This is a genomic window from Synechocystis sp. PCC 7509 (genome assembly GCF_000332075.2).
In the GTDB taxonomy this organism is placed as follows: Bacteria; Cyanobacteriota; Cyanobacteriia; order Cyanobacteriales; family Chroococcidiopsidaceae; genus Aliterella.
The window spans coordinates 1-56,841 of record NZ_ALVU02000002.1 but is presented as its reverse complement, the minus strand read 5'-3'; the positions used below and the strand labels follow the sequence as shown (position 1 = coordinate 56,841).

The window sequence follows — 56,841 nt, the reverse complement described above, 5'->3', positions numbered from 1 at the left end:
AATTGATGCAACTCTTGCCACATATTGCAAAACAAGGCTCCTTGTTCTATTGCATCATCTAATGCCAAGTGTGTATGAGGCTTTTCATCAAACCAGTGACGCGGCATTCGGCGCTTGGTTGCGTCTCGATAACCAATTTTTAGTAATGCCATCGCTAAGGTTTTAATGTCCAATGCAGAATGCGAAAAAGGGCTTTTACCCGTAAATCGGATTAAATACCAGTAAACAAACATGAAATCGAAGGCTGCTGGGTAAGCAACAAAAACAGGTTTGCCGGGTAATGACTTAAGCCATAATGAGTATTTCGGCATAGCTAATTCAGGAGATTGAATATTCTTTCTACATGCGCTCCATGCTTGGGGCTGCGTTTTCCACCACTCCATTGTTTTTGGGTCGCTTTTAGCTTCGGGCAATGTTTCTAGATTTGCAGAAAACGTGCCAACGAGAGTTTTGTCAGGTAGATAAGCAGCAGAACCAAAACTGAGCATTGAATTAATGCCAGGAATTGGTCCATCGGTTTCAACGTCGGTACTAACATAGATTTCTTTCATCTATTTGTTCTATTAAAGTTTGACAGTATAATAAACTAACTGAAATATAGATTTGATATTTTCAGCTAGTTTTTGGTTGTTCTAAAAACTTCGCGCCTATCTTTGCTCTGGCGCTTCTACATACTCAATTACTGTAGTGATCGCTATAGTTATTTCTTCCATCGTTGTTGCGGACAATTGCCCCAGCTTGCGGATAAATCTTTGTCTATCTGCTCCTCGCAATTGCAAAGCATCTACCGCCGAAATCTTCGCTAAACCATTGCTACTATCTGGGTCAACTTTAACGTGCCAAATATTATTAGCAAAGTACGGCTTCCAGTTAGTAATCGGTGCAATTAGCTTGATAGGTAGTCTGCTAATAGCATCTGAACTTATAACTACCGCAGGACGTATTTTTCATATTTCCGCTCCTGTGGTTGGGTCAAAATTAATTAGCCAAACCTCACCTCGCTTAGGAGAAATATTAGTAATCAAAAATGTCCCCGGCTTGCAGTTCTCGCCATTCGGGAGAGTTTTCGTAATGCTCTGACATTACTTCTACTTGCTTTGCTAGAATTTGCTGACGTTCTAGAAGTGATAGTTTCATAAAGGCGCGACGCTCAGACAAAGAAACTGTTTGAGGCTCTGGTTGTGAAGCGATTTCTTTCTCTTGCTTTTGCACAGGCTGTAAGTTTTCCATTTGGGGTGGTTACTCTGTTAGCTTTATCAAGTAACTTTAACAAGTTTTACACTCATGTTTTATGCTGCTGGGAAAAGAGATTTTTATTTTCCCAGCAGCAATTATTATTTGAGTAAGGGGTTAAAACCCATCGTCCTCAACTTCTTCGCTTTCCCCCAGAAACCTCGCATCACGAGCATAATTTGAGGTAAAGCTATTTGACTCGTTACTTGGTGACAGCGCCGCCATTTCACAAGAAGAGCCTTCTAACGCTGGCATCGACAGTACGTCAATTTTCTGACCAGGTTCTAGTGCTGACCAAGCATAGTCTCTGAGTTGACCGTATCCAACAAAGTAGTCCTTCCAGGTTTCTGTCGTTGGTACTTGGTGGCTGACTACTCTACAGCACCAAGACTTGTTTTGTTTTTCTCCCACTAATTCTGCCTGTGTTGTGAAGCAAAACACGCCCAAAGCATGGAATAGATCGTTTTTTGGTTTAGCTGGCACTTGATTTATCAGCGCGTGACAAGTCTCTAACTGAGCTTTGAAAGCACGTCTTTCTACTTCAAAGGTCGCCCCATTTACTCCTCGCGCTGCATATTTGAGCGGCAATGAGTGAAGTGGATTGTTGTTTTCATCTAAGAAAAATACGAGGTACAATCGCTCAGTTTTGATGTTCTTGTCGTCTTTGAGCGCTGCATCATACAACCCCACAATTGCTCTTTTTTGCTGTTGCTCGGAAGCTTGAATGTCGTACTGATACAATTCTGTTTTTGGACAAACAAGCATTCGAGGATTAGGAATTAAAATACCCTGCTCGGTCACTCCAGAAAAGAACGTATGGCTGATTAACTGCGTTTCGTCAAAGTCAATCCAGCCGCATTTTGCCATCGTGCTAACTGGGATGAAATAACCACAGTGCAACTTGTCATTTAGGACAATTACTGTTGGCAAACTGGCATTTTTATCAATAAATTCATCGCTGGTAAATTGGTCACGTTCGATGGTCTTCGCTTCGTTCGACATTGCTTAATTCCTTGTTGTGTTGTTTGTTTTGATTGTTAATAATTAGCGGCTAAAAAGCACTACCAATTGGACTTCTAGCAAGACGTTCGCGCTTCAATAAGCATCAATAGCAAAAGCTCCCTGGAAAAAGAATCTTCCTTTCCAAGTAGTTGATACTTTTAATTCTTGGTTGACACTGAGGTTTAATTTCTATCCTTAATTAAAAATTAAATCTCCTTTTCTCTGATCGCTAAAGTGCAATAAGGTGATTGAAAAATAAAATGTGCTGGATTATGCACATAAGCCCAGTAGTGATACTTCCAAAACTTGACGAATGCGAAAAGTAGCAACAATTGTCAGTTGAGGCAAAGTGATAATAACTTGGTCATGATAGGGATACCAAGTTTTTAGAGTTAAGTGCATTTGTCTTTTGCTTCCTCGCTTTAATCTCCTTGTGAGTAATTAAGTAAAGAAGGCGCTTTTAACTTTACATATTGCGCCTTGATAGTCTAATAATCTGAAAGTTTTTAGTCGTAGGAAGTTAACACCCGTTCCCGATGCTCCTGCCAAAACTTCGCGCCAGCCATATATTTCTGTGCTATCCGTTCGGCTTCTTCATGATCGTCCGCTCGACCAATAGCGCGATCGCCTACCCAAACTAAATACCATTGCCACTTTTGGTCATAAGTTACTGACCAAGTGAGGGATTTAGGTGGAGGCGTTGGTATGTAGGGTTTTGTATGCTGTTTATAGCCTTCTACATACCCTCTGGCATACTCGCATTCGGCTTCTGTATAAAGTGGGATTGTTTTATCTATCGCCTCTAATCGCCCGTGATTAAATCCAACTTCAAACTCGGTTCTTGGAGGGGGTAGTGCATCATCGTCTTCTTTGTCTAAAACCCATTCCTCTGTATAGCAGGAAGCATTAGTAGGCTTGACCTTTAGCCAGACTCGACCATCGGTGTAAACGTCTTTGTTTACTACCTCCATGACAGGTGTAAAAGGAGCATGGATGATATCGCCAATGTTCGCTTTGGTTGTGGCTCTATCCCAGACTTTCGGGGTAGATTCAGAGCGGACTTGAATTGTGCGTTTTTCTTGGGTTAGCATTGTATTACCTATGAATTTAGGAACCAAAGCCTGTAAGCGCTCTCCCGTCGAAAGTCGAACGCTACAGGCTTTGTTGTTTGTACAAATTGTCTAAAGTAAGTTTTTAATCCACCAGGGCATCTCCTATCAGCGTTCATCCCTTCCGGGCTACCTGGTTTGTCTCTCGTCTGGCGGGTGCAGGCAGTGCCTCGTTTCCAGTTCCGCTTGTTATCGAGCTAACAGCAACCTTATTTCTTTGTTTGGAATTGTGAATCAGTCATTGATTGTGCAACTCTTTATTTTTGGTTCTCGGTGAGGCGGTTTGCTTTCCTCATCCCTATACTTATAGTATAGCGTTACAACGAAATAAAAACAAGTGTTTTGACGAATGTTTTTACAGCTTTTAACAAACTAAATAGTTTGTACAACGAAAAAAAAAGAGCTTGTTAGCGCTATAATAGCCATAACTCTAGCGTTGTAGTGAAATAGGAGGTGGTCTATATTGCATTGCATACCCCCGTTAATGAAGAAAGAGATACTAGATGAACGATTGAAAGAACTTGGATGGAGCGCCTACAAACTAGCGCAAGAAGTTAGTAAGCTTAGGTCACAAGAGGAGGAACAGGAAAAAAAAGTTACTAGCTTCGTTAGCTCTGTGAGACAAGCTTTAGAAAAGCCTGATAACTCAAGTCTCAAAACTATTGAGACGCTTATTAAAGCTTTAGATGGAGAAATTATTATTCGTTGGAAAGAAAGAAAAGAAGTTGTAATAGGTGAAAGGGAAGTAAAAATCGAATGAAAAGTAATACCCTACACGTCAACCGATTTACAAGAGACAGAACTGTGCTTGTAATATTCTCTTTTCCAAGTAGCTTCTCTCTTAAATTTCCTTATTTAAACAAATAGCGATCGCTTAACTCTTGGCGGAGACACGATCGCTACTTGTACCACAACCTACCCTAGTTAACCCATTGAGGTCATGGCATGACAATCGTATCTGATTCTGTGCTGGTTGAGTCTAAATCGGCTCGAAACGATCACCTTGAATCTGTTTCTCCACAACGCGCCCAAGAAATTTTAAACAAAGTTAAAGCCCTCTTTTTTGCTGTTTGGAAAGGAGAAGGTATCACCACCACTGAGCAACTAGCAGGTTTTTATGAAACTGAGTCCAACAGTATTCGTCAAGTCTTAAAACGTCATTTAGATGAATTTGAGCTAGATGGATTGAAAAGCTTGCGGGGGAAGAATCTTAAGGATGTGCGTGACATTTTGTCACTCACCTCTACAGTGCCAAACCTAACTATTTGGACACCACGAGCAGCAATGCGTTTGGGGATGCTGCTGCGAGATTCTATAATCGCCAAGGCAGTTAGAACTAGCTTCCTTGACGCAATAGAAACTATCCCCGCCCAATCCCAAGAAATCGAACGCCTAAAGCTAGAGCTACAAGTAGCCCAAGCCCAAGCAACCGCCGCCCAGAGTCAAGAGCGCCTGATGCAAGCAACTAATGCGATCGCTAACCTTCACGGTACAGGTATGGTAGCGCTAATCTTAGGCAAACCCGATGCAATTCTTACCCACACTGAAATCATAGAGAAAACCGTTGCCGTAGATCCTAAAACTGGACGAGTGCTTGCCCAAAGCGACGGTCTGACCATCGGCTATCTGACTAAGCGCCTCGGCTTCAAGAACAATGAGCAGACTTGGCAATGGCTTAACTCAGTCCAGTTAGGGAAAGATTCTGGTGCTTGGTCAAGGGAGCTAACGGCTCACCCTACTCTGAAATTGCCTCGACATCACCTGCCCAAAATCCAGCGTTTGTTTGCTTACCAGGTGGGCAATCGTCAGCTTTTGCTTGGGGAAGGAGGCGGAAGATGAGACAACGTACTTATTTTCTTTTCCAAGTAGCTTCTTCTCTTTTGCTGCCTCCTCATACTTTGGATTATTTGTCAATCCTAGAACCTAAAAATGAAAGTAGCTTTTGGTTGACGATTTGAGGTGTTTGACTTTAGTTGTATCTGACTACCTTATCTTTCCTAATCTTTCTTCTCCCAAATTGTCATTCCTGACGATTTTTTGCTCTTAGTAAATTAACACCGGAGTTTACATTAAAATGCCTTCAAGATTCTCCCAACAACCTGCCAATATCAAAGCTCAAGAATTTGATTATGCTGCTTTAAACAGTGAAACTCAAATCGTCGTGCAGCAACGTACCAGTGAAATTAGGAGCCTGCTGCGCCGTACTGCTCAAGATATTTTTGACGTTGGACAAAAACTAATTGAAGTGAAAGCTCAACTAGGACATGGACACTTTCGCACCTGGTTAGAATCAGAGTTTGACTGGAGTATTTGGACAGCAACCAAATTTATGCAAGTGGCTGATAAATTCAAATGTGTAAAATTCTCACATTTAGACATTGCGCCCTCGGCTTTGTATGAACTAGCGGCTCCTTCCACTCCCGATTGTGTACGCTGTGAAGCTATAGAACGTGCTAGTCACGGCGAAACAATCACTTACTCACTAGCTAAAGCGATTAAGGCTGAAATGAGCGCGCAAGCTTCGCAGGAGCCAGTGCGACTACAGGCTGAGTCTGTCACTATTGACATTAGTGCCGAAACTATAGCTGAAGAATCTTTTACAGTACCAGAGCCAAGTAACCCAGTAGAGGCGCAAATAGTTCCAGAACACGAAGAGCAGCTTTCACCACTAATGGAGAGCGACAAACGAGCATCGGCACTTCCTGATTTATTAAATGTCGAGCCAGATTTCCTTTGTACAGCGTTGTTAAGGAATGTAGAATCTCTAAGTCACGAGCAGATTAATATTTTATAGCAAAGTTTAGCACAGCGTGCTGATTTTGAGGAACTAGCTTTACAAAACTTGTCCGATTCCTGCCTCAAGCGGTTAACGGCTGCCGCTCTAGAAGAACTCAACAAACGTCAATAGCTAAACAATTGCTACAACCAAATCGTATCGGTGGAAGCCGCAACAATATTTCTATGTTTTTGAGCCATTTTTTGACCCATTGATTATGTCTAACCTAGTAATTTTATTTACCTATACTGGTGCAGTAGTGGCTAAAATTAAAGGTACGTTACCTTATGCCCTAATAATTCCCATGCCAGCTTCTAATTCGTTGTCACCTAAGCAACGGTTTGATTACACCATTCTTGAGCCAGAGGCTTATCAGGTTGTTAAAGTGCAGACCGGAGAAATTCGGGCGTTGATGAAACTGAGTTTTGAAAGCATTATTCAGATTGGGCAGAAACTCAAACTCGTTAAACAACATCTAGGACACGGACACTTTCGCACCTGGTTAGAATCAGAGTTTGACTGGAGTATTTGGACAGCAACTAAGTTTATGCAAGTTGCTGAACGATTTGATGAGACGAGCTTCTCTGGGCTAGATATTGCACCTTCTGCTCTTTATGAACTAGCTGCACCTTCAACTCCTGAAGCTGCCCGTGATGAAGCGCTGGCTCGTGCTGCCTCCGGTGAAGCCATTAGCTATACTACTGCTAAAGCACTTAAGCAGAAATATATTCCCCAGGCTACCAAGACTAAAGCCGAGGCAGTTGCGGGGTTAGCTCCGGGGTTAAAACCGACAGTTGCGTTACCCCCAGGCTCTAGTTCCAAACTTGAAATTGTCGCAATCCGTCCGGCAGCACCTACTTCTCCACCTAGTTCTGAGACTTCTAGGCTAACGGCTCCTCACCTTCCTCAACTGCCTCCAGCCCCACAGCCAACTTCTCCAATTTCTGTGGATGAGGAACCTGGCGCATTGTGGCAACTAGGGGGACGACATCTACTCTATGGCGGCGACCCTAATTCTGCCCAATTCTTGCAGCGAGTCCCAGAAAAGGTGAGTCTAATGTTTGGGTTTCCACCGACCCTAGATTGGTATAGCACGATTCGAGCTAAAACAAGAATTATTACTGATGAGTATTTACCTCAAGGCAAAGATGTGAGATTATTGGAAGATATGCTAGAAACAAGCATCCTTCTTTATTCTAAGGTTGGAGAACTGGTAGTTAGTTGCTTTGTGCCTTCCGTTGAAATTCTTTCGATTATCAACCGCCAAGACCGTCGTGCTTTGATAGCTGAACCGGACTCAAAACGAGTCAATGCTGTTATTTCTGACTGGAAATTGGCAGGATTAAAAGTAGAACGGTTGACGTAGAAAAAGACGAATCAAATCTCTTTTACTCTATTGAAAATTAACCCTGTGGGAGTTGACAAATGAGTATTTATCTGTATTCACGCCAATCTAGGAAAATCTTTCATTGGGTTCAGCTTTGGTGCTAAATCCCGTATAATATTCTCAATCGAATAAGCTTCGTGGTAGGGAAAGTCTGACTTGAGCCTCAGACTATATGGTGATGCATCAAATTAATGTGGGATAGGTAGCAATATCATGCCAACTCCACGCTCTCGTTGCTAATCCGGCTCGTTGTGCAGCAGTTGTTTTGAATCGGCTATGCTGCCAAATCCAGTTGAAGTAACTCACCACTAATCGAGTTGTCACTTTTGTCTGTTCCCACACCTTACCAAACTTGTTCTGTCGTCGATGCCATCTTCCGGTTTGTTGTCGCACAGTACCATTAGTACGTTCTAATCGCTGCGTTTTGTCTTTGCCAATGTAGTGGTGAATTTCAGGAGGTAGAACTCGCTCATACCCGCCCCAAGCATCACTGTTAAATTGCTTGCAATTTGTTTTTCCCTCGGTGTTGAGGACTAACTGACCAATCAGTTCATCAGTGTGTTTGCCAACTCGCGCCGCCAGAATTAAGCCACTTGAATCGGCAAGACTCAGACCGATCCAACAATCCCCGACTTCTAGTTCTTGAGCGCAACACTGTTTCTGTTTTTTGAGACAAATGACCACATCTCATCGGCACTTACCTCCTCTGTTTGTACAGCTTGGACTTCGGCATTGTGAACCAATTGGGCTTTTTGACTGGCAGCGCGAACAATACTCACAACTGTGTTGTAGGCAAGCCCAGTTGTTCTACTAATCCCTCGTAAACTACTGCCCTCACTATGTGCTTGCAACACTTGGCGAATTTGTTCAGGACTAATATGTCGACGATAGTACAAACTGTCGAAGGATTCCGAGAACGTTTGATGGCAAGCGGGACACAGGTAACGTTGATGTCCGTTCGGCATCTTGCCATGTTTATGGGCTTTAATGTGACCACACAGAGGACAATCCATAGAGATGCTTCGAGTTTAAAACCACCCTGTCACTATATCATCCCACATTGAATTGACGCACTACCGACTATATCTTCCGCCACCGAAGGCTCCGACCCAACACCGTTAACATGGAGGTCAGAACGTCAATGCTCTTAGTAGTATTGTGCAGCTTTAGTGTGCCTTTTGGCAAGTTATTTCCTAAAATAATTTCAAATTCGTTTGATTCTCATACCTTAAATAATGGCAGCTTAGGCATTACAGCCCATACAGCTACTTTCAAATTTGAAGGGGTAGCTTTATGACTACTGCCGTCAAAGAAAAAAGCGAGTTAAGCCTGTTTGTCAGACGAGAAATAGACGACTACGGGCTAGACCCTTATGAATTTCGTATCTACGCCCGGATAACTCGCCGCGCTGGGAATGGTGAAGCGTGGGAAAGCCTTGCTAATATGGCTAGTGCTTGCTGTATGAGCTTGGGTAGAGCAAGGAGAGCTTTACACTTACTCAAGCTGGCTAAATTAGTTAAAAGTATTGAACGTCCAGGATATAGCACTGTTTATCGGCTGACTCCTCAGCATAAGTGGGTAGCTGCGGAGTGTTTACAAGAGCTTCGTGAGTTTATTAATTTCCGAGTTAAGTCACCCACCCCTATCACTTCTGATAGGGGTACTAAAAATGATAGCCCTATTACATCTAGTAGTACCCCCCTATCAGAAGTGATACCCCTACCCCTATCAGAAGTGATAGACGAAGGTATTCCCTTTGAAAATATTTCCCTTAAGGTACTCCCCCAATCCCCCTTTACCCCCCAAGGGGAAAAAACAGGGGAGGGGGAGAAAGTTAAGTCAAATAGACAAATATTGGAGTTATCACAGCAACTAGCTCAATCACTCACTGATGCTCTGAAACCCGTTTTTGCTTCTTTTGTAGCGGAAACTAAATCTATCTTGTCAGAAATTAAGGAGCGGTCATTTTTAGCTAATAATCAAGACAAAACTGAATCACTACGAAGGCAACGAAGTAAAAAAGCTGTACTTTCATCTGATATCAATTTGACGGATTCAACAAGCTATCCGGTAAAAGCTCAAGAATCAAGTAACGTGGAGGAATATTCGCACCTACTGGAAGAATTGGCGCGGATTGTTGGTGAAAGTGTTGAAAGTTTAAGTTTTAATTCAAATCTGACTAATGCGTTAACTCAAAACCCTAGCAGTATTGAGCCAGCAATGCAGTATTTTAAGCAAGCGTTGGCTACTTGGAAAAAGAAACCAGGGTTGGGTTTGTTCATCTCGGCGCTGAAAAAAGGACTTAAGCCCGTTCCAACTAAGCCAGGGGGCGGATGGGGAGATTGGGCAAACGAGGCATTGAAGCGGCGGTTAATGCAATTTTCTCAATCTCATAACGGAGATATCATGGTGTACTTTGTCGGCGGCATTCAAAAGCTGTGGAGCGAAGTGCGACATCTTGATTGGGCAGAAATTGAGGCAATGATAGCGGACTCAAGCAATGAGTCTTGTAGTGCCTAAAACCTGTTGGATAAGTTTGGAAGTTGGTTAATTCAATCTCTACACATTTGGCAAAACTATGATTAGTGTTACTGAAGAAATATCTTTACTTACGCAGCAAGAAAATCAATTGCATACCAGTCTAGACAACCTGCGGGGACAACGAAGCAAGGTTAAAGAACATAAACAGGTCGAAAAAGATTTGGCAGCAGTTCTGCGGAAGCGCCAGAACTTGCAAGCTTGGGCTATTTTCAAAATTGGAATGCCTGTACACTGCATTAATTCAAACAGACTTGGAATCGTTAAGGAATTAAAAACTACACCTGGAGGTATGGGTGTAGTGTGGGTGAGTTGGGATGGCTTACTGCAAATTCCCGAACAACCAAATTTGTTGCAGATTGACAACGCGGCGCTGGCAAAAATTATTGCTGTGGGCGATCGCGTAGAAATTGTGGATGGTCATGAGCAAGCTGGCGCAACTTTCACTGTAGAACGGCTGTTGGCGCGTGGGGCGGTAGAGACTACTGACGAGATGGTCTTTGAGCGTGAGGAGTGGCAAAAAATTGAAGAAGTTTCTCAAGAATTTGTAATGGCTTTGAGCGAGGGCGATGAGTATTCAACACATAGCAATAGGTTTACCCAGGAAACTCAAATGGTTACTCACTCAACGGAAGAATTAGGTGGTGAAATGCCGGAAATTACAGTTACAGTCCACACAACTGCTATTACTGTTCATGAAAGCAAGGAGTTAACTACTGATGAAGAACAAGAGAGGCATCGGTTGGAGTTGAAGGTAGAACTGGGCTTTCAAGAGGCAGTTAAAGCATTAAAGCAATTGCGAGATAAAAAGCTATATCGTTCTACTCATCAAACTTTTGAAGACTATGTTGTGGAGAGATTTGGAATGCAACGCGCCCACGCTTATCGTTTAATTAATGCTGCCGTTGTAATTGAAAATTTGTCTCCAATTGGAGACATTTTGCCCATAACAGAATCTTTGTGCCGCGAAGTTGCCAAGTTACCTAACTGCGCTCAACAACAAAAAGCTTGGAGACAAACACTTGTTGGCACTGGCGGCAAGATGCCTACTATTAAACAAGTTAGAGGTATCGTAGAACGCCTCAAAGAAAAACCTTTAGTTAAAGCCAGTGACTTCTGTACTGTTGGCGACCCGTTTATCCTCACCAGGCTTGAAGGTGCTGAACGGAAATATAATGGTTGCTGGGCGATCGCACGGGAGCTAAGAGACTTTACAATAGCCGTTGACGTTCACGATACTACTTTGGCTGTGAAACCAGACAACCTCGATCCCATTGACTTGCCTGATGTCCGCCGTCAGTTGCCAGAAACACTCAAACGCATTAAGCAGTTGCGAGACTGCGGGTTGCTAGATCGCTGCGCTTATACGGTTTTGGAGTCTCTAGGTAGACAAATTTATTTGACAGATGTGGAAGAAGGCTTACTACATTGGTTAGAAGATCATTACGGAGTTAAATCTTGAAAGTCAAAAATGTTTTTCAGCTAAACTATCAAAATGTTAGATTCCCTCCCGCCGATATCAGTTGATGTAGCGATACCTGATGCCCGTAAGCCCTCTACGTCTAAGGCAGTTCACCAAACTTTGGACTCCACCATCCTTTTGCTGTATGGAAATAGACTGCTTCCTTATGCTTAGAATCGCTCCTGGCGTTGGAGTCGGAGCAACGTAGCAAACTCTTGGTTTGACCTTCTTTTTGGTAACGATGTTCCTCTAAAGGTTTTTGACAGACTGGGCAAAAATATTGAGTTACTTGAGCATTTGCAGTTTCTAGTAGCGTGTCATTGGTTTGTCTGGTGTGGGGTAGCTGCCACTTTTTATCGCGCTCTGACCAAAACATAACTATATCTGTACAACTACTGACACACTTAAGAAAATACTTTTTCTTTAGCTTCTTACTGGGAATCTTCGCTAAATAGTTCTGACACTGGGGGCAACGGGTACGCGATTGGTTACGCTGCCCCGGTTGTTGTTTTGTCTGTGGTTGAGTTGGAGATAATTGCCGTAAAGAACCTCCAAGCTGAGTAGCAGGATAATTGCTGAGATGATGCTTAATTACTTGCTTGGCTTTGGCTAAAGCTGGTACAAAATAATCTCGATTCCAGGCAGTCAAATACTGCTGCCAGTCTTGCTTACCAGAAGCGATCGCATCTAGCTGATTTTCCATCTCGGCAGTAAACTCTGTTTGGAGCAAGTCGGGTAAGGCATCGGCTAAGAAGCGGTCTACTTCTAGTCCCAGCCCCGTTGGCTGTAAGTGACCTTTAATCAGGTCAGCATACTGCCTTTGCTTAAGGGTTTGAATAGTTGCAGCATAGGTGCTAGGGCGACCAATGCCTCTGCGTTCCATAACTTGGACTAATTTAGGTTCACTATAACGCGGTGGCGGTTGAGTCTGTTTCTGCTCGTGAAGTGCCTGTTGCAAGGTGAGAATTTGCCCTTGTCGTAAGCTAGGGAGTTGGACATCAGCGCTGATGTTATTCCAGTATTTGGTGTAGCCAGGGAATTCAATTAGTTGTCCCTTGGCTTGCCAGAAAATATGCCCTGATTGGGTGACTATGCTTGTTTGGCGGATTCTGGCATTTTGGCACTGAGAAGCAACAGAGCGCTTCCAAATCATCACGTACAGGGCAAAGGCATCAGCAGACAATTCAACGCGCAAGTCGGCGCTCCGCTTGTGGATATCTGTAGGGCGGATAGCTTCATGGGCGGCTTGCGCTCCTTTGACTTGTCTATGTTGCGCTAACGTCTTTGGCACGTTGTCAGGGTCGTGTACTTCCAACCAATGCCTGACTGCGGCACAAAATTCTGGAGCTAGGGCAATACTGTCAGTCCGCATATAGGTGATTAAGCCCGACTCATACAGCGATTGAGCTACAAGCATAGTTTTTTCGGGACTAAACTTCAGCCTAGCTCCTGCGGCTTGTTGCAAAGAAGATGTGACAAAAGCCGGGGGAGGAGTGCGAGTAGCAATTTTTCCTTCAACAGAGACAATGTGATGCTGATTAGCTTTTGCCTGTTTAACTAAACTATCTGCATGGGCTGCACTTAAAACTTTGCTTGACTCAAGGGGTGCTTGCTCTTTGGTGTCGCTGGTGTCGTCGAGTAGTGACGTTGGGGATGGTTCAGAACTAAGAGTAGGGGTTGTTCCCAAGTAGTAAGCGCGAAAACCCTCAACATAATCAACAAAAACGCTCCAATAGTCTTGAGGAACGAAAGCTTGGATTTGCTGCTCCCTTTGGCAGAGGATATGCAAGGTAGCGCTTTGCACTCGACCCATGCTTTTCGCCCCATTTTGGAGTTGCCACAGCAAGGGAGAGCCTTTGTAGCCGACTAATTTATCAAGAACGCTCCGGCACAGTCCCGCATTGACCATGTTTTGGTCTATTTGTCGGGGACGAGCGAGCGCGCTTTTGACTGCGGTTGGGGTAATTTCGGTATAAATGACTCTTTGGGGGTTTTTTAGGTGTAAGGCTTGCCCAAGATGCCAAGCGATCGTTTCCCCTTCTCGGTCACAATCGGTTGCCAGAAAGACTGTCTTGACCATCCGGGCAGCCGCTTGAAGTTGTTTGATGGTCTGCTGTCCTTTCTCTGGGCGCAGGACAAAGCGACAAGTGACTGTATCGCCTGTTAAATCAAACCCCAAAGCATCTTGTCCATCCGATGCTAATTCTCGGACATGACCCATACTTGCTTTAACCAACCAGTCAGAGCCGAGGATTTGGCTGAGTTTTTTGATTTTGCCAGGACTTTCGACAATCAAAAGCTTAGTTGCCAAAGCAGTGTTTCCTTTGCACTTTCCTAAAAATTATAGTATTTCTGTACTATGAAATTAGCACAAAACCTTGTTTTAGGCTTGTAGTCTATAGTGAGGAATTGAGGTAAGAGCGGCGCTACTTTTACTTTTTGTGAGGGATAGAAAAGTGTCTGTCGAGTATGAGTCACTGATAGGAGTAGTAGAACGGTTGACTTACCATTCGGCAGAGTCGGGGTATAGTGTAGCGCGACTCAAAGCTTCCGGTCATAGAGACTTAGTGACGATTGTGGGCAGCTTTCCTAATATCCAAGCAGGTCAAACACTAAAACTAACTGGGATATGGCGGGAGCATCCCAAGTTCGGGCAACAGTTTCAAGTCACGCAATATCAAGAGACTAAACCTGCCACAATTACAGGGATTGAAAAGTATTTAGGCTCCGGCTTGATTAAAGGAGTTGGACCAGTTACCGCTAAACGGATTGTTGCCCACTTTGGACTAGACACTTTAGATATCATTGAACACTCAATTGAGCGCTTGAATGAAGTTCCAGGTATTGCAAAGAAACGAGTGAAGATGATTCAGACTGCTTGGGACAAGCAAAAGGCGATTAAGGAAGTAATGGTGTTTTTACAAGGGCATGGTGTCTCCACTACTTATGCAGTAAAAATCTACAAGCACTATGGGGATGAATCAATAGTAACTGTCACGAATAACCCATACCAGTTAGCAACGGATATTTATGGGATAGGTTTTGTGACGGCGGATGCGATCGCCCGGAACTTGGGGATCGCACCAGACAGCGAGTATCGATACCGCGCAGGCATTATCCATGTCTTAGGGGAAGCCGCAGAAGACGGACACTGTTTTTTGCCTTATATGGAACTGACTCAAAAAGTAGTAGAACGGCTAACCATAGCTGACCATCAACCGACACCCCAGGTATTGACCGAGCTAATTTATATGATGGCAATGGACGAGGAGTTGGTAATGCAGGGTCATCGGCAACACCAATTCATCTGCTATCAATTACCATTCTTTAGCAGCGAACAGAACTTAGCAAAACGGCTGCATCAGTTGTTGAGCCGTCCGATTTTAGTAGATAAAGAGAGAGTGCAAGCTTGGATAGACAAGTTCACCCTTGCAACAGGAATGGGGCTGTCACCTGGGCAAAGGCAAGCGGTAGAGATGGCAGCAAGGGAGCGGGTACTAATTCTTACAGGAGGACCTGGGACGGGGAAGACTTTTACAACTCGGACGATTGTGGCGTTGTGGAAAGCGATGGGCAAATCAATTGCTCTAGCTTCACCGACGGGTAGAGCAGCACAGCGATTGAGCGAGATGACAGGCTGCGAAGCCAAGACGATTCATCGCTTACTGGAATTTGATCCCAAGACGATGAAATTCAAACGGGACTTAGATAGTCCGCTTCAGGCAAGCGCGATCGGCATAGATGAAGCATCGATGCTTGACCTATTTTTAGCTCATTCGCTACTCAAAGCAATACCGAAGGATGCCCAACTGCTATTAGTTGGGGATATCGATCAGTTACCTAGTGTTGGACCAGGAAACGTATTGCGCGACCTGATTGCTTCAGGGCAAGTACCTGTAGTGCGCTTAGAGCAAGTATTTCGCCAAGCGCAATCTAGCGCCATTATCAGCAATGCTCATCGAATCAATTCTGGACAATACCCAACTTTAGAATCAGTGTCTCTTTCGCCGCGCTCCGATTGCCTGTGGTTGAACGCTCCTGAACCGGAACATGGAGTACAAGGCATTCGAGAATTGTTAACGGATGTAATTGGACAGTTAGGGTTTGACCCAGCTAGGGATGTACAGGTGTTATGCCCGATGACTAGGGGCGAAGTAGGGACGCGCAATCTTAACGCGGTATTGCAAGAGTTGCTGAACCCACCGTGTCAGGGTAAAGCTGAACTGTTTCGCGGCGGGATGAAATTGCGCGTGGGCGATCGCGTGATTCAACAAGTCAATGACTATAACCGCGAGGTGTTCAACGGTGACTTGGGGACAATTGCCGCAATTGACACCGAGGAGCAGGAGGTGACGGTGCAGTTTGAAGGGCGTTTTGTTAACTATGACTATGCGGACATCAATGAGTTAGCGTTAGCGTGGGCGGTGACAATACATTATCTTTTACAGAATATTTATATTCAACAACAACAACAACGAGTCTTTTTTTATTCATGGTGTAGGGATATCTCGTTACAAAATTTAGCTTATACAACGAGTATCATGACTATATACTTAGTAAATGAAACTCACACTGCAAAAAGGAATTGACCCAAACACTTTAGAGATAGTCTGGTTGATGCTAGACGGGGACTATCAGGTCATCGAACCTATTCAGAGGTACCTAACCTATCTCAGCACTAACAAATCACCTAAGACTGTCGAGGCATACGGTTACGACTTCAAATTGTGGTGGGCTTTTCTTGACAGTAGGCATCTAGACTGGCGGAATATTAAGCTAAATGACATAGAAGACTTTGCCTATTGGCTCAGGGTTGGAGATACGTCTGTTTTGTCGATACAACCAGTAGAGGCTAAACGGTCAGAGAAAAGTATTAATCGAGCTATCACAGCAATCATGGGTTTTTATGACTACCACATTGTTAATCAAACCGTTGATTTCAAGCAGTTTAATAGGTTTTACCTTCCGTATGGAATAACTAGACAAGGATTACTGGCAGGCATTGCTAAGAGTAATCCAATTCGACAGAAGCTAGTCAAACTAAAAGAGCCAAAGAAATTTCCTGGTTGTCTTACTGACGAACAGGTAGAAATTTTAGTCAATACTTGCCATCGCTTGCGAGACAAATTCATAATCCTAATGCTCAACGGAACGGGAATGAGAATCGGAGAGTTACTGGGACTACAACATGATGATGTTGGAGATGCCAATGACTATTTCATCCAAGTTAAGAAGCGAAATAATCTCAATGAAGCAAGAGCAAAAGGTCAGGAAAGGTTCATCCCTGTTATTCCTGAACTATTAAAGATGTATGACGACTACCTGATCTACGAGTACCCAGAAGTAGAATCGCCTTATGTATTCGTCAACATTTGGGAAGGAGTAGTAGGTCAGCCGATGAAAGCGGGTGTAATCAACACCATGTTCTACCGCTTGAGTGAGAAAACGGGTATTAAGGTATATCCGCACCTGTTTCGGCATTCATACGCTACAAGGCTTCTCAAAGCCAAATACCCACCAGAGCGGGTAAAACATCTATTGGGACACGCGAGCATTCAAACAACCTTAGATATTTATTCTCACGTACTTAGTGAAGGAAATCTCATAGAGGTAGTAGAAAGAGAGGAGAATAAATGAATTCATTTGAATTAATTCTAGAGAAAAATTATCCTTTTTTTAGTCAAAGTCAAGAAATTAAACAACTTCTTAAAAATCCATTGCTTAAAAAAAATGTTTGGCAAACTGTAGAAGACTTAGGATTAAAAATCAAAGACCATCAAAAAATATCAACCATAAATTTTAATGGATTTTCACAACACTGGTTTGAGTTGTCAGTCAAAGTATATACGTTAGTAAAGGCTAAAATAGGTTTTTCAGTTAGCACAATTAAGATTTACGTAGGAAGTCTAAAAACTTTTTCTTGTTTTTTAAAAACTCAGTCCATAGACAATCCTGCTAAAATCAGCAACCAGACTTTTGAAAGCTTTGATTACTACCTAAAGACAAAAAAAATAACTGAAGGAACAACCGAGGGATATTACAAAGCCTTGTGCAGCTTTTTTGAATTTTGTCGGATTGAGAACTTGTTTAACGTTAACACTTATTGGTTTAAGGGGAAATTTAAGTTAAGATGTCCAACTAATGAACAAATCAATTATATTCCTGAAAATATTTGGAATCAATTAGAACAAAATCTGTATTATTTTCCTGAAACCCTACAAAGAATGGTTCTCGTGATAAGAACAACAGGAATGCGAATTGGGGAGCTTTTAAATATGCCTTTTGATTGTTTGAGAAAGAGAAAGAGCCAATGGCGGCTACGCTTTACTACTGAAAAATTTAACATAGAAGATGAATTACCAATACCGTTAGAATTAGTTGCTGTTATTAAAGAGCAGCAATACTATATTAGACAAAATTTGGATAAAGACTATGAGAAGCTATTTTGTGGAAGTAATGCCAAAACAAATGTTTCTAATAAACTGATATTTCAACCCCAGCCCAAGGTTATGTCTGGTTCAACATTTAATAAGTGGTTAAATAGATTGGCGAAGAAAAGTAATATTTGTTCTCATGAAGGAGAACTTTGGCATTTTACTTCTCATCAATTCCGCCGTACAGTTGCTACGGTAATGACCAATGCTGGTGTGAGAGATTTAATTATTCAAAAATATTTAAGACATCGTTCTCCTAATATGCAGCGTCATTACAAACATCTTCTTAAACAAGTTTTGGGAGAAGAATATCAAGAACTGATGCGAGAGAAAAAGTATGTTGACATTGCTGGTAAAGTTATCACTACTTATCAACCTAAAAATCCTATCACTGAGTTAATAAGGCGGAAAATGCACTCTTTTACTACTCAGTACGGAGAATGTCATAGGCCAATCGTAAAATCTCCATGCCAAACAGTAAATGCTTGTTGGCGATGCGAACATTGGCGTACTTCCAATGAAGACTTAGTTTATTTAAAAGAAGATTTAAAGCGAGTTGAAGAAGAACTAAAAACTGCTCAAGTCTTGAAAATGGTTCGACAGCAGCAAGGTTTAGAAAACGACCAAAATAGCTTAATGAGTTGTATTAAAGGATTGGAGAAGCTTGCTGATAATGATTGATATAGATTGGAAAGAGAACTACAAAATCGGTGAGTTTGCTTGTCCCAGTAAGGATTGTAATGCTAGAAATGTTAGACTATCTGGTAGCGGAAAAAAAGGAAAAAGAAAATTTTACTGTCCAACTTGCGGAATTTCAACTGTTCAATCAATAGATCTTACTGCTAAAGTTCTTAGTCAATTCTCTGATCAAATACTAATTGGAAAAGAATTTAGCTTTGAAGATGAAGTATGGGATTTAAGAACTGTAACATCTTCCTATCATGAGAGAGTTAGTAATTTGACTGTCAATTTTGCTACTGTTCATTTAGCTTGGTTTAGAAAATATGTAAAAAAATATATTTATCAACTTTGTAAACTTAATAAATCTTTTAGCTATATAATTACAAGTTCGCATCATCTTAGAATTTTTTCTCAATACTTAAATGAAAAAAACATTCAAGGAATTTTTGAGATAAACCGCTGTTTAATCATTGATTTTATGGCTTGGGATAAATCAGGACATTATGGTAGACGGAACAGATTGTTAGCTCTGCGCGATTTTTTTATAACAGGAACAATCAAAGACTTTTTCAATCTCGAACAAGAGCTGATTAGAAAATCTGACTTGCCCAAACAAATAATCAATAATCCTGATTCCATTCCCGATTTTGTTCTGGAAGAAATTGAGAAAAGGTTACATAAAATTCCTGACTCAATTGCCCGGATGTGGTTTATAGCATTTTTTACAGCTATGCGACCAAATGAACTAGCATTTTTAAGCAAAAATTGTTTGATTCAGGAAGGAGGGGGTTGGAAAATTGTTTGGCAACGTAACAAGACACAAGACCAGCACGAAATCCCAATTACTAGAATCATTGCTAAAGTTGTTCAACAACAGCAGAAATATATTCAGGATCTCTGGGGTGATGAGTGGGATTATTTATTTTGCGATTATCAATACTTTTCTAGAACAGATCCAAGTCAACCTAATTTGAAGCCTGTTAAAAAAGTAATCCATAAATCTCACAATCCCTTGAATATAATTATTAGATGCCTCATCAATGCTGAAAATATTCAAGATGAAAATGGTGAATTAGCTAAATTTAGTTCTTGTTTAGTTAGACCTACTCGCTTAACACAACTGTTTGAACAAGGACACGATCTGGCAGTGGTTAGTGCGTGGGCTGGACATAAACGATTAGTAACTACTAGCACTTACTACACTCATATAAGCTGTGATTTAATTGAAAAAGAAGCTGGACATATCCAGAAAGCTCTTCTTAATGCAGAGGGAAAACCGTTGCACTACGAATCTTTACCTAAATCCTTTTGGGAAGATCCAACGGCCCATCAACTCGAACTCTTTGGCGACCACATCAACACTCCTATTTATGGCTATTGTGGTCTGCCATTGGACGAGCGTTGTGAGAAGTTCCGAGCCTGTTATACCTGTCGCTGTTTTGTCGCTGTACTTGAAAAGTTACCTCAATACATCAAAGTTCGGGATGAATTGAGAGCGAAGGAATCTAGAGCCAAAGTCAACGGACAAGACGTGCTTGTTGAGCAGTTCGGACGGCAATCCGACCAGTTAGACAAGATTATTGCATCATTACAGGAGGCAGCATGAGTAGGGGGGATACTAGGGAGTCTAGGATTGATATCCTTAAACAGACCCAAGAAGCTCGTAAGCAGGATTCTCTTGACCGAGTGTACAAAGCTATCGAACGGCTACGGAAGCTCAATGCCAAAATTAACTTTCAGACCATTGCTAAAGAAGCCAATGTTAGCGTTAGCTACCTATATAAGTACCCTGAACTAAAACGCCATATTGCCGAGTTACGGTCTAAACAGAATTCAATGCCTGTTACTCCTGTAGCTCAACCCAATTCGTCTGCTACGGGAAAGATTATTGCTAGGCTAAAAGAGCGTATTCGACAACTAGAGCAGGAAAACAGCGAACTCAAACGTAAAAATGAAGCATTAGCAGGGCAGGTCTACCGAGTTCACTATCTACAAGAGCAAGTAGAACGACAGCAGCAAACAATTGTTGATTTGCAAACTCGTATAAAAGAGCGAGTGGGAGAGAGCAGTGCAGTTAAGGTCACTCCCATTGCTCAAGCTAAAAGCCGTCAAGTGAGTGATGTAGTTCAAGATGAACTGAAGAGTTTAAGGATTCGGTCTACAGAAAGCCTAAACCGAGTAATCCGTGAACATGATGAAGAAACTGTTTTATTTGCTATTGAAGCCTTTAGGCAGTACAAAAAGACTCATGAAATTCAGAGTCTTGCTGGTTGCCTAAGACGGGCTATTGAGGAAGGTTGGGTTCCGAACGAAGCAGCAGAACCGTCAACTTTTGAGCATAACGAGTTTGACCAGTTCTATGCAGATGCAGTGGCTAAAGGTTTCCTGCTTGATGTCCCCAAGAACCACCTTTCAGTGCAGGGAGGAGAGTTTGTAGTCAAAATTGATCGAGCTTCAGTTTACGGTTCTTGGACTCCTATGCCTTGGCATCAGGCTAAAGCTGAATACGAGGAAGAATATACTGACTGCTAATCACTTTTCTTCATTATCTCGCATAGTTTTGATGTTCTAAGATTCTTTTCGTAGATGCAATATGCTTTTACACAGCTTTATTTTGCTTTGTTTAAAATAATAAAAGTCTAAATGGCAATACATCCGTGGTCTTTAATCTAGCAATCCCTCCCTCTGTAGGCGAACCACTCAATCTTACTATCAACCTCGGAGAACACCTGTTCATCCTTGGTGCCAACGGTACAGGTAAGTCCAGCCTTATGCAACATTTATATACTTCTCACAATACTACCGCAAGATGGATATCAGCACATCGCCAAAATTGGTTTTCTTCTAACGCAATGTCTCTATCGTCCCAGCAGAAGCGAGACTTTGAATCCAATATCCGAAGTGCAGACACTAATCAACAGTCGCGCTGGAAAGATGATTACGCTACACAACGCGCAAGCATTGCAATCTATGGTCTCATTGATGCTGAAAACGTCCGTGCGCGATCAATTACTGGTGCAGTTGATAGTGAAAATATTGAGCTTGCAAAAACTCTTGCAAAGAAAGATGCTCCTATAAAAATTATCAACGAGCTTTTACGTCTTTCAAATGTTCCCATTGAGATTTCTGTCCATGAGAATGATGAAGTAGTTGCTAAAAAACATGAAGGTGTTGCTTATAGCATTGCAGAGTTATCAGATGGTGAACGTAATGCTTTGTTAATTGCGGCGGATGTGTTAACTGTTAAGGATGGTACATTAATACTCATTGACGAACCGGAACGCCATCTTCATCGCTCTATCATTTCACCGCTCTTGACACTTTTGTTTTCCAAACGAAGTGACTGTGCATTCATTGTATCTACACACGAGGTGATGTTGCCCTCCGATAATCCAAGCGCACGTACATTACTCATTCGAGACTGCACTTATACTGGTGCTTCCGTAAGTAGTTGGGATGCAGATATTGTTTCCTCCGGCAGTGAAATAGATGATGATCTCAAAAAAGACATTCTTGGTGCGCGCAGAAAGCTCCTATTTATTGAAGGTACTGAGCAAAGTCTTGACAAGCCGCTTTATAGTCTAGTATTTCCAACCGTCTCTATCGTTGCGAAATCAAGCTGCCGCGATGTCGAACATGCCGTTTCTAGCCTTCGGGAATCTGGTGATCTGCACTGGCTTCATGCTTTTGGTGTTGTTGATAATGATCGGCGAATGGAAAATGACATTAATCGACTCAAAGAGAAGGGTATATATGCTCTTTCGGTGTTTTCAGTTGAGTCGATCTATTACCATCCGCAAGTTCAATGGTTTGTTGCACAGCGTCATGCAGCTGTTACTGGGAATGATGCCTCTACACACCTCGCTAATGCTAAAACTGCTGCGCTCGAAGCAATTAAACCACACATCCAACGCTTGAGTGAGCGAACTGCTGAAAAGGCACTTCGTGAGGAAGTTTTTCGGCATCTGCCTCGAAGACAAGAAATCGTAGAGGGGAAGCCTATAAATATTGCTATTGACGTGGCTAGTGCTGTCACAGCAGAGCGTGAACGGCTACAAAATGCCTTTAATGCTGGCAATTTGACGGAGATTATTTCACAATATCCAGTTCGTGAGACACCTGCCTTACAAAAGCTTGTAAAGGAGCTTGGATTTCAAGACTGTGAACAGTATCAAGGGGCTGTACGGAAACTATTAATGGATAATAACGAAGCATTAGCTTTTGTTAAATCTCTTTTTGGCACGCTGGAATCCGATATTGAGGCAGTATGATTGCGTGTATTCATATTCTGCCTCAGTGTCTAACAATCTCATTGCATATCGGCACGTTGAGTAACCACTCAGTTGCGAGGACTTAAATTTTACATCGTGGAATATATACACAACAATAAAACTATCATTACATCATCGTTGTAGATGTTATGTAATACATAAAATTCATAAAGCACAAGGCTCGGAGTATCCGGTGGTAATCCTGCCTATATTTATGCAGCATTACTTGATGCTGTCGCGCAACTTGATTTATACGGGTCTAACTCGTGCTAAAAGATTAGCAATTGTCGTAGGGACAACTAAAGCAATTGGTTTAGCAGTCAGGCAAGTTAAAGACCAGCAGCGCTATACCTACTTGCAAGAACGATTGAGGCTAATGACCCTTGCTACTACTGGTTAGCTGATAGTAAGATGTCAAATTTTTAATCTCAATAGTCTATTTTAACTGCAACTATTCATGATTCGGATTGGGATTCTGTATCTTCGGTTTCTTCAAAAGTCATGTCGAAAGTTAGATTGGCAAAGTCTTGGAAAAGTTGCTTGAGAGAATCAACTTTGGTGAGCCGGTCTTCCAAACCTTCTGCATCCCAAACATAAGCCTCGTCTATCAGAGAGAATTCGTAACCTACTAAGTCGCCCAGATATAAGGAGAAGCAGTAGCTTTCTTCGTCAGAGTTAGTCAGATAAGTAGAAAAAGATGCACATCCTAAGCTGGCGATTGTGCCTTCCTCATCACTGGCAAAATAGTTGCGTTCCAAGAAAGTTTCTAAAGCGAAAATTTGAACAGCGTTCATGCGGTGTGTTCTAAGTGAAGTAAGTGATTAATTATCACTTAAAGTCAGACCAATAATGATGCTTTCTAAAGTATTCATAGATATAGCAACTGCATCCAAATTGATAATCGATGGTTTACCATTGTGTTCCTCTGAATAATCTATTGCTTGAGCATAAGTAGAACATCTAGCAATAGAGGGGTAAAATTGTAGTTATAATTAGCAACTACAACTACCCTAACTTTAGTAGCGCATACACAGTCCCATCTCTACTAAGGCGTGGAAAAAAATACACCTCGGCTTGTAGCCATAACAAACCTACTATCTGCAACGCTATCAGAAAAAATATTGTATCCAAGGAGATCCGCCATGCCTACACCAGGAAAGCTAGAATTGACCATTAAAATTAACGAATTTCCAGTAGACGTGCAGACAGGTGAAAATGGCTGTAAGCAATTTGATATTGATACAGGCGAACAAATAGTTACTGTCAGCCTCAAGCCTAAGATATTCAAAAAGTTAGAGCAAGCCCAGGAGAACTATCCGATGTGGGTAGCAGCGATCGCAGGAATGATGGGGGAGAAGACTGATTCGGGTTTTGTACTTAAGGAGCCGAATGTACAGACTTTCGAGAAAAAACCGAAGGAATCAAAGGAAGCTACACCTGTTGTCAGTGCTGCTAGTTAGGTTGCCAGGATTAATAGCCAGATTCAAACAAGCATAGTTGAATTGCTTTGGGTTCAGTGGCTCCATCAAGATTTGATAGGGAAATACCTAATAGTCGAACGCTGCGCCCCTCTAAAGAAACCGATGCTAACAGTTCCCTGGCTACTTGGTTAATTGCCTCCGCCTTACCAACAGCAGCAGTTACAGTTTTACTGCGCGTAATTCGCTCATAGTCGGCAAACTTGACTTTCAAGGTGATGGTGCGTCCCAGAGTTTGGTAGCTTTCTAAGCGATGCTCGACAGTTTGAGCAATGGTTTCCAATTCAAGTAGCATTACTTGTGGGTCATTCAAGTCCTTGGTGAACGAAGTTTCTGCACCAATTGATTTGCGAAGGCGGTTAGGCTCGACTATCCGATTATCCTCTGCCCTAGAAATGAGGTAATAGAAATGTCCTGCCTTGCCGAAGTGACGCACTAGATCGGTTTGGCTGTATTGCTTAAGGTCTGCCCCATTGTGGATGCCCAAGTTGTGCATTTTGGTAGCAGTGACTTGTCCAATGCCATGAAACTTCTCAATGGGTAGGGCGGCGACAAAATCTACGGCGTGTTCAGGCAAAATCACTGTTAGTCCGTTGGGCTTGTTCATGCCCGATGCCATTTTTGCCAAAAACTTATTTACCGAAACTCCGGCACTTGCCGTTAGGTTAGTCTCTGCGAGAATTGCTGCTTTGATTTGTTTGGCAATGGTCGTAGCGTAAAGCAGCCCTAATTTATTTTGGCTGACATCAAGGTATGCTTCATCAAGGGCTACAGGTTCTACTAAATCCGTGTAGCGCTTGAAGATAGCATGAATCTGGGTACTGATGCTGCGGTAGACCTCGAATCGAGGTGGAGCAAAGACCAGAGCAGGACATTTTTGCAGGGCAAGGTAAGAGGGCATGGCGGAATGGATACCGAACTTCCTAGCCCCGTAGCTGGCAGCAACCACTACACCGCGCTCTTGGGGCAATCCACCTACCACAAGGGGTTTATCTCGATAACGAGGGTTGTCCCGTTGTTCGACCGAGGCATAAAAAGCATCAAGATCAACGTGCAGGATTTTTCTATTACTGCTCATGCCTAAAAATTACTCGCTTGGAGCAACCTTGTCCTTAAACGATTTACCCGCCGAAAAGACCGGAACGCGAGTAGCGGGAATAGTCATAGTTTCACCTGTTTTAGGGTTACGCCCAGAGCGCGCTTGACGTTCGCGCGGCTCAAAGGAGCCAAACCCGACAAACGTTACCTTGCTGCCACTTGCAACGGCTGCCATAATTTCCTCTAACATAGCAGTCAGGATTGAATCAGTTTCTTTCTTGCTAACATTGGTTTTTTGTGAGATTGCCTCAACTAATTCAGCTTTATTCATGACCTTTTCACTTCTTTTCACCGTTGCTATTCTATAGGCAGATGCTAGAGCGTGCAAATGTACTACTTGCAAATCTTCACCTCGTCGAAGGAATCGTTAGCATTCCTGCTATATGGGTTTTAACAGCAATTTAGGTGCTTTGCGATTAGCGCATTTGCCATAAGTTGAGGGCAACATTCATTGTTACTCTTTCGCCAGATTTTGTGCAGCATTGCCTGTTATTCCACCTCAAAAGCTGTAACTTTTTCTCGTTTTCAATCAGTCGTGAGTTTGTAACACTTTGTAAAGTTTGTAACGCTTTGTAAAGTCAAGCACATCGGGTATGGCGAAAACAGAAAACGTTAACGCTGTTTTTTCGCCTGACGCAAGCATTTGCGCTTCTTTAGTTACTGCTGTCTTAAATCGGTGGCCAAGTCGTCTTCCCTGTATTTCCCGACTTCATATTCAACCGGAGACAGCATTGATAGGGAAGCGACTGCCCCTAACACTTGCGCTTCTGCTACCTCCAAATAATTTTGCAGTTGGCTTAAGTCTCTGTGACCTGATATCTCTTGAATAACTCTTAACCCGATTCCCGCATTACTCATGTTTGTCAGGGCAGTGCGCCGAAAACTGTGCGTTGAAACTCCTTCTAATCCCACTAGGCGGCAAGCTTTGCGTAAAATCCTCGCCGCAGAATCTGGGTTAATGTAGCTGCCCTCGTAACGACCGGGAAACAGATAGTTCTGACCCTTGACTAGGCTATAGCTAGATAAAAGCGCTTTCAAGTCAGTAATCACGGGGATAGTACGGGTGGCTAATTTCCCTTTAGTTTTCCCTTTACGAATAATTAAATAAGGTCTAACTCTTGCTCTAGTGTCATAAACGTCGATTACCTGCAAAGTACAGGCTTCATTAATCCGGCAAGCGGTAAACAGGCACACGCCAAACAAAGCCCGATCTCGATTGGTGGCGAATCCTTGGTTGAACAACAACCTAATCTCTGCTTGTGTGAGGACTTTGGCTCTGCCATGCCTGTCTATTTTCATGCCCAGTGCCACCTGTCAGTAATATATTTCCAGGCTACACCGTCCATCTTCTGTGTAAGGTATAACACCAGCACTAAGCGCTAAATATTTTTATCCTTAGAGCAGTAGTGTAAGTTTTAAGGGTTTAATAAGGCTAGGACTTCCCGTTTGTTATACTGCTGAGTCTTCCTCAACGGCGGCACTTGACATACTATATTTACCAGCAAGCCCTCGATACCATTTTCCTTTTTTCGCACCCACCGATAGGACATTCGAGACACGTTCTCGCGCCTTAGTTCTTAACTCTTTTGGAATCTGCTCGACAAAAAGGGCATCTAGTATTGTTGTAATCTCTAGTACCTGCTTTTGTTGCTGTTGCATAACTTCAGCGACAGCCTCCGCTAGACTAGCGTTGCTAAAGTCTTCTTTCACATACTGCTGCCAAGTATCTGCTTCTTTACTTGCCTCCTTGGTGGGTGCTGATTTCTTATTAGACTTGCTAGTAGAGGATGGGTTTTTCTTTCCTTGTGGCTTTTGAGATTGGGGTGCAGCTTCGGTAGCATCTATCGTTGTATCTTCTAGTTCTGGAGTTGCCACTTCTGGAACAGGGGTTTTTTCTTGTTTTTCAACAACTGGTGTTGGTGTTACTACAGGTGTATGAACGGCACTATCTCCAGGAGGAAATAGGCTAATAACGTTTTTGAGACTGTGGCGTTTCTCTTGAATCGATTGGAGTTGAGCAGCTAATTGGGCTTCTTGTGCTGCTAAATCGGCATCAATTTCTAAAAGTTTGGCAACGATAGAATTAGATGTAGGAGAAATGGAGGAGTTTTGCACCGTAAAAATAACTTAAGTTGAATAAGGATAAAGGTATTACTCACTATTATGCACTTGCTGATAACAACTATAAAAATGTTATCTATTAGTCCTAGATGTTTTCGGCAAAGTTCGCAAATGCCAGTTAGAAGGCGCAAGCCAGTAATTATTGTAAATTTCTGGCTTGGGGGGAGACAACAAATAAGCACCCAAAAGATAGTCGATGATATTTTCATCGGCGCTGATACCAGAAAAAGCTTTGATTTGGTCAAGAGCAAGCAAAAAAGTCTCCTCACGCTTGCGGTTAATCGCCTGATACTCAATTTGGGCAGAAGCAGGCATATCTGAGGATGTGGCGTAATAATTCCACAGCAGGCAGCATTCGTGCAAAGAGAGATTGGCTCCTTGCAGCAACAGAGCAGCGCGATAATATAACCCAGAACGGCGGAGCATATAGGGGTGAACTGGAATTGGCAAACCAGCTACAATGCCAGAAAGTTGAACAATATGGTGCAAAGAGCGATCGCTTAAGCGTTGTTGCCTTTCGCTCTCTAGTATCCAGTCAGTTTTACTAAGTTGTACTAATTCCTGCAAAATCTCAATTTCCGCAGGACATAAAGGTTGCTGGTTAACTACAATTTGTGGTTGGAGGCGGAGGGATTTAGAGCGATTACGAACAATGAGCAGAGTACGGGTAGTGAAATTGAGGTCGCACCAGCGCAGCCAGCAAATTTCCGATGGTTGCAGCGATTGACAGAACAACAGCATGATCAAAGCTTGGTTGCGGATGGGAGTGCGAGTTTGGCGGCTTGCAGTAATCAGGGCATCGACTTCATGGAGGTAGAGGAATTCTCGTTCGCGGCGGGATGAATTGGGAAGCTTGAGTGGAGGAGGCTTAATCATAGAGCAACCAAGTAGCTTGCTAGTAGAAAATATAATACAGGCATAACCCTTAAACTCGGCAGCCTTTGGTTTTAAAAACGGCAACGCCTTAATTATGGCAACGTCTTATTCAATAACTCAATAGTTTCTTTAAGCAAGACATCCATTTTACGCTGAACTAAAACTTTGATAACTGCGGACTCAAATTGATTATCTTCGGATTGCGACTGGGTAGAATTATTCATTGAATTACTAACCGAATATTTAATAATTAAATATTAAGTATTTGGTTAATCGCTGCGGTAAGCAATTTTACCAATCCAAAAATCTCTTGCCTCCCGATAAAACTCCCCCTGACCATCCCACGAGTAAGAAGTAGGGGAATGCAGCAGCCCCAGCCAAATTTCGACCAGTGGCATACCCAGTGCTTGCTGTAGTTGCTCTAGAGAAACTTTTTTCCCGTGATGCTGTTCAATCCAATGGGTGATCGCATTCTGCCACTTAGGAATATTCTCTTGCTCTGCCAACTCTTTCAGAGCCTTTCTCATGGCAGCCCTAGCTTTTCGAGCGATTGCCTTAGCTTCTTTGCGGTCTATTACCGACACCACCGAACTTACACTAACGGGGCTAGATTCACTCTCAAAAGTAAATTCTTCCATCAAGTCCGACAAATCAAGCGACATCGACTGCCGCATCAAACCTGATAAAAAGTCCTCATCTAAAACAGATCCCTCGCTGCTGTCATCGTTCACCTCCAGACTATCTAAAATACTTTTAGCGCGTTTAACGTAAACTTCGACAATCTGAGTAATCGCATCTCCAGCCACTAATAATTGCTCATTGCTATCAGAGTGAGCGATCGCTTGATCTAAGGAATGCCAAAGCAATTTCATATCGGCGGATTCTGGCTCAGTCAGCGCAGTTTTAAGGTCGCCCCACAAATCTAGTTCAAGTTGCTCATAGCTTGGAGTCACTGACTTTGCTCTCCAATCTTTAAAGGGCAAGGAGCAAGAGGACACAATTGAGGCTTAAGTTCGACGGTCGCTGCAACACCGTTAATAATTACCTCGTACTGCTGGGAAAAGGAAGCGAAGCCCGTAACCGGGCGCGCTTGCGCTATCGCGCTTTTAATAGATTCCCTGACATTGGCTTCCTTCTAGCCTAAAGCGTGGACAGGTTCGCGGCTACCAGATTTCTGCTGACCTACCCATAGCTCCACAGATAGGGCATGAAGTGGCTTGTCCTTACGCTGGCGAAAGAAGTAGACGACAAGAGTAGGGACAGTAGGGAGGGAAATCGCGTCTAACTGAGAGGCGGATTCTTTACCCTTTCAAACACACTTTTTGGGGTTTCTCAACTTAGAATATCGTTAACATACTAATAATATTCTGCGTCAAAATAGTAAGGTAGTTGGTTTCTAGAATGAGCTTATTATGGCTGTAAACCCTGATTATAGCTGGGATTTGTCCTTTGACAATCCTGACGGTCAACTCACTCTTGTGGTTGAGGTTAAAAACAAAACTAACGTATCCCCAGAGTGGGTAGCAAAACTTCGACGCAATATTCTGGCACACAGTATTTTGCCAAACGCTCCGTATTTTTTGATTGTGTTTCCAGACAAATTTTACTTATGGATTGATGAGAATCATATAGAGGAGCGTAAACCTGCATATATAATTGATGCCTACTCTATTCTTCAGCCTTACTTTGAACGGGCAGGGGTAACGGCTAGTCAAATTAGTGGACAAAGCCTTGAACTGATTGTTGCTGCTTGGCTTGAAGAAATTATTTACTCACCAAAGCCTCCTGAAAATATTGATGATTCTCAGCGCTGGGTGATGGATTCAGGATTGTATGCTGCTTTAACCGGAGGAAAGTTCGAGCATGAGGCAGTTGCGTGAATATCTATGTCGAAACAAATTTTGTTTTAGAGCTAACCTTTGAGCAGGAGCAATGTTCTAGCTGTGAACAGATTCTAAAACTCGTTGAAACAGAGCAGGCAAAGCTGATAATTCCGGCATATAGTCTTGCGGAACCCCATGAGAAGCTGACTCGTCAAGCAAGGAAGCGTAAGGAGCTTCAAAGGTCATTAAATGCTGAGTTAACCCAACTTTCACGTACAGCTTCTTATAAAAGTCGTATTAAGAGTATCCAAGACATTGCTAGCTTAATGGTTCAAAGTAATGAGGAGGAGAAACATCGCTTTAGCCAATATCGAAAGCGCATCTTCAATATAGGAGAGATTGTAGCGCTAACGGGCGATATTTTAAAAGAAGCAGTATCTCATGAAGCTGCTTACGATTTAACGCCACAAGATGCCCTTGTTTATGCTTCAGTTGTGAACCATCTGCGATGCTATAAACCACCACAGGCGTGTTTTTTGAATCGAAACTCAAAAGACTTCGACAATCCTGATATCGAGGAGGAACTCAACCAATTCAACTGCAAGATATTTCTACAATTCGAGCGTGGATATAGTTATATTCAGTCACAGTTACCTTCTTAGCAAAATATTTGGAGACTGCCTGTAGAAATTGAAATAATTTTGGATCTCAATCCATATCAAAATGTATCACAGCAATCAATCGATAAAAGCAGCTTATAGTAAGGTTTACAGCCTTCTTCAAATTTATAAACTTCAATAAATAATTGCAAAACTAAGTTAAACCAAATGCTGAAGTTTATCTAACTGTATCCTTGCAACTGTATCCAGGTGTATCTCCATTAATTACCAATCCAAAAATCCTTTACATCCCGATAAAACTCCCCCGTACCATCCCGCTGATATAGCGTAGGAGAATGCAGCATCCCTAGCCAAACCTCGACCAGTGGCATATCCAACGCTTGCTGTAATTGCCATAGAGAAACTTTTTCCCCGTGATGTTGCCCAATCCAAGAAGCGATCGCCTGACACCAAGCAAAGATATTTTCCTCATGAGCAAAGTTTAAAGCAAGTTGTTTGCGTTCTTCGTCGGATAAGGGTAATTCCTGATCAATTTGAGAAAGAGCGTCTAATTGCTCGACCATTGCCAGCACAGCAGACTTATTTACTACACCTACTACAGAATCTTGTGCCTTGGGAGTAACTGATTTGGTTCGGCGAAGGCGGGGCAGTGCTGGCGTAACCAAGTCAGTCAAATCTACAGCCATCGTCTGGCGCACAATGTCATCAAAGAAATCGCTCTTGACGTGGGGATCACGGTAAGCATTCTCCCAGTTATCAATCAGCACTTCAAAGCGTAACAGTTGCAGTTGTGCTAGTTGCAAAATTGCCTCCCCCGCCGCTTGCATTTGCATCGCTTCGGGTAACTGAGCGATTTCTGTTTCCGCTTGGTCTAATATTGCCTCCAGATTGATAGATTCAGGAGCGAGGCGACTCCGTTGTAATTGCGACCAGAGCGGTAGTTCAAGTTGCTGACCGTTCATTGATTTTGAGGATGATAAGGATTGAGATGCGCCGCGTGGAAAGAACAAGGACGCACGGGACATTGGGAAATTGAGTGTTGCTCGTTACGTGCAAACCTTTCAAACCCAGATCGCTTTCCATGACCATATTTCAAGTACAACGCATTAAGTAATTGAAGCGCATACTCTTTAACAAGTCGCGGCGGTAATCCAAAAGTGTGCTGGGGTTGGGTCATTGCCTTGGGAGTGCTACCAATCCATAATTCTGCACAAATAGCATGAATTAGAACTTCATCATTCGGTTCGCGGGGCTGGTCTAAATAAGTGTGCAAAACAACGTAAGCAAATCCTGGTAATGGTACAGCGATTTCATCAATTGCCGACTTCCTAATCTGAGATCGCCCTCTGCCTTTGCGGTAGTAAGAGCGCCGACTATGGCAAATATCATTTTGCCAACACTCATCGCCATTTTCACCGTGAAGCTTTCGAGCTTCGGTTGCTGTCAATAGGCTGCAAGCCCAACACTTTTCGTTTGTTGTTCTGCCCATAGATTAGTTTTCCATAGGTACAGTGAGATCGCGTAGCGTCTGCTTTGCGGAACTGCACGGGATTATTAATATTATGGGACTAGAGGTAGCCCTTCGGTAGAAGTAGGAGATAATAATCTGAGAATAGTCTGATGGTGATAAGTGCAGTTATCTCTACCTAAAAATTATGCCCCAAATCCCAGACCGCCCTATCCTACCTATTAATATTATTTCCCTTGATAGCGGACGAGAGAAGGGAAGCGATCGCACCCAATCCCCAAAAATGCTTTCAGACTTGCGCCACTGGCAAATTGAGGAGTTTCTGCGGCAGACAGGCAAAGCAGATAACACGCAGCGCGCTTACAAGCGACAACTAAAGAATTTTAGCTCTTGGTGCAATAAGTCTTGGCTGGATGTCACCCCTAGCGATATCGGTAAATATCGGCGGGAGTTGAAACAGCAAGAACTTAAACCCGCTTCGATTAACCATGCCCTCAACACGCTACGAGCATTTTACCAATGGCTACGTCGCAGTAATGGATATCCGGTAAATCAACCCCTGCCGACGGATGCAATCGGACTAGAACGGGTAGAGGAGCCGCAAGACCTGCATATTGAAAAAGAGGACATGGCTGATATTTGGCACGCGCTTTCTACTGATGGCGCAACAAGAATACGCGATCGTGCAATTGTCGCTCTGCTTAGTCATGGACTTAGAGCTTCGGAATTATCAGTTCTTAATATCAACCATTGGAATGGCAAAAGATTGACTGTTCATCGTTCCAAGGGACAGAACGTAAGTGAAATACCTTTGAGCCGTGAAGCCAAACAACATTTAGAAGCCTATCTAGAATGGCGGCAGCATCAAGGAGAGGTGTTTATACCAACTCCTGATAGTCCGATGTTTTTGTGCCAAGATCCGAAGCACCGAGGGGAGAGGCTAGGTTACAAAGGGCTATACAGAATGGTAAAGAAGCTCGGTGCGATCGCTCAAGTAGATGATATCCGACCACATCGCTTTCGGCATGAATTTGGTACGAGCATTACCCGTAAAGGCGTAGACCCAATGTATGGCAAGGAGTTAATGGGGATTAAAAGCGATAGAGTATACGGGCGCTATACTCAAGGAGCGCTGAAACAAGCTGCGGCTAAGGCTTATTTGCAGGCGATCGGTGAGGAGGAAGATTAGTATCAGAAAGAAAACGCTCTGCAAATCGCTAGTCCTGGGACTACCATGCGCTATGACAGGCGGGGAGAAGCGGCATGGCATAACGGCGGCGAATCTGTTGCATACGCCTTATGGAGTGTCGTGTTAGAGCGGATGCTGACAGTTTGGGAGTTAAAATTAGTCGATTGCTTGTTATCTTGGTTAAGGCAAAGCAGAAAAATCTGATTGTTGCAGTGAAACCTTTGATAAATAACTTGATTGCTACGTTAAAGTTTAAAGTATTTTCAAATTTGTACAGGCAGATTTTGAATACAGTAGATGAACCCTGACCACACTACCTTTAGAAAAAAATCAACACAATTATTATGTGCAGAGGTGTAGATTTTCTGTATGATATAAAGTCTGTGGAGGTGATCGCTTTTTTATTTAGTTGGCGTTAAGATAAAACCATGTTGCTGACCATTAACAATGCCAGTACCTACAATTTGTCCGCTATTGTTGATGGCATTAGCAGAATTTAAAATAAAGCTAGAGTTCGGTGGAATTAGGGTGTTGATATCTTGCAACCTGCCGTCGTGGGAAACCAAAAAATTCATTGGTTTGTATGACCAACCGGGTCGAGGCAGCAAAGACTTCGCAACGGTTTTAGAGATGTCTCCCTTGAAGTAGTGGGCTATGTTGCGTTATTTTCGGGCGAGTGTGAAGCCCAACAAATTAGACTGGAGAGGCTATTACCCAAAATTTTTCTTTTGTAACGTAGGACTGTTGCCTACCAGTAAGCAAACTTAATTCAACAGAGATAGATGGTAAAGTTTATGGTAGACCTGGATGGCTTCACGCAGAACAGTACCGAGGAGTTGAAACAAGCTGTGTTGCTTCTAGTTACTGGACGCGATGGTGATTCCTTGGGACAAAAAAATCAGTTTTACATGACAGAACTCGCAGCGCTGTTTATGGAACTTCAGCAGCGTAATTCAGTCCCCGTTGCCAGCGATCAGGTTTCTCTAGTTCAGGGAGTTTGGCTATCCCTCTGGTCTACAATTCCCTTTCAAGACATTTTTCCAGGGCGGCTCCGCGACCAGTCCTACCAAATCTTTCACCCAGATGGATACTACGCCAACATGGCACGGTACTCTCCCGGTTCTCGCCTGCCTCTGCTGAAAAAGCTATCCTCGTGGCTGGTGGCTTACGACTTTATGCTGATTCAACGGTACGAAGTCACGAATCAGCAATGGTTGATTCATAATGTGGGCGTTGAGCAGGCGTTGCGAATTCGGGCTAGGTCGTTTACTGTTGATATTGCGGATGCCTGGTTTACAAAAGCAGTTACCTCTCAAAAGGGGACTAGATTGAAGCACTTGGATCGAACCACAACTAAAATGGTAGAGAAAATCCTCCAAGCCACTCCTCAGTTAGAGCATCTTTACTGCGACCCAGACTTCCGAATTGTGAAAACTCAACGAGAGTCCAAGCAACGAGCGTCTTATACGATCGCCATCCGCAAATTTTAGGGTGTGTAATTGATTGCGCTTTGATCATGAAATGCGCTTTTGCGTCGATTAGTTTTGTTAACGGCGTTTTCGTCACACTTGCTACTCAAACGCCAAAACTGAAATCTTCTTTTCCGAGCGAGTCGTTGCGCTCTACTGTCAGGAAATAATATTAAACTCTCCAGATGCCGCCAGTTTCGGCGGCTAACTAAGGATTACGGTTGCGTTTTCAGTTGATTCTCTTTCGCTCGATCGTATTCAGCAATTGCTCAAAGTCTTTCATTGATCGCGCTACTTCCTCGTTTATGAGTTGGTTGATAATCTCATCTAAAGAAGTTTCTGTTGGCAGCAAGCTTGCCCAAATCTGTTTAACATCTTCAAGATTATCAAGCAAGCTTGTGGGAAGTAGAGATACTCCATTGTAAGCTTCGAGCGTCGGTGGAGACAGCACGATCGCACTTTCAGGAAATACTAGAGCTTGAATATAGCGCCATGCATCTTGAGGATGAAGATCTGTGCAATCCCATAGGAGACGAAGCGGATTTGCCTCTTTGCATAAAGTTTTCCAGCGATCGCTCTGATAGACATTTCGATAGTGCTGGTAGAGAAGATTCGCTTGAACGACTCCGAAAGATGTCGGCTCTGGTGCGTTAGGTGTGAGTGGATGAATTGCTGCATCGAAGCGACCCATCGAAAAACTGGTAAAACAAGCAACGTTATTCACAGATTCTCCTTGTTGAATGAGGCTCTCTAGACCTCGAAGATACGCATTGAATACTTGTTCATAGGTGGTCTGAGAAAACACGAATGTTGCATTCACATTCATGCGATCGCTAATTAGTTGTTCAATCACCGGAATCATGATTTGAGTAGCTGGAATTCTTAGCATCAAGTTACACCATCCGACAGATTTCCAGATTTTTTGAGCTTCTGTGATCGCGGTTTCAGCTTGCAATAGCGAGTATGGCGGGAGATCAACTTGAACGTAACCGTCTCGCCCGTGGGTTTGAGTATAGGTTTGCTTTAGCAGGTCAGCCGCTAATTGCAGGTCTCGCATGACCGCATAATCGTAGTACTGTCGCGCCGATAGCTTGCTGCCTTTGCGGGCAAGTGTGCTGAAGTCGTGATCGTATTCCTGCCCTCTAATTGCAGCTTGCAGGCTTTGAAAGTTTGACAGTACACCCTGCACGCCATCGTCATCAATAGAGTACTGCAACTGACCACTAATAATCCAGCCTCGCTCAAACCCGTCTAGCCAGACTGATTGCCCCCGTTGTTGCAGCGATTGTAACAAGTTCATATAGCCTATGAATTTCGCAGGTGTAGAATGCGACTCCTTATAATTTTGGGATGTGGAAAATGATGAACTTTTGAGGATTGAAGAATAGCAAGGAAGCTACCGTGACCTATTTTTATGGCGCAAGCTGTTTTGACATAAGTTCAGTCTGCAAAACTTCTGCAAATTTCACCACTCAATATCTGCCAGTTAAGCTCTGACTTAAGGCAATTGTCTCAACGCTCGTGTGATACGCATCGGCTACGCCAACGCACCCAATGTTTTAAGGGTGGCTTTTTGAGCAACTGTCAATCCGCTTGCGCCTTGAATATTCATGCCTTCATAGAGTCGATCGACCGTCACCGTACTCAGGCAATGTCCTGTCTGCACATCCCACAGGTTAATGGTGTGATCGTCGCTGCCACTTAGTACAATTTGACCATCAGCGCTAAATGTAGCGACCCGATATTATAATCGCTCCGACCCGAAATCATCGCGTTTTTGAGACCACATTAAACGATAATAAGCAGGTGGTTGAGACCGCATTAACAGAGAATAGAACCACATTAAACGACAACAGACCGAAATCATAAATTTCAGACCAGATTAACTGAGAATAAAAATTGGGGAGAAGTCAGTAAAGAAAACGAGCGTTTTCTTGACTGGAAACGGACAAGTTACAGCCGAACCAAAAGTTGTCATTGTTTAGGGCAAAAAACTTAGTAATTATATCAATTGCAGGATATGATTGATAAACACGAGTTTATTTACTCTAAACGATGCTAATTGGCTATGCTCGCGTGTCAACAGACGATCAAAAATTAAATCTGCAAAAGGATGCTTTGCAGGCGGCAGGATGCGAGCAGATTTTTGAGGATTACTTCAGTGGAGTCAAAACTGCTCGTCCAGGCTTAACCTCAGCATTAGAAATAGCTAGAGCCGGGGATACGCTTGTAGTGTGGCGATTAGACCGTTTAGGCAGATCCCTTAAAGACTTAATTGAGTTAACAGAAACCTTAAAAGGGCGCTCGATTGGACTGCATAGCCTGCAAGAATCGATTAATACCACTTCAAGTAGCGGACAGTTGATATTTCACTTATTTGGGGCATTGGCAGAATTTGAACGTAACTTAATCCGAGAAAGAACCCAAGCTGGACTTGCTGCCGCCAGAGCTAGAGGGCGCAAAGGTGGACGACCCAAAGCTTTAGACCCTAACAAACGACAATTGGCAGTTAAGCTCTACAACGATCGTCAATACTCAATAGACGAAATCTGCCACATGATGGGCATCTCCAAACCAACCCTCTACAACTATGTAGCCGAGGGGCAAATAAGATAATGCCCCGCCAACAGATATCTGTCTCGGCTTTGGTAAGCTTACGCCAACGACTGGACTTGCTACCTAATCGCTGTCCCGAACGGAAGCTCCTCCTTTATGAAACCGCTAGTTTATATGGAATATCTACAGACACCCTGTATCGGCTATTACGAGAGGTGTCAAAGCCGAAATCCCTCCGGCGTACCGACCGAGGACAGCCGCGTAAGTTGTCCTCAACGGAAATGGAAAATTACTGCGAAGTCATTGCTGCTTTCAAAATTCGCACCAGTAACAAGAAGGGACGGCATATCTCCACCTCACGAGCAATCGAGTTGTTAGAAGAGCATGGAATCAATACCCCTAATGGTTTTGTACAACCCAATAAGGGACTACTTACCAAAACTACTGTAAATCGCTATCTCAAAGCGTGGGGTTACGACACAGAAAGAATGACTAGACAACCGCCATCAGTTAGGTTTCAAGCGGATGATAGCAATGACTGTTGGCACTTTGACCTTAGCCCTTCAGACTTAAAACACATCAAGCAACCAGCCTGGGTTGAACCCGGTCGTGGCAATCCACTCCTGATGCTTTACAGCATCGTTGATGACCGCAGTGGAATGTGCTATCAAGAATACCACTGCGTCTATGGAGAAGATGTGGAAGCTGCCCTGCGGTTTTTATTTAACGCTATGACAGCTAAAACTGACTCTAGTTCACCCTTTCAAGGCATTCCCGCCACAATTTATGCTGACAATGGACCAATATCTAAAAGTCAAGTATTCCAAAACGTCTTGTCATGCTTGGGCATCAAATTGATGACCCATATGCCCAAAGGTAGCGATGGTCGGCGAGTGACCGCCCGCTCTAAAGGTAAAGTTGAAAGACCATTTCGCACAGTCAAAGAAGCTCACGAAACCCTTTACCACTTCCATAAACCAGAAACAGAAGCCGAAGCCAATCAGTGGCTCCATAAATATTTAGATAACTATAACGACCAACCACATCGGTCAGAACCTCATTCACGAATGGAAGACTGGCTACAAAATATCCCCAAGGATGGACTGCGTGCCATGTGCAACTGGGAACGGTTTTGCACTTTTGCTCGTGAGCCACAACGACGGAAAGTTGGGGGTGATGCCAGAGTCTCCGTCCTTGGAGTGGCTTATGAAGTAGACCCAGACCTAGCAGGTGAGACAGTGATTCTTTGGTGGGGATTGTTTGATAACCAGCTATATGTAGAACGGGACGAGCAAAGGTATGTACCCTATTATCCGGTGGACGGGCCGATTCCATTACATCGTTATCGGAAGTTCAAGAAAACCCGCACTCAAGAACGGGCTGACAAAATTGCGGCTTTAGCCAAGCAACTAGATTTACCACTATCAGCCCTGACTCTTAATGCGGACTTACGGTTTATAGAAGAAAAAGAGCAATTACCAGCATTACCGATGAAACCCTTTCGAGACCCTGATCCATACTTGGAATTTACTTATCCGACGACCTTAATGGCAAAGTTAGCTATTGCTGATTACTTAGGTCGGTTGTGTTGCAAAAACTTAGTGAAGACAGAAAACCCCTGTGGCAGGAGTTGAAATTATGCAACTACCCCAAAGATTTGATAGATAAAGACAAGTCGCTCTTTGATGGCTCCCCTGGGAACACCAATAACTTGTCCTTTTCTAACCATGTTCAGAGTTTCATATCCCCGAATGGTTCTTCTTGCAGTGTTGAAGGAGCCAAATCCCATTCCTGGTTTGACTAATCGTTTTATCCCCCGATGGTCTTGCTCCACAATATTATTGAGATATTTAATCTGTCGTAATTTCACTACTTCGGGTAACTTATTGGCAGCTTTGAGTACGTTAATCGCTTTTGGATAAGCAGGGTTCTTATCCACAGTGATGACTCTTGGTACGGAAGTGTGAATTGCTTTCAATGTCTTACGCAAAAACCGTTTCGCCGCTTTCGCATCCCGCTTCGCTGTGAGGAGGAAGTCTAAGGTGTTCCCTGCCGAATCGACTGCTCGGTATAAATACTTCTGCTTGCCTTTGACCAAAATATAGGTTTCATCTACCCGCCATGAGTCATTAGTAAGCTTTAGATACGGTCTGACTCGTTTGTCCATTTCTGGACTATATTCTTGCACCCAACGGAAGACGGTGCTGTGATGTATATCTAATCCCCGCTCGTTCACCATCTCTGTTACTTGGCGATAGGAAAGCGGATAGCTTAGATACCACCGAACACAACGTAGGATGATTTCTGACTGATAATGCCGCCACTTGAAGGGGGATTTAGAATTCATTAGAGGCCGGTACAATGATTTTCTCTAGCGGAATTATTTCAGCCTACCATTTTTTGCAACACAACCGCCCCCAGAACCATTTAGTGCTTTAACAGTTTCCTCAAGCACGGTCTGCTGACTTTCTACAACATTGAGTGGGGAATGAAGCAGACTGCTGATTTGATTAATCGTGGCTTCATGGTAAGCCTGTTGTCGAGCTTGCAAGAGTAGGTTTGATTGAGCAATCGCAATCGTCACTTGATCCACCAGCAACTGCACGACTTTCAACTCTTGTTCGGAAAAGAGGCGTGTCTGAGTATGGTGACAAGCCAACAACCCCCATAAGCGGTTTTGATGCAGAATTGGTACGGTCAGAGAAGAATCTACACCCATATTAGAGAGATATTTGAGGTGGCAGGGGTCCGCTGGATAATAGCGAATATCTTCTATCGCTAGGCCTTTTCTGGTTTCTGGACAGTCCAACTGGTTGATTGTCTTACGCTGAGAAGCAATATCCATAATTACCCGTTGACGGGCTTTAACAAACATCTCACGGGCATGGGGAGGAATGTCGCCAGCCGGAAAACAGAGACCTAACAGAGAGGGTAGGTGATTCCTATGAATAGACTCTGCAATGACTTCACCACTTCCATCGGGAGCAAATCGATAAATTTTGACTCGCTCTATGCCCAAAAATGAACGGATTTCTAGCACCGTCGTCGTCAAAATTTCTTGCAGATCCAAAGACTGTCGAATTCGGTTGACAATTCGATTGAGCAAGGTCTCCTGTTCCAAGGTTTGTGTCCAATTTTGTGTAACATTTTTATAAACCATTTTACTAAGTGATTTTTATAAATTAATTATGAATATGCTTAAGCTAAGGATGACTTATTCTACTTAAAAAACTAACAGTGCAACTAATTAATACTTGTAAAATGTTATTGAAGATTCAGGGTTTTGTTGTCAAAATTTGTGATACTTTACTAAAGCTAGCTTAGCTTTAGTGGCAAATCAGTAATAACTCAGATGTGTTGATTCGGCTCTAAAATTGTGCCGCAATTAGGTAAAGTATTTAAGTAGAAATTCAGCAATTAGTCTGGAGCCAGTTTACTACCCAAATTGTAGCAGCATTAACGTAGCCAGACGTAGGAAAACGACACTGACTATTCGTTTTCTAGGAGAGAGAATCGCACCCACCAGCAGCACGCTTACTGATTCCCTCACAGGGTTGGAAAATAGGGGGCAAACGCTAGGATTAAAAGCAGAATTTTTTTTGGTAGCAAGTTCATCAGGAGAAATCAAATAATGCTTTCCTGATATTGCTAGCTTTTCACCTCTTCAAAATGGATAAAGTCGAGCTAATAATGTAAGTTTTAAAGTCTAAGTCAAGCGAGCAAAGCAATTAATTATTTTGTGGTGCTTCAGCAGATAATTTACATGGGAAGGACAACACGCACTGTTGTTTTTTGGTAGGGAATGCTGTCTATTGCTAATTCTCCTCCGTGCAATTCAGACAGACGTTTAGCAATCGTGAGTCCCAATCCTGAGCCTGTTTGTCCATAAAGTTTGCGTTCAAACTGTACATAGGCTCCAAGATTAGCAATTTGCTCAATTGTCATACCTTGTCCCTGATCTGTAACGAACAGGGTAAACATATTGCCATTAAAAACACTTTTTATTACAATGGGCGTTCCTGGTGAAGAAAATTTGCAGGCATTATCAGTCAGCTCCTCCACAATTTTTGCCAAATTTGCTTCTGAAATTGAAACTTTGGCATCTTGTAGCTCCAGATGCAAATCTGCTCCGCGCTTTAACTCTTTAGCTTTTTCGTTTGCAATATCTGTAATCAAGCTCTTGACCAAGCTTGAAGATTTGCTCCGTAGTATCTCGACTTGCTCCGGATCTGTAGCAGTTGTTTCAATTAATGCATAAAATAGAAAATTTTGGCTTAATCTCTGTAAGCGTAGACTTGATGCGTAGGCTTCCGTTGTCATTTCTAGAATTTTGCGCCGCTCGATTGAATCGTATTCGGTCGTTAAAGTTTGTAAAACTTCCTGAATTGCATGCAGGGGCATCATTAGTTCATAAGGTAATGAGTCATTAATACTACCGCACAGTTTATTTAGCTTATGTTGAAACTGTGTATTTATGACTTTTCGTTTGTCGAGCCGAGCCTCGACTGCATTTAGTAAATCGTTTCGCGTAAATGGTTTGGTCAAATAATCATCTGCTCCTGAGAGCATACCGAGGCGAAAATCAGCTTGATCAGTTTTGGCAGTAACAAAGATAAAAGGAATTGTTGCAGTTACTGGGTCTTGAGACAAAATTTTTCGGACACCGTAACCGTCTAATTCGGGCATCATGATGTCGCAAAGAATTAGATCGGGTATTTCTTCCTTAGCCAGTTGTGTGCCGATGTAACCGTTTTCTGCTCCAATTACATTGAAATCCTCAAATTGAAGTAGCTTGAGAATATTTAATCGGACATATTCTTCATCTTCAATCACTAAAATTTTGTGCATTTGTATATACCTATATTTAAAGGAAAACTAACTGTAAATATTGTACCAACCCTGACTTTACTAACCACTGTAATAATGCTCTTGTGTAATGCCTATCTATCCTCTCACGACTAGCTAAGAAGAGAGTAACTTTAGAGATGTTGGTTTACAACTAATAGTTGTAAACCAACATTGCAATATACATACATCGACAAATAATTGTCACGGTGGTTGCGTTTCCTCACTATACTTCCGTACACTCTCTTGAGCTACCACAATCTGCCCAACTATCTCCAACGCAAAATAAGAGGCTAAGACTGCTATTAAAACCGAAAGCAAAACAAGTTTTCTATCATAGATAACTATCATAACTATGCCTACATAATTTATTTCTTCGCGCTGTTTTGACGTAGTTGGTTTATAGACCTAGTTCTAGTTTTGTCAGTAAATTAGTCGGATAACCTAATAAAATTTTCTTTTGGCTTTCATCTAGACCTTTCTGCTCAATTAAGATAGGCAAATCTTTGAGGAATTGAGTACATCGCTTAATAAAAGCAGCAGCCCATTGTTTTACCCATTGGTGTTGTAAAGCACTAACATATTTTGTATTTATACTAAAAAATGTAATTTCAGCAGAGTGGTTGATTTGGAAATTACTAATCCATTCAAACTGAGGACGAGTTAAATCCAAATAGTTGGCAGTTATCTTAGAACCTAAGTATTTACTAATGAATTTACTCAATTTATTAAGAGCATTAAGTAACTCTTCAATAGTTACTTTTATTTCTAATGTGAATAGAAGCTTTTCCTGAGCTAGAGTCTTAAAAGATATCAGTGCAATTTCAATGTCTTTTTGCAGCGCATTTTTCAATTGCTTAGTTGCTATTGCATAAGTTAAAACCAGAACATGAAGATTATGATTCAGTTTATAGGCATATGCATAATAATTAAGTAATGAAAATTCAAACAAATCAAATTCTTCATATTTGCTTGCAACAATTTGTAAAGTATTCTGAGTTAGATTTTGCTTTTCCTCACAGCTAATGACTTGCTCTTTAACATATAAATCTAATTGCGTTTGTCCATCAATTATTCCAACTCCTGTAACTTCTGGAATATCAAAAAACTCTTGAAAAATATCTTGACTCATATGCTTGATATGTGATTTTTGCTTATATCACAAAAGTTGTAATGAAATGAAGAATAGCTAGACTTACAAAATACTAACACTGGTAGCAGCAGGAAGACATCAAATATAACCTTATAAATAGCCAAGCATAAACAAATCGCAAATGAGTTTGATTTAGAAAATGCCACAGGCAGTCACACTTTCTAAATTAGTTCTAGTCAAAATTTTGTAATTACATTAGTTGTATAAAAGTAAAAAAGTAATGCTCTAGTTGACCTCATTATAGTTCAAACAATTGCTCTTCCTGATGGGTCAGGATAACACAATCAGCAGTGGGGTATGCCCTACAAGTGAGAACAAAACCAGCATCAAGTTCCTGTTTCTTGAAGAAGGAATGATCGGACTGGTCTACTGAACCTTCGATCACCTTACCAGTACAGACGACGCAGGCACCTGCACGGCACGCATAGGGCAATTCAATGTTCTGCTCTTCGGCAGCATCAAGAATATACTGGTCACTAAAAACTTCAATAGTGGTATTTACTCCTGCTACTTCGTTGACTAATGTAACTTGATAAATTTTGTCAGCGTTTCTCTTGAACATACTTGTCTCCTTATAGATTTTTATTTAGTAGCGACCGATCGGCAACGCCTTCTAAGTAGAAAATAAACACTCTATTAATGTTATATATGACAACTGCAGAAGCGCTACCAACCTCCTTTTCTAAGCCCTCAATTAAACCGATTATGAAATCTTCAGTAGCAAAAAGATTACGTCCTTCATTCTAGTCAGTTACGATTTCTACATCAGATTGGAAATAAAAAAAGTCTTTAAAACTATAGTGAGCGTGCTTCTTAGGATATTTCTGTTTAAGAAAATGTCCTAAATTAGAACTAGCCTGGTTTTTGACAGTTCAAAGCGGATTCTTAGAGATAACAACCATTTAAGGCAGACTCGCTCATTAAAAATTGAACAATTTTTCGGTGACTCTCAAAGCAAATTTAACTAAATAAAAGTTATAAGTTAGGTACTTTTAAAACTTAACTTCAAAGAAGTGTTTAAGCCTCGATAAGATTACTGATTTTTTATCAACATTAAATTAATTACGTGAATTAATTATGTAATTACACGGATCTCACAATCTTAAATTACTGCTTTGCTTCGATAGAAATGCCATTATGAATTTAAGGACGTGCGTTAATAACCTTCCCCCTAGCTCTATCAATCTCTCTTTTGTTATTCTAGGTAAGGAAAAAACCTCAAAACATGAACAGGCTTGTAATGTGTTGCTTTCAAGCTTGATTTACTGAGTTCTAACTTTATTTGGGGTGTAGTCAAAAGTAGTTGGTAGAAATAACAGAAAACCGTATTGTGAAAGGTTAGCAAGGTTAAAGCGCTGCTTTTGGTTATGTTGTAAAAACTTTGTGAGGTCAGAAAATCCCTGTGGTATGTGGTAGGGGATTATGCAACCACTCCAAAGATGCGGTGGAGGAAAAGAACCTGCTCTTTGACGGCTCCCTAGGGAACTTCTAAAACCTGTCCTTTTATTACCATGAATAACTTCCAGAAGCTTTTATAAGTTAATCGATTTGCATAACAGCTACTGTATATAAATAGCTTAACTCAGTAACTAGAGGATCTCAAAGTAGTAACAACCTCATAATGAAAGCACCACTGCCTGATAACGAAGCCCAAAGGCTGAAAGCCCTTTATGGATGTAAGATTCTCGACACTGCTTCCGAACAGGCGTTCGACGATATTACCCGTTTAGCTGCACAAATTTGTGGCACTCCCATTTCCTTAGTGAGCCTGGTTGAGGCGGAGCGCCAATGGTTCAAGTCTAAGGTGGGCTTAGAGGCAATAGAAACATCTCGTGATGTCTCCTTCTGCGCTCATGCAATCCTGCAACCGGATATTTTGATTGTTTCAGATACTCTAGTAGATAAACGGTTTGCGACTAACCCATTAGTAACCTCCGATCCCCAGATTCGGTTTTACGCTGGAGTACCTCTATTTTCTCCCCAGGGATATGCGCTAGGAACACTATGCGTAATTGACTTTGTTTCTAGAAAACTAAGCCAAGAACAAGTAGAGGCATTGCGAATATTAGGTCGCCAAGCAAGTTCGCAGATTGAATTGCGCTGTAATTTAGTTAACTTAGTTAGTGCTAATGAGGCCTTACAAAAAAACGAAGATCGTTTACGGTTGCTCGAGTCAGTAGCGGTTAACGCCAACGATGCAATATTGATTACTGATGCTGAACCCATTGAGCATCCAGGTCCGCAGATTGTTTATGTCAATCAAGCTTTTACTAAAATGACCGGCTACAGCCTGGAGGATGTACTTGGCAAAACACCACGTCTCCTTCAAGGATCGAAGACTGACCAGGACGCTCTCGATAAGATTCGCGTTGCACTCAAAGCTTGGCAACCAGTTCGGGTTGAACTAATCAATTACTGTAAAGACGGCTCTGAGTTTTGGGTAGAGCTTAGTATTACGCCAGTAACAGATCAAAAAGGCTGGTACACCCACTGGGTATCGGTGCAGCGCGACATTACTGAGCGGAAACAGATAGAAGAAAAAATTTTAAAAGCATTGGAAAAAGAAAAAGAACTGGGCGAACTCAAGTCTCGCTTTGTTTCCATGGTCTCTCACGAGTTTCGTACCCCGCTAACTACTATCCTATCCTCTGCTGAATTACTAGAACATTACAGTCATAAGTCGAGTGAGAAAGAAAAACTTAGTTTTTTCTATCAGATCCGCACTGCTATTCAACGAATGACGCAGCTTTTAAATGACGTTTTAGCAATCAATAAAGCGGAAGCAGGAAAATTAGAATTCAAGCCAAATTACCTTAATTTAGAAGAGTTCTGTCGCGCTCTGGTGAAAGAGATGCAAATCAATAGTAGAAATAAGCACGTTATTTTCTTCAGCAGTCAAGGTCAATGCCCAGATGCTTGCATGGATGAAAAACTACTTTTACACATTTTTACCAACTTGCTCTCTAATGCTATTAAATATTCACCCCAAGGTGGCACTATCTATTTTAAAGTTAATTGCCGTAATGAAGATGTAATTTTCCAAGTTAAAGATAAAGGTATTGGGATTTCTACCGAGAACCAACAACGACTATTTGAACCATTTCATCGAGGGGAAAATGTTGGTAATATTCCTGGCACAGGACTTGGGTTATCTATTGTCAAAAGGTTGGTGGAATTACATGAGGGTCACATTACGGTTACTAGCCAAATCGGAATTGGTACAACATTTACAGTTAAGTTGCCATCTAAACAGCAATCATAGATAAGAAGGAGTTTTATTATAAATGTTCAATTACTACTACGAAAAGAGCTATTAAATTCAATTTTCCTGCGATGTAATGATATTTGCTCTTAATATCCATAGCAATAATAAATACCAATAAACTATTCAACGCTTATAACTTAGAACCAGATTTTAGACGACTGGGAGAAGGTAATTATATACGAGAAGCTTCCAGTGTATCTTTTAGAACCGATGAATGAGTTACGATTTATTAAGAGTTTGAACAAAAAAACTTCTAATTTTTTTATTTTTGTATAGGGTCTGTGCTTTATCAATAAAAAATTATTTTACATCCGTATAATTCCTTAGTTCATCAGTTCCTCACTAAAAAAAATCAGTAAGTTCCTGGATGAACAAACACTTAAACAATTATAAAACTTTAGTATAAGCGACATTTAATTTTAATAATTTCTGGCTATCATCTGGCTTGGGAATCAATCTTAAAGGCTGTAGCTACAAGTTACTCACTTAGAAATGGAAAATTCTGCACATGGTTGTTCTATCCGAAAATAAAATTATTACTCCTAAAAAGGAATTCAAAAAAGTTGAACATCCTTTAAAGCACAAGTATCCCCAAAGAAACGCCCACTACAGTTTTACAGATTATTTTCATTTTGAGCGTGATCGCGGCATAATTACAGACTGGAACGAAAGCCGTAATATGTTTGCTAGTGAAGACTTTATTATTGGTTTAATTGAAGGCTTAGAGGAAGAAGTAGGCTCGGCTTCTGGTGTCGTGATGTACAATATCGGCTACCAATGGGGCTTAAGAGATGCTAAGTTTTTCCAGCAATGGTTTGAGCAAGAGTACAAAAAAACTATCCGCGAAGTAAATTCTGTCTTCATGCTAGAAGCTTGGTGGTGGCCATTTACCGCTCAAGGTTGGGGCAACTGGGAAGTAGATATGAGCGAACATAAAAATGGATTTATGTTTGTCAACATCTTTGACTCGGCGGTGGCGAGAACTTTGGGCGATGTTGGTAAACCTGTATGCCACATTTATGCTGGCTTATTTGCTGGTTTCTTTAGCGATATTGTCAAAAAATCCTTAAGTTGCATCGAAATTCAATGTTACTCAATGGGGGAAACCTACTGTAAATTCCTCCTCAGCAGCCAAGATCGAGTTGAGGCGGCCGACTTCTGGCACAACGAAGGCGCAACAGCAAGAGACATTGAAAAACGCCTGCAGAACGGAGAGCGCCTGCGATGAACAGTTCAGATTCCTTCTTGGGACTGACTGTAGGGGATTATTTTAACTCGTGTAATTGGCAACTAGTACCGCCACCAATTAACAACTACGTTTTACCCCAACACGCTAAGATTACCTGCCCTCAACGCTCAATTATCTTATCAAGACTGACTGTAGAAGAATTTTTTAATTCTTGTAATTGGCAGATGTTACCACAAATAGAGCCAGATGAAGGCGACTATAGTATCTCCACTCTGCCACAGCTACAAGCTGAAAAAGATGCTTTTCCAAATCCCTCAACGGCCTTACCGTGCTTGACAGTAACGGAATTTTTTAGCCTATGTAACTGGCACTGCTTACCGATAGAAGTCCGTCAAACCCAGCTTTTGCCCTTAGAGCAGAAGCCACACTTGACTTGGCAAGTACAGGCTTTTTTACAGATTATTCCTTGGGAAGGTAGCCCAGATATTGGTAGTTTACCTCAACCGTCAACGCTATCAAAGTCAATTTCCTCAGCCCAGGTAGAGATGAGCTTAAACAATCTATCCAAACTATTTTAGAGACAAATTATGAACGCAAACATTCAATCATTACTCTACGATGCAGATGAACGCTACTTAAAGTCAGGGGAAATTGGCGCTCTTAAAAGTTACACATCATCTTTATCCCAGCGCCTAGAAACCTATGAATTACTGCGCGACCAAGAAACAACAATCTTTCAACCTATTGCAAACCAACTTCTTGCCAGCTTTCCTGATCAGCAGCACGATTTGGAACGCAGTTTGAAAAACTGGCTAGCAGTCCTGCGCTACTGCACGATGGCAATGCTGCTAAATAACTCGGAATTTCTAGAACGGCGACTTTTAGAATGGCTCACTGATATAGTCCGAGTCCACCGAACCCAAGCCATCGATACCGCTCTTTACGAAGGATTGGAAAAGCAGATACCACAAATACTTGCCGACAACCAATATTCATTATTGCAACCTTTCTTAGCTCAAGCGGCGGCTAGTTTGCTTGTTACAGACAACTTAGCTCAATTATCCAAATAATCACTTTTTAACAACGGAGAATGCCCAAATGATTGCTATTGGCGATCTGCTCAAAGACCAACCTACAGTAGGTAATTACTTTGCCCCAGATGTCTACATAACTGGTGATTTTGAGTCGGGACTAATCGAAAACCGCAGAGGTGATCGCCTTTTAGCTCTACCAGAAGCTTTAATTCAAGGCATCTATGCGGGTTTAGAACAAGAATTAGGGAGCGCTAGTGGAATAGTTTTGTTTAACTGCGGTCGTTGGTGGGGCAAAAACTTTTATGCCCGTTTTGGCGAAGAAATTAGCGAATACTACCACAAATCCCTCGCCGAAATGGAAATGGTCGAACTGCTCCAATGCCTAAAACAATGTTGGAAAACTCACGGGTGGGGTATTTTTAACTTGGAACTTGAATATTATCAGCAAGGATTTTTGGTAGTCCAAAATTACAACTCTCCCTTTGCCGAAGCTGCTCCCCCTAGTGATCGCCCAGTTTGCTTTCTAGAAGCAGGCATTCTCAGCGCTTTCTTTAGCCAACTTACCGGGAAACAGCTTCATTGCGTTCAAACTTCCTGTGAGTCTTTAGGGGCAGATTGCAATTACTTTATTTTAGGCTTAGCGGAGCGGCTTAAAGCTGTAGAAGGATGGCTGGCAGAAGACCAGGATCATCAAACTATTATTGAACGGCTAAAGGTAAGTAAAGCTACCAACTTATAACGACTGACCACTTAGTAATCTTTTTACCAAGCTCAAAAATATGGTCAAAACCATTAAGCTAGAACCGATTTCTCAAGAGACAGTTGTGCAAACTGATGCCAATATTCTCTCAGCGCTATTAGACAATGAACTAAATATTCTGCACGATTGCAACAGTCGAGGAATATGTTCTACCTGCCACGTTTACATCAAAAGTGGAATGGAGAGCCTTTCACCGATTAGCCGCCGCGAACAGAGGACTTTGGAAGTAATTACAACAACTCAGACAAATTCCCGCCTTGCCTGTCAAGCAAGAGTTATGGGTGAAGGGGTAGTTGTGGAGTTACCTGCGGGAACTTATGTAACGGCAATTGAAGATACTGAGTCTTTAATTGGTCGTCGCGCCGAGCAAAATATCCTGCATCCTATTACTGGCAAGGTTTTAGTAGAATCTGGTAAGTTAATTACCCGGTCAATGATTAGTCAACTCAACGATACTCGCACTCAAGTTAGCGATTATCTTGCCCACACCACTGACACTTAAATACACCTACCTTACGTTTAGATTTAAACAAATGTTAAAACAATTAGCCCGCTTGAGCAACGAAGCTGAAGGACATTATGCTTCCAGCGCCGAACTGCAATTTATCAAAGACTACATTGATTCTGTAGATACGCGCATTAGTGCTTACAAGAAGATTCAAATTGCGGAAGCAGAAATTGTCAACAAAGTAGCAGAAATTAGAAGTGCGGCGGAACCCGATTTATTTGCCAAAGTCTCCCAAGTTGATGGTGCTTCCGTCTGCAGACGCGATTTTTCAAACATTTTGCGTCACTCGGCAGCCGCGTTGTTATTTGACGATCACGATCGGATGCCAGAAAACTTTTTACTTTGGTACAAAACAATTGTGCGGACTTTTAAATATGATCGCGCGGCAGGGATAACTTATAAAGTTATGCAAGATGTCGCTCAAGAATACCTTACTCCTCAAGAATCCGCTTTATTCAATCCGATTTTACACCTCAACCAAGTTGTTCTCGGTTAAAAACCACAATTATTAATTAGCAATTTATCGGAGATATTTTGACGTTATGCAATCAAGTTTAAATCCATCCAAAACTCACGGTTGGTTAGATATTGTCGAAACCGTTTCTGTAGTTGGTTCTATCGGCGCTTCTATTGCCTCTATTTTTATCAATCAAGCGGCTCTAGCTTCGATACCTTTATCAATTACAGTGATGCTCAATCTGGTAAACCGCAAACTACAGCTAGAGGCGACTTCTAAAAATAGTCATAGCGCGATTTCTCAACTTATTCAAGCAGACGAGGCAAATAGTCAGCAAATCACTCAATTACAGCAGCTTACCTTTGACTATCAACAAGTTAAAAGCAACGTTCAAGAACATTCCCAGCACCTCCAGAGCAACCAAAGCGCAATTTCTCATCTGCTCCAAGAGCAGAGAGAAACCCAAGGGAAACTTCATGTTATCAACGAACAGCTGGCTCAGTCGAGTAGGGACTATAGTCAACTTAAAAGCGACACCCAAGACTACGTCAAACTCCCAAGCTTGTGCGAGGAGCAAATGGAAGTTGCTAGAAAAGTAGGTTATTTGCAAGAAATTGACAATTCTACTCAAGCTATTCGGATTGCTCCCTGCAATGCTGATGCCTACTTCAAACGAGGTCTTAGCTTCCAGGCACTAGGAAATAAACAAGGAAGCATTAGTGACTTTACAGAAGCTATTCAACTCAATCCTAGCCACGCTTCAGCTTACTATAGTCGCGGTTTAACTCATATCGATTTAGGTAATAGAAAAAGAGCAGTTCAAGATTTAAGGGAAGCTGCCAAACTATTTTTTGAAGCTGAAGATATTGCCAGCTACCAACTAGCTAAAGACTCTAGCAAGCAGATTCACGAGCTAAATTCGTCTGTTGACGCTGAAGATAGCGCGCAAGTTGCTGTCGGAGGTTTGTTTAGATAGGTTCAATAAAATGTTTGAGAGTAATAATGACAAGATTTATAAATTTATGCTTGTTAGTTGAAAAGTATTAAATACTACTGAAGTAATTGATACGAGTATATCCTTGACGTAACAAAGTGGTTTTATTTAGCTAAGTTTAACGCGATGCCGGAGGCGGTTTACTCAAAGTCTATTGCCAGCGTAAATTATTACATTCATCAGCAACTCACTTTAGTATGAATAGCGAACTTAGCAAATATCGACAACAAACAGAATCTAAATACTGCATTCTAGAGTTAGTAGGACAAGGACAATTTGGGCAGGTTTTTCGAGCTACTCATAAAACAAGCGGACAAGTAGTTGCTCTCAAACAATTAGAAATAAATCGCTTTCCAACTGCTAAGTTCTTACGAGAATTACACTTTTTGATCAGTTTACAGCATCCTAACGTTGTTGCTTTTCAGGGTTTAGAACATACCTTATCTGGAAGGTATTTAGTAATGGATTATTGTGAAGGAGGAAGTTTACGCAGTTTAATGAATTTACAAGGAAAACTGAGTTTAGCTTTAAGCTTAAAGTTAATTATTGATATTCTTGCGGGATTAGAGCATATTCATAGTTGCAAAATTATTCACCGAGATATTAAGCCAGAAAATATTCTGCTTAATCAGGATCCAACAGGTTGGATAGCGCGTGTTTCTGACTTTGGTATGTCTCGGTTCAATTACGAAGCTTGTGTTGATAAGCAAGATGATTGTGCTGGCTCACCTGCTTATATGGCTCCAGAGCGCTTTTACGGTCAGTATTCGTCAGCTTCCGACTTCTACGCTGTTGGAGTTTTATTATTTGAGTTAGTAACAGGTGTGCGCCCCTTTGCTGGCTTACCAGGTGAACTGCTGGTAGCCCATATAAATCAAGCTGTAATGATTCCAGAAACTGTACCTTTCTTGGTACGCTCTACAATTACTAAATCTATGCAAAAGCTACCATCTCATCGATTTAAATCGGCGACAGAGATGTTAAAGTCCGTTCAACTGGCGGCGCAAGTAGAAAGAGCAAGTAGTAATAGCGGCCGGGTTGCAAAAAATGGTAGAGTGAAATAATTCCGTCAGAGAAAATAATTATACCTACCTTTAATGAACTTACCTTCCTCATTTAAGTGGCGGCATAAGCACAGTCTAAAATTATTCTGCGTTGCGTCCGATGGTATCGGGAGTATAGCCGGGATACGTGCAAAATGGGACACACTGTAAATTTTTACAAACTATATCACTCTAAACTCTTGATGTGCGGTTGTTTCAATACCAAAAAGTACTTTTCTTCTCTAGTCGAAACATTCCTAAAAATGATTGTTTATGGACAAGTTGAGGCAGGGACAGGGATAAAAAGTTGATTTTACCGTGTAAAAGTTTGATTATCCCTTAATCATTCATGGGTAAGTTGGTAGTTTAAAAAAGCTTAGTTTGCAACATTTATTTACAACGTGTCCGATTTTACAGGTATCCCGGCTTTACCCCTTTTAGAAAATTTTTGGATTCAATATTTCCACGTTTTTCAAGTAGAGAAACTTTTCTGGAAGCTCTGCTAGGGGCAATTTTCAAGGAGCGTATGGCGATTGAACCTAGCTTCGCTACCTTTACACCTTTATCGGTAAGGTTGCTGGAATACGGCATTCTGACTGGCTCGAAGGGTTGTGATTACCTTAATTGCGATCTAGAAAGATGTCGAATAAGTTCTATATGGGGCAAGACGAGATAGTTCAGTCTTTTTGGGAATACTTAGTTTAGCGTTACGCTTTATCCATACAGGAAAATGAATTATCTACTTACTTCTGCTCAACAGTCTAATTTTCCTGAGTGCTACGAGGAACCGATCCACACACCGGGGTGCATTCAGCCCCAAGGGATTCTCTTGGTTTTAAAAGAACCCGACTTCACCGTGGTGCAGGTAAGTAGTAATACGGCGGCTTTTATTGATATCGAGCCCTACGAGCTGCTTGGAAAAAATTTAGATACAATACTTGATTCTCAGCAAATCAACTACTTAAGAGATTGCCTATCCTACGACGACAATTTGCAAGACGTAATTCCTCTTGAAATCACCTTGCAGGTTCAGGTCAAAGAGGGATTACAAGCCTTTGATAGCAACATCCACCGTGTAGATGGCGTGCTGATTCTGGAGATGGAGCCTTCCGCACCCAGTGAGGAAATCCGTTTTCCCAGTATTTACCATCTCACCAAGACAACTGTGTCTATACTCCAAAGCACTTTAAGCCTCCAGAAACTCTGCCAAATTGCTGTCAAGGAACTACGGAGGTTGACTGGTTTTGATCGGGTTATGATGTACCAGTTTACCGAAGAATGGCACGGAACCATAATCGCTGAGGACCGGGTAGAGAGCATCGACTCCCTGCTAGGTCTGCACTTTCCCGCCACCGACATCCCCGAACGGGCTCGCAAACTGTTTAACCTAAACAGAGTGCGCTTGGTCGAGAATGTCAACTCTGTACCGGTGCCAATTATTCCTGCCAATAATCCCGTTACCTCAACACCGCTTGATTTGAGTTTATCAATGCTCAGGAGTGTCTTGCCCATCCACCTTGAATATCTGCAAAATATGGGAGTTGCTGCCTCTACTGCCATAGCACTCACCAAGAACGGTAAACTGTGGGGACTGGTCGTCTGTCATCACCGTTCTCCCAAACGGGTTTCCTACGAAACTCGTGCCGCCTGCCGCTTCCTTAGCCAGGTTCTGTCTTTAGAACTGGCGACGAAGGAAGACATTAAGGATCACGAGTATCTCATGAATTTGAAGTTTTTCCAGACCAAGTTTATCGAGTATATGTCCCAAGAGGAGAACTTAACCGACGGTTTAGTCAAGTACAACCCTAACCTGCTGAACCTAATTGATGCCAAAGGCGCGGCTTTGTATTTTAACAACTGTTGCACTCTGCTCGGAGAAACTCCTAAAGCAGCAGAAGTTGAGCGCCTGGTTAATTGGTTGGACAAACATTCCCAAGAAGAAATCTTCTGCACAAACTCGTTACCACAGTTGTACAAGGAAGCTGAAGGCTTCAAGAATATAGCTAGCGGTTTATTGACAGTGCAGCTCTCCAAGGAGCAGAAAAACTATATACTGTGGTTTCGTCCGGAGGTCATCCAGACAGTAAATTGGGGAGGAGACCCCAACCGACCCGTCGAAGTAGAGGAGGGCAATCTACGCCTGCACCCGCGAAACTCCTTCGCACTGTGGAAAGAGACGGTTAAGTCAAAGTCCTTGCCCTGGAAGCAATGCGAGCTTGATGCGGTTGGCGAACTCAGAAGCTCGATCATTGTCATTGTGCTACGCCGGGCAAATGAGGTAGCGAAGTTGAATGCGGAAATGCAAATTGCTTTGGATAAAGAAAAGGAACTGAGTACACTCAAATCCCATTTTGTCACAATGACCTCCCACGAGTTTCGCACTCCCCTAACCACTATTTTATCTTCTGCTAATATACTCCAAAAGTATAGTCACAAGCTGCGTGAGGAGCAAAAATTCACCCATCTCCAGCAAATTCAAACAAGTGTTAAGCAGATGACTCAGCTTTTGGATGATCTGCTGTTAATTGGCAAAGCCGTAGCGGGAAAACTACAGTTCGAGCCAACCCTAGTGGATTTGATTCGGTTCTGTCAAGCTCTGGTTGAAGAATTAAAACTCATCAATGACAGTTACACAATCACCTTTGCAAATCAGGGTAACGGCACCACTGCTTACATCGATGAAAAACTGCTGCGACATATCCTAACTAACTTGCTCTCCAACGCCATCAAGTACTCATCCCCAGATGGCAGTATCCATTTTGAGCTTATTTACCAAACGGGGGAAGTAATTTTCCACATTCAAGACCATGGTATTGGCATTCCTCAAGCAGACCAAGCTCAACTATTTGAAGTTTTCCATAGAGCCAGCAATGTTGGCACAATTTCCGGCACAGGACTGGGGCTATCTATTGCCAAAAACTCTGTAGACCTACACGGTGGCACCATCATAGTTGCTAGTGAAGTCGGAGTTGGCACAACGTTTACCGTCACGATTCCATTAGGGGTCGTGCCGAGATAGCTGTAAAAAAGGGTTGTGTTGCAAAAACTTCTGGAGGTCAGAAAAGCTGCTTGGAAAAGAGTTTTTCTATGCAACTACTCCGAAGATTTGGTTAATGAATTTATCCCACTAATGCCGAAAAGGTGATAATCTGCTTTTCAGAAAGATTGCGCTATAGGGAAAATGGCTGGAAGATTTGAGGGATTGAGTGATTTGGAATGGAAGCTATTTGAGGATGTAATAACGAAGAAAGTAGAAAAGCGGGGACGGGGAATGCCCCATGCTCCTTTCCGTTATATCCTTAACACTTTGATGTATGTATTAATTACGGGCTGCCGCCCTTGTGATGTACCAACGGGAGAAATCTGGGCATCAAAAAGTTCAGCGCACCGATGGCGCTCTGCGTTGGTAAGCAGATGGAACGCTAAAACTCCTGCAATCAAGGATATTAGGCATCGCCTCCGAAAAAGGGTTAATTAGGGGTAAAGTTACGGAAGCTGTCATCAGGGGCAAAGTAGTCTGTGAATACTACGGTTCAGACGTTTCAGCTTTTTTGATAATTTGGGATAGCGAAGTCTTACTATTGCTAAAAAGTTCTGATAAGAGTTGGAGTCGGAACTGAAGAGCGAAATTTATGTGCGGATCACCCTTTTTACTCACTGAACCAGAATCAAAGTGGATAAAGTTCCAATTCATCAATAGTATTCGGTACTTTATTCATTACTTTGCCCCTGGTGACACTTTCCGTAACACTACCCCTATCTGAACAATATTGTTGAACAAGACCACTCTTGGCTAAAACGATTAGTTAAACCGGGCATGGGATTTGGATCTTTTAACACTGCTAGAAGAACCATCAGAGGGTATGAAATCACGAATATGATGAGAAAAAAACAGATTTTAGGAGTTTCCAAGGGAGCCGTCAAAGAGCGGGTTCTCTTCATCCATCAAATCTTTGGAGTGATTACATAATTGAAACTCCTGAAGTAGGGGTTTTCTTTCCT

General features: G+C 42.2%; 58 protein-coding genes and 3 pseudogenes (1 of these 61 only partly in view). 33 read left to right on the top strand and 28 right to left on the bottom strand.

Translation table 11 applies throughout. From position 1 onward, the window contains the following. The 6 genes from SYN7509_RS0221400 to SYN7509_RS0221375 form a co-directional block, all read right to left on the bottom strand. On the bottom strand, positions 1-551 hold the 5' portion of the coding sequence (locus SYN7509_RS0221400; RefSeq protein WP_009630287.1) for a 3'-5' exonuclease family protein. 37 nt of this gene lie to the left of the window's left edge; the window shows 551 of its 588 coding nt (coding positions 1-551); it begins with the start codon at positions 549-551; the stop codon falls past the left edge of the window. A gap of 96 nt (positions 552-647) precedes the next feature. Continuing rightward, the gene (locus SYN7509_RS26660) at positions 648-944 is read right to left on the bottom strand and encodes a type II toxin-antitoxin system PemK/MazF family toxin (protein WP_028954490.1); all 297 of its coding nucleotides are present in this window, start codon (positions 942-944) and stop codon (positions 648-650) included. A 70-nt stretch (positions 945-1,014) separates the two neighbouring features. After that, entirely contained in the window at positions 1,015-1,230 is a 216-nt protein-coding gene (locus SYN7509_RS26655) for a hypothetical protein (RefSeq protein ID WP_009630288.1), read from the bottom strand. Positions 1,231-1,350: 120 nt separating this feature from the next. Continuing rightward, on the bottom strand, positions 1,351-2,235 hold the full coding sequence (locus SYN7509_RS26650; protein ID WP_009630289.1) for a DUF5895 domain-containing protein: 885 nt from the start codon (positions 2,233-2,235) through the stop codon (positions 1,351-1,353). 270 nt (positions 2,236-2,505) lie between these two features. Continuing rightward, positions 2,506-2,637, bottom strand: coding sequence for a hypothetical protein (locus SYN7509_RS31450; protein WP_009630290.1), 132 nt, complete (start codon positions 2,635-2,637; stop codon positions 2,506-2,508). Between the two features lie 104 nt (positions 2,638-2,741). Beyond that, entirely contained in the window at positions 2,742-3,326 is a 585-nt protein-coding gene (locus SYN7509_RS0221375; protein WP_009630291.1) for a hypothetical protein, read from the bottom strand. Positions 3,327-3,828: 502 nt separating this feature from the next. On the opposite strand from SYN7509_RS0221375, the gene SYN7509_RS0221370 reads away from it, so the two are divergent. From SYN7509_RS0221370 to SYN7509_RS27835, 4 genes are all read left to right on the top strand, one after another. Then, the gene (locus tag SYN7509_RS0221370) at positions 3,829-4,104 is read left to right on the top strand and encodes a hypothetical protein (protein WP_009629952.1); all 276 of its coding nucleotides are present in this window, start codon (positions 3,829-3,831) and stop codon (positions 4,102-4,104) included. Positions 4,105-4,289: 185 nt separating this feature from the next. Beyond that, positions 4,290-5,183, top strand: coding sequence for a hypothetical protein (locus tag SYN7509_RS0221365; protein ID WP_009629951.1), 894 nt, complete (start codon positions 4,290-4,292; stop codon positions 5,181-5,183). A 235-nt stretch (positions 5,184-5,418) separates the two neighbouring features. After that, positions 5,419-6,138, top strand: coding sequence for a DUF3102 domain-containing protein (locus tag SYN7509_RS26645; protein WP_009629949.1), 720 nt, complete (start codon positions 5,419-5,421; stop codon positions 6,136-6,138). Positions 6,139-6,337: 199 nt separating this feature from the next. After that, complete coding sequence (locus tag SYN7509_RS27835; protein ID WP_009629948.1) at positions 6,338-7,486, top strand: DUF3102 domain-containing protein; 1,149 nt, start codon at positions 6,338-6,340, stop codon at positions 7,484-7,486. 204 nt (positions 7,487-7,690) lie between these two features. Here SYN7509_RS27835 and SYN7509_RS29350 read toward each other — a convergent pair. Further along, a protein-coding gene (locus tag SYN7509_RS29350) for an IS1 family transposase (protein WP_148297933.1) occupies positions 7,691-8,520 on the bottom strand; the annotation gives its coding sequence in 2 pieces (ribosomal slippage) (positions 7,691-8,176 and positions 8,179-8,520; 828 coding nt in all). A 280-nt stretch (positions 8,521-8,800) separates the two neighbouring features. On the opposite strand from SYN7509_RS29350, the gene SYN7509_RS27830 reads away from it, so the two are divergent. Continuing rightward, positions 8,801-10,027 (top strand): hypothetical protein, encoded by a 1,227-nt coding sequence (locus SYN7509_RS27830; protein ID WP_051482663.1) that lies wholly within the window; start codon positions 8,801-8,803, stop codon positions 10,025-10,027. A 58-nt stretch (positions 10,028-10,085) separates the two neighbouring features. Beyond that, the gene (locus SYN7509_RS27825; protein ID WP_009630480.1) at positions 10,086-11,507 is read left to right on the top strand and encodes a hypothetical protein; all 1,422 of its coding nucleotides are present in this window, start codon (positions 10,086-10,088) and stop codon (positions 11,505-11,507) included. A 100-nt stretch (positions 11,508-11,607) separates the two neighbouring features. Here SYN7509_RS27825 and topA read toward each other — a convergent pair whose 3' ends face one another. After that, positions 11,608-13,818 carry a type I DNA topoisomerase gene (gene topA, locus SYN7509_RS0221325; protein ID WP_028954489.1) on the bottom strand — a complete coding sequence of 737 codons (2,211 nt, stop codon included), beginning with the start codon at positions 13,816-13,818 and terminating at the stop codon, positions 11,608-11,610. Positions 13,819-13,963: 145 nt separating this feature from the next. On the opposite strand from topA, the gene recD2 reads away from it, so the two are divergent. The 7 genes from recD2 to SYN7509_RS26610 all read left to right on the top strand — a co-directional run bounded on the left by recD2 (position 13,964) and on the right by SYN7509_RS26610 (position 23,293). Further along, entirely contained in the window at positions 13,964-16,096 is a 2,133-nt protein-coding gene (recD2, locus tag SYN7509_RS26625; protein WP_084610793.1) for an SF1B family DNA helicase RecD2, read from the top strand. Next, the gene (locus SYN7509_RS0221315) at positions 16,068-17,144 is read left to right on the top strand and encodes a tyrosine-type recombinase/integrase (protein WP_009630385.1); all 1,077 of its coding nucleotides are present in this window, start codon (positions 16,068-16,070) and stop codon (positions 17,142-17,144) included. The genes recD2 and SYN7509_RS0221315 overlap by 29 nt, the downstream gene beginning before the upstream one ends. After that, complete coding sequence (locus SYN7509_RS0221310; RefSeq protein WP_009630384.1) at positions 17,141-18,622, top strand: tyrosine-type recombinase/integrase; 1,482 nt, start codon at positions 17,141-17,143, stop codon at positions 18,620-18,622. The genes SYN7509_RS0221315 and SYN7509_RS0221310 overlap by 4 nt, the downstream gene beginning before the upstream one ends. Further along, positions 18,615-20,228, top strand: a complete 1,614-nt coding sequence (locus tag SYN7509_RS0221305; protein WP_009630383.1) for a tyrosine-type recombinase/integrase — start codon at positions 18,615-18,617, stop codon at positions 20,226-20,228. Before SYN7509_RS0221310 ends, SYN7509_RS0221305 begins: the two co-directional genes overlap by 8 nt. Further along, positions 20,225-21,154 carry a DUF6262 family protein gene (locus SYN7509_RS26620; protein WP_009630382.1) on the top strand — a complete coding sequence of 310 codons (930 nt, stop codon included), beginning with the start codon at positions 20,225-20,227 and terminating at the stop codon, positions 21,152-21,154. Before SYN7509_RS0221305 ends, SYN7509_RS26620 begins: the two co-directional genes overlap by 4 nt. 125 nt (positions 21,155-21,279) lie before the next feature. Continuing rightward, positions 21,280-22,893, top strand: a complete 1,614-nt coding sequence (locus SYN7509_RS27820) for an AAA family ATPase (protein ID WP_009630381.1) — start codon at positions 21,280-21,282, stop codon at positions 22,891-22,893. A gap of 103 nt (positions 22,894-22,996) precedes the next feature. After that, positions 22,997-23,293: an ATP-binding domain-containing protein gene (locus SYN7509_RS26610; protein ID WP_369792321.1), complete on the top strand. Its 297-nt coding sequence runs from the start codon at positions 22,997-22,999 to the stop codon at positions 23,291-23,293. Between the two features lie 55 nt (positions 23,294-23,348). Here the strand turns inward: SYN7509_RS26610 and SYN7509_RS0221285 are convergent, their stop codons facing one another. Continuing rightward, positions 23,349-23,687, bottom strand: a complete 339-nt coding sequence (locus SYN7509_RS0221285; RefSeq protein ID WP_009630379.1) for a hypothetical protein — start codon at positions 23,685-23,687, stop codon at positions 23,349-23,351. Positions 23,688-24,035: 348 nt separating this feature from the next. Between SYN7509_RS0221285 and SYN7509_RS0221280 the strand changes: the two genes are divergently transcribed. Next, complete coding sequence (locus tag SYN7509_RS0221280) at positions 24,036-24,353, top strand: hypothetical protein (RefSeq protein WP_009630378.1); 318 nt, start codon at positions 24,036-24,038, stop codon at positions 24,351-24,353. 10 nt (positions 24,354-24,363) lie between these two features. On the opposite strand, the gene dinB is transcribed toward SYN7509_RS0221280, so the two are convergent. The 7 genes from dinB to SYN7509_RS0221245 all read right to left on the bottom strand — a co-directional run bounded on the left by dinB (position 24,364) and on the right by SYN7509_RS0221245 (position 29,419). Beyond that, positions 24,364-25,449, bottom strand: a complete 1,086-nt coding sequence (gene dinB / locus SYN7509_RS0221275) for a DNA polymerase IV (protein ID WP_028954488.1) — start codon at positions 25,447-25,449, stop codon at positions 24,364-24,366. 9 nt (positions 25,450-25,458) lie between these two features. Continuing rightward, entirely contained in the window at positions 25,459-25,740 is a 282-nt protein-coding gene (locus SYN7509_RS0221270; RefSeq protein WP_028954487.1) for an HU family DNA-binding protein, read from the bottom strand. A gap of 386 nt (positions 25,741-26,126) precedes the next feature. Then, complete coding sequence (locus SYN7509_RS26605) at positions 26,127-26,768, bottom strand: tyrosine-type recombinase/integrase (RefSeq protein WP_038022150.1); 642 nt, start codon at positions 26,766-26,768, stop codon at positions 26,127-26,129. Positions 26,769-26,918: 150 nt separating this feature from the next. Continuing rightward, positions 26,919-27,584, bottom strand: coding sequence for a hypothetical protein (locus SYN7509_RS0221260; protein ID WP_028954486.1), 666 nt, complete (start codon positions 27,582-27,584; stop codon positions 26,919-26,921). 78 nt (positions 27,585-27,662) lie between these two features. Next, a complete protein-coding gene (locus tag SYN7509_RS26600; protein ID WP_009630273.1) occupies positions 27,663-28,466 on the bottom strand; it encodes a tyrosine-type recombinase/integrase in 804 nt (267 codons plus the stop codon). 92 nt (positions 28,467-28,558) lie between these two features. Next, on the bottom strand, positions 28,559-28,690 hold the full coding sequence (locus SYN7509_RS31445; RefSeq protein ID WP_009630272.1) for a hypothetical protein: 132 nt from the start codon (positions 28,688-28,690) through the stop codon (positions 28,559-28,561). Positions 28,691-28,735: 45 nt separating this feature from the next. After that, positions 28,736-29,419, bottom strand: a complete 684-nt coding sequence (locus SYN7509_RS0221245; RefSeq protein WP_009630271.1) for a hypothetical protein — start codon at positions 29,417-29,419, stop codon at positions 28,736-28,738. Positions 29,420-29,878: 459 nt separating this feature from the next. Between SYN7509_RS0221245 and SYN7509_RS0221240 the strand changes: the two genes are divergently transcribed. Beyond that, positions 29,879-30,346: a hypothetical protein gene (locus SYN7509_RS0221240; protein ID WP_009630270.1), complete on the top strand. Its 468-nt coding sequence runs from the start codon at positions 29,879-29,881 to the stop codon at positions 30,344-30,346. Then, positions 30,343-30,951 carry a PIN domain-containing protein gene (locus tag SYN7509_RS0221235; protein ID WP_009630269.1) on the top strand — a complete coding sequence of 203 codons (609 nt, stop codon included), beginning with the start codon at positions 30,343-30,345 and terminating at the stop codon, positions 30,949-30,951. Before SYN7509_RS0221240 ends, SYN7509_RS0221235 begins: the two co-directional genes overlap by 4 nt. Before the next feature lie 218 nt (positions 30,952-31,169). Here the strand turns inward: SYN7509_RS0221235 and SYN7509_RS0221230 are convergent, their stop codons facing one another. Together SYN7509_RS0221230 and SYN7509_RS26595 are read right to left on the bottom strand one after the other, a co-directional pair. Further along, positions 31,170-31,871, bottom strand: a complete 702-nt coding sequence (locus SYN7509_RS0221230; RefSeq protein ID WP_009630268.1) for a hypothetical protein — start codon at positions 31,869-31,871, stop codon at positions 31,170-31,172. After that, positions 31,868-32,398, bottom strand: a complete 531-nt coding sequence (locus SYN7509_RS26595) for a hypothetical protein (RefSeq protein ID WP_009630267.1) — start codon at positions 32,396-32,398, stop codon at positions 31,868-31,870. Before SYN7509_RS26595 ends, SYN7509_RS0221230 begins: the two co-directional genes overlap by 4 nt. Positions 32,399-32,564: 166 nt before the next feature. Here SYN7509_RS26595 and SYN7509_RS26590 point away from each other — a divergent pair, with 166 nt between their 5' ends. Beyond that, positions 32,565-33,566 carry a tyrosine-type recombinase/integrase gene (locus SYN7509_RS26590; RefSeq protein ID WP_009630266.1) on the top strand — a complete coding sequence of 334 codons (1,002 nt, stop codon included), beginning with the start codon at positions 32,565-32,567 and terminating at the stop codon, positions 33,564-33,566. Between the two features lie 45 nt (positions 33,567-33,611). Beyond that, complete coding sequence (locus tag SYN7509_RS30275; protein WP_009630265.1) at positions 33,612-33,770, top strand: hypothetical protein; 159 nt, start codon at positions 33,612-33,614, stop codon at positions 33,768-33,770. A gap of 197 nt (positions 33,771-33,967) precedes the next feature. Here the strand turns inward: SYN7509_RS30275 and SYN7509_RS30270 are convergent, their stop codons facing one another. Further along, complete coding sequence (locus SYN7509_RS30270) at positions 33,968-34,141, bottom strand: hypothetical protein (protein WP_158506178.1); 174 nt, start codon at positions 34,139-34,141, stop codon at positions 33,968-33,970. Between the two features lie 219 nt (positions 34,142-34,360). Between SYN7509_RS30270 and SYN7509_RS0221205 the strand changes: the two genes are divergently transcribed. Beyond that, a complete protein-coding gene (locus SYN7509_RS0221205) occupies positions 34,361-35,056 on the top strand; it encodes a hypothetical protein (protein ID WP_009630264.1) in 696 nt (231 codons plus the stop codon). A 208-nt stretch (positions 35,057-35,264) separates the two neighbouring features. Here SYN7509_RS0221205 and SYN7509_RS0221200 read toward each other — a convergent pair whose 3' ends face one another. The 3 genes and pseudogenes from SYN7509_RS0221200 to SYN7509_RS31830 all read right to left on the bottom strand — a co-directional run. Then, the gene (locus SYN7509_RS0221200) at positions 35,265-36,335 is read right to left on the bottom strand and encodes a transaldolase family protein (RefSeq protein WP_009630263.1); all 1,071 of its coding nucleotides are present in this window, start codon (positions 36,333-36,335) and stop codon (positions 35,265-35,267) included. A gap of 237 nt (positions 36,336-36,572) precedes the next feature. Then, positions 36,573-36,701: a hypothetical protein gene (locus tag SYN7509_RS31440; RefSeq protein WP_255327331.1), complete on the bottom strand. Its 129-nt coding sequence runs from the start codon at positions 36,699-36,701 to the stop codon at positions 36,573-36,575. Positions 36,702-36,707: 6 nt separating this feature from the next. Next, positions 36,708-36,767: pseudogene (locus tag SYN7509_RS31830) on the bottom strand (hypothetical protein); the annotation flags it as partial. 323 nt (positions 36,768-37,090) lie between these two features. Between SYN7509_RS31830 and SYN7509_RS0221195 the strand changes: the two are divergent. Further along, positions 37,091-37,651, top strand: coding sequence for a recombinase family protein (locus tag SYN7509_RS0221195; protein ID WP_009629898.1), 561 nt, complete (start codon positions 37,091-37,093; stop codon positions 37,649-37,651). Continuing rightward, positions 37,651-39,186: pseudogene (locus SYN7509_RS26580) on the top strand (IS481 family transposase); the annotation flags it as partial. The gene SYN7509_RS0221195 and the pseudogene SYN7509_RS26580, both read left to right, overlap by 1 nt. Before the next feature lie 41 nt (positions 39,187-39,227). Here SYN7509_RS26580 and SYN7509_RS0221185 read toward each other — a convergent pair. The 6 genes from SYN7509_RS0221185 to SYN7509_RS0221160 form a co-directional block, all read right to left on the bottom strand. After that, entirely contained in the window at positions 39,228-39,938 is a 711-nt protein-coding gene (locus SYN7509_RS0221185) for an IS6 family transposase (protein WP_028954484.1), read from the bottom strand. A gap of 33 nt (positions 39,939-39,971) precedes the next feature. Further along, positions 39,972-40,751 carry a GAF domain-containing protein gene (locus SYN7509_RS0221180; RefSeq protein ID WP_009630679.1) on the bottom strand — a complete coding sequence of 260 codons (780 nt, stop codon included), beginning with the start codon at positions 40,749-40,751 and terminating at the stop codon, positions 39,972-39,974. A gap of 599 nt (positions 40,752-41,350) precedes the next feature. After that, the gene (locus SYN7509_RS0221175) at positions 41,351-42,439 is read right to left on the bottom strand and encodes a hybrid sensor histidine kinase/response regulator (RefSeq protein ID WP_009630680.1); all 1,089 of its coding nucleotides are present in this window, start codon (positions 42,437-42,439) and stop codon (positions 41,351-41,353) included. A gap of 201 nt (positions 42,440-42,640) precedes the next feature. Further along, positions 42,641-42,787, bottom strand: a complete 147-nt coding sequence (locus tag SYN7509_RS31825; RefSeq protein ID WP_009630681.1) for an MHYT domain-containing protein — start codon at positions 42,785-42,787, stop codon at positions 42,641-42,643. 49 nt (positions 42,788-42,836) lie between these two features. Continuing rightward, positions 42,837-43,568, bottom strand: coding sequence for a hypothetical protein (locus SYN7509_RS27815; protein ID WP_009630682.1), 732 nt, complete (start codon positions 43,566-43,568; stop codon positions 42,837-42,839). 259 nt (positions 43,569-43,827) lie between these two features. Beyond that, positions 43,828-44,151: a 2Fe-2S iron-sulfur cluster-binding protein gene (locus SYN7509_RS0221160; protein ID WP_009630683.1), complete on the bottom strand. Its 324-nt coding sequence runs from the start codon at positions 44,149-44,151 to the stop codon at positions 43,828-43,830. Positions 44,152-45,210: 1,059 nt separating this feature from the next. Here SYN7509_RS0221160 and SYN7509_RS26570 point away from each other — a divergent pair. From SYN7509_RS26570 to SYN7509_RS29340, 12 genes and pseudogenes are all read left to right on the top strand, one after another. Continuing rightward, complete coding sequence (locus SYN7509_RS26570) at positions 45,211-46,851, top strand: sensor histidine kinase (RefSeq protein WP_009630684.1); 1,641 nt, start codon at positions 45,211-45,213, stop codon at positions 46,849-46,851. Between the two features lie 511 nt (positions 46,852-47,362). Then, the gene (locus tag SYN7509_RS0221150) at positions 47,363-48,082 is read left to right on the top strand and encodes a V4R domain-containing protein (RefSeq protein WP_028954483.1); all 720 of its coding nucleotides are present in this window, start codon (positions 47,363-47,365) and stop codon (positions 48,080-48,082) included. After that, positions 48,079-48,621 (top strand): hypothetical protein, encoded by a 543-nt coding sequence (locus SYN7509_RS26565; protein WP_009630669.1) that lies wholly within the window; start codon positions 48,079-48,081, stop codon positions 48,619-48,621. Before SYN7509_RS0221150 ends, SYN7509_RS26565 begins: the two co-directional genes overlap by 4 nt. Before the next feature lie 9 nt (positions 48,622-48,630). Continuing rightward, entirely contained in the window at positions 48,631-49,113 is a 483-nt protein-coding gene (locus SYN7509_RS0221140; RefSeq protein ID WP_009630670.1) for a globin family protein, read from the top strand. A gap of 28 nt (positions 49,114-49,141) precedes the next feature. Beyond that, positions 49,142-49,816: a V4R domain-containing protein gene (locus tag SYN7509_RS0221135; protein ID WP_009630671.1), complete on the top strand. Its 675-nt coding sequence runs from the start codon at positions 49,142-49,144 to the stop codon at positions 49,814-49,816. Positions 49,817-49,856: 40 nt separating this feature from the next. After that, entirely contained in the window at positions 49,857-50,339 is a 483-nt protein-coding gene (locus tag SYN7509_RS0221130; RefSeq protein ID WP_009630672.1) for a 2Fe-2S iron-sulfur cluster-binding protein, read from the top strand. A 31-nt stretch (positions 50,340-50,370) separates the two neighbouring features. Further along, complete coding sequence (locus tag SYN7509_RS0221125; RefSeq protein WP_009630673.1) at positions 50,371-50,841, top strand: globin family protein; 471 nt, start codon at positions 50,371-50,373, stop codon at positions 50,839-50,841. A gap of 46 nt (positions 50,842-50,887) precedes the next feature. Then, positions 50,888-51,778 (top strand): tetratricopeptide repeat protein, encoded by an 891-nt coding sequence (locus SYN7509_RS27810; protein WP_009630674.1) that lies wholly within the window; start codon positions 50,888-50,890, stop codon positions 51,776-51,778. A gap of 215 nt (positions 51,779-51,993) precedes the next feature. After that, positions 51,994-52,860, top strand: a complete 867-nt coding sequence (locus SYN7509_RS0221115) for a serine/threonine-protein kinase (protein WP_009630675.1) — start codon at positions 51,994-51,996, stop codon at positions 52,858-52,860. A gap of 709 nt (positions 52,861-53,569) precedes the next feature. Beyond that, the gene (locus SYN7509_RS0221105) at positions 53,570-55,858 is read left to right on the top strand and encodes an ATP-binding protein (protein WP_009630676.1); all 2,289 of its coding nucleotides are present in this window, start codon (positions 53,570-53,572) and stop codon (positions 55,856-55,858) included. Between the two features lie 162 nt (positions 55,859-56,020). Continuing rightward, positions 56,021-56,317 carry a transposase gene (locus tag SYN7509_RS26555; RefSeq protein WP_009630677.1) on the top strand — a complete coding sequence of 99 codons (297 nt, stop codon included), beginning with the start codon at positions 56,021-56,023 and terminating at the stop codon, positions 56,315-56,317. A 279-nt stretch (positions 56,318-56,596) separates the two neighbouring features. Continuing rightward, a pseudogene (locus SYN7509_RS29340) lies at positions 56,597-56,809 on the top strand (DDE-type integrase/transposase/recombinase); the annotation flags it as partial. Positions 56,810-56,841: the final 32 nt, after the last annotated feature.

Excerpts from the sequence above, each read along its gene's own strand:
- SYN7509_RS0221375 (WP_009630291.1), bottom strand. The coding sequence starts at position 3,326 with ATGCTAACCCAAGAAAAACGCACAATTCAAGTCCGCTCTGAATCTACC.
- SYN7509_RS0221175 (WP_009630680.1), bottom strand. The coding sequence starts at position 42,439 with ATGCACAAAATTTTAGTGATTGAAGATGAAGAATATGTCCGATTAAAT.
- SYN7509_RS0221365 (WP_009629951.1), top strand. The coding sequence starts at position 4,290 with ATGACAATCGTATCTGATTCTGTGCTGGTTGAGTCTAAATCGGCTCGA.
- SYN7509_RS0221130 (WP_009630672.1), top strand. The coding sequence starts at position 49,857 with ATGGTCAAAACCATTAAGCTAGAACCGATTTCTCAAGAGACAGTTGTG.
- SYN7509_RS31445 (WP_009630272.1), bottom strand. The coding sequence starts at position 28,690 with ATGAATAATTCTACCCAGTCGCAATCCGAAGATAATCAATTTGAGTCC.
- SYN7509_RS30275 (WP_009630265.1), top strand. The coding sequence starts at position 33,612 with ATGCGCTATGACAGGCGGGGAGAAGCGGCATGGCATAACGGCGGCGAA.
- SYN7509_RS0221270 (WP_028954487.1), bottom strand. The coding sequence starts at position 25,740 with ATGAATAAAGCTGAATTAGTTGAGGCAATCTCACAAAAAACCAATGTT.
- SYN7509_RS0221195 (WP_009629898.1), top strand. The coding sequence starts at position 37,091 with ATGCTAATTGGCTATGCTCGCGTGTCAACAGACGATCAAAAATTAAAT.
- SYN7509_RS31450 (WP_009630290.1), bottom strand. The coding sequence starts at position 2,637 with ATGCACTTAACTCTAAAAACTTGGTATCCCTATCATGACCAAGTTATT.
- SYN7509_RS0221125 (WP_009630673.1), top strand. The coding sequence starts at position 50,371 with ATGTTAAAACAATTAGCCCGCTTGAGCAACGAAGCTGAAGGACATTAT.
- SYN7509_RS27830 (WP_051482663.1), top strand. The coding sequence starts at position 8,801 with ATGACTACTGCCGTCAAAGAAAAAAGCGAGTTAAGCCTGTTTGTCAGA.
- SYN7509_RS0221240 (WP_009630270.1), top strand. The coding sequence starts at position 29,879 with ATGGCTGTAAACCCTGATTATAGCTGGGATTTGTCCTTTGACAATCCT.
- SYN7509_RS30270 (WP_158506178.1), bottom strand. The coding sequence starts at position 34,141 with ATGAATTTTTTGGTTTCCCACGACGGCAGGTTGCAAGATATCAACACC.
- SYN7509_RS0221185 (WP_028954484.1), bottom strand. The coding sequence starts at position 39,938 with ATGAATTCTAAATCCCCCTTCAAGTGGCGGCATTATCAGTCAGAAATC.
- SYN7509_RS27810 (WP_009630674.1), top strand. The coding sequence starts at position 50,888 with ATGCAATCAAGTTTAAATCCATCCAAAACTCACGGTTGGTTAGATATT.
- SYN7509_RS0221150 (WP_028954483.1), top strand. The coding sequence starts at position 47,363 with ATGGTTGTTCTATCCGAAAATAAAATTATTACTCCTAAAAAGGAATTC.
- SYN7509_RS26595 (WP_009630267.1), bottom strand. The coding sequence starts at position 32,398 with ATGGGCAGAACAACAAACGAAAAGTGTTGGGCTTGCAGCCTATTGACA.
- SYN7509_RS26620 (WP_009630382.1), top strand. The coding sequence starts at position 20,225 with ATGAGTAGGGGGGATACTAGGGAGTCTAGGATTGATATCCTTAAACAG.
- SYN7509_RS0221160 (WP_009630683.1), bottom strand. The coding sequence starts at position 44,151 with ATGTTCAAGAGAAACGCTGACAAAATTTATCAAGTTACATTAGTCAAC.
- SYN7509_RS0221200 (WP_009630263.1), bottom strand. The coding sequence starts at position 36,335 with ATGAACTTGTTACAATCGCTGCAACAACGGGGGCAATCAGTCTGGCTA.
- SYN7509_RS0221305 (WP_009630383.1), top strand. The coding sequence starts at position 18,615 with ATGATTGATATAGATTGGAAAGAGAACTACAAAATCGGTGAGTTTGCT.
- SYN7509_RS0221135 (WP_009630671.1), top strand. The coding sequence starts at position 49,142 with ATGATTGCTATTGGCGATCTGCTCAAAGACCAACCTACAGTAGGTAAT.
- SYN7509_RS26600 (WP_009630273.1), bottom strand. The coding sequence starts at position 28,466 with ATGATTAAGCCTCCTCCACTCAAGCTTCCCAATTCATCCCGCCGCGAA.
- SYN7509_RS0221205 (WP_009630264.1), top strand. The coding sequence starts at position 34,361 with ATGGTAGACCTGGATGGCTTCACGCAGAACAGTACCGAGGAGTTGAAA.
- dinB (WP_028954488.1), bottom strand. The coding sequence starts at position 25,449 with ATGAGCAGTAATAGAAAAATCCTGCACGTTGATCTTGATGCTTTTTAT.
- SYN7509_RS26570 (WP_009630684.1), top strand. The coding sequence starts at position 45,211 with ATGAAAGCACCACTGCCTGATAACGAAGCCCAAAGGCTGAAAGCCCTT.
- SYN7509_RS26650 (WP_009630289.1), bottom strand. The coding sequence starts at position 2,235 with ATGTCGAACGAAGCGAAGACCATCGAACGTGACCAATTTACCAGCGAT.
- SYN7509_RS26605 (WP_038022150.1), bottom strand. The coding sequence starts at position 26,768 with ATGAAAATAGACAGGCATGGCAGAGCCAAAGTCCTCACACAAGCAGAG.
- SYN7509_RS0221115 (WP_009630675.1), top strand. The coding sequence starts at position 51,994 with ATGAATAGCGAACTTAGCAAATATCGACAACAAACAGAATCTAAATAC.
- SYN7509_RS0221280 (WP_009630378.1), top strand. The coding sequence starts at position 24,036 with ATGCCTACACCAGGAAAGCTAGAATTGACCATTAAAATTAACGAATTT.
- SYN7509_RS0221230 (WP_009630268.1), bottom strand. The coding sequence starts at position 31,871 with ATGAACGGTCAGCAACTTGAACTACCGCTCTGGTCGCAATTACAACGG.
- SYN7509_RS27835 (WP_009629948.1), top strand. The coding sequence starts at position 6,338 with ATGTCTAACCTAGTAATTTTATTTACCTATACTGGTGCAGTAGTGGCT.
- SYN7509_RS31825 (WP_009630681.1), bottom strand. The coding sequence starts at position 42,787 with ATGATAGTTATCTATGATAGAAAACTTGTTTTGCTTTCGGTTTTAATA.
- SYN7509_RS0221315 (WP_009630385.1), top strand. The coding sequence starts at position 16,068 with ATGAAACTCACACTGCAAAAAGGAATTGACCCAAACACTTTAGAGATA.
- SYN7509_RS26590 (WP_009630266.1), top strand. The coding sequence starts at position 32,565 with ATGCCCCAAATCCCAGACCGCCCTATCCTACCTATTAATATTATTTCC.
- SYN7509_RS26655 (WP_009630288.1), bottom strand. The coding sequence starts at position 1,230 with ATGGAAAACTTACAGCCTGTGCAAAAGCAAGAGAAAGAAATCGCTTCA.
- SYN7509_RS0221370 (WP_009629952.1), top strand. The coding sequence starts at position 3,829 with ATGAAGAAAGAGATACTAGATGAACGATTGAAAGAACTTGGATGGAGC.
- SYN7509_RS26645 (WP_009629949.1), top strand. The coding sequence starts at position 5,419 with ATGCCTTCAAGATTCTCCCAACAACCTGCCAATATCAAAGCTCAAGAA.
- SYN7509_RS27815 (WP_009630682.1), bottom strand. The coding sequence starts at position 43,568 with ATGAGTCAAGATATTTTTCAAGAGTTTTTTGATATTCCAGAAGTTACA.
- SYN7509_RS0221105 (WP_009630676.1), top strand. The coding sequence starts at position 53,570 with ATGAATTATCTACTTACTTCTGCTCAACAGTCTAATTTTCCTGAGTGC.
- SYN7509_RS26565 (WP_009630669.1), top strand. The coding sequence starts at position 48,079 with ATGAACAGTTCAGATTCCTTCTTGGGACTGACTGTAGGGGATTATTTT.
- SYN7509_RS26555 (WP_009630677.1), top strand. The coding sequence starts at position 56,021 with ATGGCTGGAAGATTTGAGGGATTGAGTGATTTGGAATGGAAGCTATTT.
- SYN7509_RS0221310 (WP_009630384.1), top strand. The coding sequence starts at position 17,141 with ATGAATTCATTTGAATTAATTCTAGAGAAAAATTATCCTTTTTTTAGT.
- SYN7509_RS0221285 (WP_009630379.1), bottom strand. The coding sequence starts at position 23,687 with ATGAACGCTGTTCAAATTTTCGCTTTAGAAACTTTCTTGGAACGCAAC.
- SYN7509_RS0221140 (WP_009630670.1), top strand. The coding sequence starts at position 48,631 with ATGAACGCAAACATTCAATCATTACTCTACGATGCAGATGAACGCTAC.
- SYN7509_RS0221180 (WP_009630679.1), bottom strand. The coding sequence starts at position 40,751 with ATGGTTTATAAAAATGTTACACAAAATTGGACACAAACCTTGGAACAG.
- SYN7509_RS27825 (WP_009630480.1), top strand. The coding sequence starts at position 10,086 with ATGATTAGTGTTACTGAAGAAATATCTTTACTTACGCAGCAAGAAAAT.